Origin of the sequence: Aestuariivivens insulae, assembly GCF_022662195.1 — a bacterium.
Classification (GTDB): Bacteria; Bacteroidota; Bacteroidia; order Flavobacteriales; family Flavobacteriaceae; genus Aestuariivivens; species Aestuariivivens insulae.
On sequence record NZ_JAKMCS010000006.1, the window covers coordinates 115,344 to 173,014 of the forward strand.

At 36.6% G+C, this 57,671-nt stretch carries 56 protein-coding genes (2 of these 56 cut by a window edge); 36 read left to right on the forward strand and 20 right to left on the reverse strand.

The genetic code is table 11. The annotated features are described in order from the left end of the window. Window positions 1-201 carry the end of an aspartate kinase gene (locus tag MR062_RS09210; protein WP_242203865.1) on the forward strand. Its footprint begins 1,122 nt before the window's first position, so the window shows 201 of its 1,323 coding nt (coding positions 1,123-1,323); its start codon lies off the left edge, out of view; its stop codon occupies window positions 199-201. A 230-nt stretch (window positions 202-431) separates the two neighbouring features. Here the strand turns inward: MR062_RS09210 and MR062_RS09215 are convergent, their stop codons facing one another. After that, window positions 432-1,724: an aminopeptidase P family protein gene (locus MR062_RS09215; protein WP_242203866.1), complete on the reverse strand. Its 1,293-nt coding sequence runs from the start codon at window positions 1,722-1,724 to the stop codon at window positions 432-434. A gap of 176 nt (window positions 1,725-1,900) precedes the next feature. Between MR062_RS09215 and MR062_RS09220 the strand changes: the two genes are divergently transcribed. From MR062_RS09220 to MR062_RS09235, 4 genes are all read left to right on the forward strand, one after another. Beyond that, window positions 1,901-2,563 (forward strand): succinate dehydrogenase cytochrome b subunit, encoded by a 663-nt coding sequence (locus MR062_RS09220; protein ID WP_242203867.1) that lies wholly within the window; start codon window positions 1,901-1,903, stop codon window positions 2,561-2,563. An 11-nt stretch (window positions 2,564-2,574) separates the two neighbouring features. Beyond that, window positions 2,575-4,587 carry a fumarate reductase/succinate dehydrogenase flavoprotein subunit gene (locus MR062_RS09225; RefSeq protein ID WP_242203868.1) on the forward strand — a complete coding sequence of 671 codons (2,013 nt, stop codon included), beginning with the start codon at window positions 2,575-2,577 and terminating at the stop codon, window positions 4,585-4,587. Between the two features lie 7 nt (window positions 4,588-4,594). After that, the gene (locus MR062_RS09230; RefSeq protein ID WP_242203869.1) at window positions 4,595-5,335 is read left to right on the forward strand and encodes a succinate dehydrogenase/fumarate reductase iron-sulfur subunit; all 741 of its coding nucleotides are present in this window, start codon (window positions 4,595-4,597) and stop codon (window positions 5,333-5,335) included. An 88-nt stretch (window positions 5,336-5,423) separates the two neighbouring features. After that, a complete protein-coding gene (locus MR062_RS09235; RefSeq protein WP_242203870.1) occupies window positions 5,424-6,329 on the forward strand; it encodes a M28 family peptidase in 906 nt (301 codons plus the stop codon). A 108-nt stretch (window positions 6,330-6,437) separates the two neighbouring features. Here MR062_RS09235 and MR062_RS09240 read toward each other — a convergent pair whose 3' ends face one another. Beyond that, on the reverse strand, window positions 6,438-9,881 hold the full coding sequence (locus MR062_RS09240; protein ID WP_242203871.1) for a hypothetical protein: 3,444 nt from the start codon (window positions 9,879-9,881) through the stop codon (window positions 6,438-6,440). A gap of 302 nt (window positions 9,882-10,183) precedes the next feature. On the opposite strand from MR062_RS09240, the gene MR062_RS09245 reads away from it, so the two are divergent. The 5 genes from MR062_RS09245 (at window position 10,184) to ypfJ (ending at window position 15,339) form a co-directional block, all read left to right on the forward strand. Beyond that, entirely contained in the window at window positions 10,184-10,948 is a 765-nt protein-coding gene (locus MR062_RS09245) for an exodeoxyribonuclease III (protein WP_242203872.1), read from the forward strand. A 23-nt stretch (window positions 10,949-10,971) separates the two neighbouring features. Next, complete coding sequence (locus MR062_RS09250; RefSeq protein WP_242203873.1) at window positions 10,972-11,931, forward strand: OmpA/MotB family protein; 960 nt, start codon at window positions 10,972-10,974, stop codon at window positions 11,929-11,931. Between the two features lie 298 nt (window positions 11,932-12,229). Continuing rightward, window positions 12,230-13,264, forward strand: coding sequence for an aldo/keto reductase (locus MR062_RS09255; protein ID WP_242203874.1), 1,035 nt, complete (start codon window positions 12,230-12,232; stop codon window positions 13,262-13,264). Between the two features lie 190 nt (window positions 13,265-13,454). Then, entirely contained in the window at window positions 13,455-14,240 is a 786-nt protein-coding gene (locus MR062_RS09260) for a carbonic anhydrase (RefSeq protein WP_242203875.1), read from the forward strand. 199 nt (window positions 14,241-14,439) lie between these two features. After that, on the forward strand, window positions 14,440-15,339 hold the full coding sequence (ypfJ, locus tag MR062_RS09265; protein WP_242203876.1) for a KPN_02809 family neutral zinc metallopeptidase: 900 nt from the start codon (window positions 14,440-14,442) through the stop codon (window positions 15,337-15,339). Window positions 15,340-15,654: 315 nt separating this feature from the next. On the opposite strand, the gene MR062_RS09270 is transcribed toward ypfJ, so the two are convergent. Further along, window positions 15,655-17,199, reverse strand: coding sequence for an Rne/Rng family ribonuclease (locus MR062_RS09270; protein ID WP_242203877.1), 1,545 nt, complete (start codon window positions 17,197-17,199; stop codon window positions 15,655-15,657). Between the two features lie 408 nt (window positions 17,200-17,607). Beyond that, window positions 17,608-17,898 carry an HU family DNA-binding protein gene (locus MR062_RS09275; RefSeq protein WP_042242127.1) on the reverse strand — a complete coding sequence of 97 codons (291 nt, stop codon included), beginning with the start codon at window positions 17,896-17,898 and terminating at the stop codon, window positions 17,608-17,610. Window positions 17,899-18,039: 141 nt separating this feature from the next. On the opposite strand from MR062_RS09275, the gene mutY reads away from it, so the two are divergent. The 4 genes from mutY to gldD all read left to right on the forward strand — a co-directional run bounded on the left by mutY (window position 18,040) and on the right by gldD (window position 21,559). Beyond that, window positions 18,040-19,080, forward strand: a complete 1,041-nt coding sequence (gene mutY / locus MR062_RS09280; protein ID WP_242203878.1) for an A/G-specific adenine glycosylase — start codon at window positions 18,040-18,042, stop codon at window positions 19,078-19,080. An 89-nt stretch (window positions 19,081-19,169) separates the two neighbouring features. After that, window positions 19,170-19,622, forward strand: coding sequence for a single-stranded DNA-binding protein (gene ssb / locus MR062_RS09285; protein WP_242203879.1), 453 nt, complete (start codon window positions 19,170-19,172; stop codon window positions 19,620-19,622). Between the two features lie 47 nt (window positions 19,623-19,669). After that, window positions 19,670-20,974 carry a gliding motility-associated protein GldE gene (locus MR062_RS09290; RefSeq protein ID WP_242203880.1) on the forward strand — a complete coding sequence of 435 codons (1,305 nt, stop codon included), beginning with the start codon at window positions 19,670-19,672 and terminating at the stop codon, window positions 20,972-20,974. After that, window positions 20,975-21,559, forward strand: a complete 585-nt coding sequence (gene gldD / locus MR062_RS09295; protein WP_242203881.1) for a gliding motility lipoprotein GldD — start codon at window positions 20,975-20,977, stop codon at window positions 21,557-21,559. 901 nt (window positions 21,560-22,460) lie between these two features. Here gldD and MR062_RS09300 read toward each other — a convergent pair. Next, the gene (locus MR062_RS09300) at window positions 22,461-22,865 is read right to left on the reverse strand and encodes a heavy-metal-associated domain-containing protein (protein WP_242203882.1); all 405 of its coding nucleotides are present in this window, start codon (window positions 22,863-22,865) and stop codon (window positions 22,461-22,463) included. A 91-nt stretch (window positions 22,866-22,956) separates the two neighbouring features. Here MR062_RS09300 and MR062_RS09305 point away from each other — a divergent pair, with 91 nt between their 5' ends. The 5 genes from MR062_RS09305 to MR062_RS09325 all read left to right on the forward strand — a co-directional run bounded on the left by MR062_RS09305 (window position 22,957) and on the right by MR062_RS09325 (window position 25,837). Beyond that, window positions 22,957-23,835: a DMT family transporter gene (locus MR062_RS09305; RefSeq protein ID WP_242203883.1), complete on the forward strand. Its 879-nt coding sequence runs from the start codon at window positions 22,957-22,959 to the stop codon at window positions 23,833-23,835. Window positions 23,836-23,945: 110 nt separating this feature from the next. Further along, window positions 23,946-24,398 carry a DUF4199 domain-containing protein gene (locus tag MR062_RS09310; RefSeq protein ID WP_242203884.1) on the forward strand — a complete coding sequence of 151 codons (453 nt, stop codon included), beginning with the start codon at window positions 23,946-23,948 and terminating at the stop codon, window positions 24,396-24,398. 102 nt (window positions 24,399-24,500) lie between these two features. Next, window positions 24,501-25,016: a 50S ribosomal protein L21 gene (rplU, locus tag MR062_RS09315; RefSeq protein ID WP_242203885.1), complete on the forward strand. Its 516-nt coding sequence runs from the start codon at window positions 24,501-24,503 to the stop codon at window positions 25,014-25,016. A gap of 26 nt (window positions 25,017-25,042) precedes the next feature. After that, window positions 25,043-25,303, forward strand: coding sequence for a 50S ribosomal protein L27 (rpmA, locus tag MR062_RS09320; RefSeq protein WP_242203886.1), 261 nt, complete (start codon window positions 25,043-25,045; stop codon window positions 25,301-25,303). 114 nt (window positions 25,304-25,417) lie between these two features. Further along, on the forward strand, window positions 25,418-25,837 hold the full coding sequence (locus MR062_RS09325) for a DUF3052 domain-containing protein (protein ID WP_242203887.1): 420 nt from the start codon (window positions 25,418-25,420) through the stop codon (window positions 25,835-25,837). Between the two features lie 65 nt (window positions 25,838-25,902). Here MR062_RS09325 and MR062_RS09330 read toward each other — a convergent pair whose 3' ends face one another. The 3 genes from MR062_RS09330 to ahcY form a co-directional block, all read right to left on the reverse strand. Next, window positions 25,903-28,548: a DUF7133 domain-containing protein gene (locus MR062_RS09330; protein WP_242203888.1), complete on the reverse strand. Its 2,646-nt coding sequence runs from the start codon at window positions 28,546-28,548 to the stop codon at window positions 25,903-25,905. 243 nt (window positions 28,549-28,791) lie between these two features. Then, window positions 28,792-29,262, reverse strand: coding sequence for a very short patch repair endonuclease (locus MR062_RS09335; protein WP_242203889.1), 471 nt, complete (start codon window positions 29,260-29,262; stop codon window positions 28,792-28,794). Between the two features lie 86 nt (window positions 29,263-29,348). Next, window positions 29,349-30,665, reverse strand: coding sequence for an adenosylhomocysteinase (gene ahcY / locus MR062_RS09340; RefSeq protein ID WP_242203890.1), 1,317 nt, complete (start codon window positions 30,663-30,665; stop codon window positions 29,349-29,351). Window positions 30,666-30,797: 132 nt separating this feature from the next. Here ahcY and MR062_RS09345 point away from each other — a divergent pair, with 132 nt between their 5' ends. From MR062_RS09345 to MR062_RS09380, 8 genes are all read left to right on the forward strand, one after another. Next, window positions 30,798-31,430 (forward strand): 4'-phosphopantetheinyl transferase family protein, encoded by a 633-nt coding sequence (locus MR062_RS09345; RefSeq protein WP_242203891.1) that lies wholly within the window; start codon window positions 30,798-30,800, stop codon window positions 31,428-31,430. Window positions 31,431-31,443: 13 nt separating this feature from the next. After that, window positions 31,444-32,175, forward strand: a complete 732-nt coding sequence (locus MR062_RS09350) for a geranylgeranylglyceryl/heptaprenylglyceryl phosphate synthase (protein WP_317235801.1) — start codon at window positions 31,444-31,446, stop codon at window positions 32,173-32,175. Between the two features lie 73 nt (window positions 32,176-32,248). After that, a complete protein-coding gene (locus MR062_RS09355; protein WP_242203893.1) occupies window positions 32,249-32,509 on the forward strand; it encodes a thiamine-binding protein in 261 nt (86 codons plus the stop codon). Then, window positions 32,493-33,125, forward strand: coding sequence for a nicotinamide riboside transporter PnuC (gene pnuC / locus MR062_RS09360; protein ID WP_242203894.1), 633 nt, complete (start codon window positions 32,493-32,495; stop codon window positions 33,123-33,125). The genes MR062_RS09355 and pnuC overlap by 17 nt, the downstream gene beginning before the upstream one ends. After that, entirely contained in the window at window positions 33,086-33,652 is a 567-nt protein-coding gene (locus MR062_RS09365; RefSeq protein ID WP_242203895.1) for an AAA family ATPase, read from the forward strand. Before pnuC ends, MR062_RS09365 begins: the two co-directional genes overlap by 40 nt. Beyond that, window positions 33,652-35,205, forward strand: coding sequence for a DUF4301 family protein (locus MR062_RS09370; protein WP_242203896.1), 1,554 nt, complete (start codon window positions 33,652-33,654; stop codon window positions 35,203-35,205). The genes MR062_RS09365 and MR062_RS09370 overlap by 1 nt, the downstream gene beginning before the upstream one ends. Beyond that, window positions 35,205-35,612, forward strand: a complete 408-nt coding sequence (gene arfB / locus MR062_RS09375) for an alternative ribosome rescue aminoacyl-tRNA hydrolase ArfB (RefSeq protein WP_242203897.1) — start codon at window positions 35,205-35,207, stop codon at window positions 35,610-35,612. Before MR062_RS09370 ends, arfB begins: the two co-directional genes overlap by 1 nt. 329 nt (window positions 35,613-35,941) lie before the next feature. Next, the gene (locus tag MR062_RS09380; protein ID WP_242203898.1) at window positions 35,942-38,092 is read left to right on the forward strand and encodes a TonB-dependent receptor; all 2,151 of its coding nucleotides are present in this window, start codon (window positions 35,942-35,944) and stop codon (window positions 38,090-38,092) included. Between the two features lie 215 nt (window positions 38,093-38,307). Here the strand turns inward: MR062_RS09380 and MR062_RS09385 are convergent, their stop codons facing one another. After that, window positions 38,308-38,748: a hypothetical protein gene (locus tag MR062_RS09385; RefSeq protein WP_242203899.1), complete on the reverse strand. Its 441-nt coding sequence runs from the start codon at window positions 38,746-38,748 to the stop codon at window positions 38,308-38,310. A gap of 253 nt (window positions 38,749-39,001) precedes the next feature. Between MR062_RS09385 and greA the strand changes: the two genes are divergently transcribed. After that, entirely contained in the window at window positions 39,002-39,475 is a 474-nt protein-coding gene (gene greA / locus MR062_RS09390) for a transcription elongation factor GreA (RefSeq protein WP_242203900.1), read from the forward strand. Between the two features lie 107 nt (window positions 39,476-39,582). Beyond that, window positions 39,583-39,972: an HIT family protein gene (locus MR062_RS09395; RefSeq protein WP_242203901.1), complete on the forward strand. Its 390-nt coding sequence runs from the start codon at window positions 39,583-39,585 to the stop codon at window positions 39,970-39,972. Here the strand turns inward: MR062_RS09395 and MR062_RS09400 are convergent. Both MR062_RS09400 and MR062_RS09405 read right to left on the reverse strand, forming a co-directional pair. Beyond that, window positions 39,967-40,317 carry a hypothetical protein gene (locus tag MR062_RS09400; protein WP_242203902.1) on the reverse strand — a complete coding sequence of 117 codons (351 nt, stop codon included), beginning with the start codon at window positions 40,315-40,317 and terminating at the stop codon, window positions 39,967-39,969. The genes MR062_RS09395 and MR062_RS09400 overlap by 6 nt on opposite strands. Window position 40,318: 1 nt before the next feature. Next, window positions 40,319-41,470: a sensor histidine kinase gene (locus MR062_RS09405; RefSeq protein ID WP_242204015.1), complete on the reverse strand. Its 1,152-nt coding sequence runs from the start codon at window positions 41,468-41,470 to the stop codon at window positions 40,319-40,321. 120 nt (window positions 41,471-41,590) lie between these two features. Between MR062_RS09405 and MR062_RS09410 the strand changes: the two genes are divergently transcribed. The 4 genes from MR062_RS09410 (at window position 41,591) to MR062_RS09425 (ending at window position 44,703) form a co-directional block, all read left to right on the forward strand. Beyond that, window positions 41,591-42,460 (forward strand): flavin reductase family protein, encoded by an 870-nt coding sequence (locus MR062_RS09410; RefSeq protein WP_242203903.1) that lies wholly within the window; start codon window positions 41,591-41,593, stop codon window positions 42,458-42,460. Window positions 42,461-42,494: 34 nt separating this feature from the next. Continuing rightward, window positions 42,495-42,872, forward strand: coding sequence for a DUF3127 domain-containing protein (locus tag MR062_RS09415; protein ID WP_242203904.1), 378 nt, complete (start codon window positions 42,495-42,497; stop codon window positions 42,870-42,872). 89 nt (window positions 42,873-42,961) lie between these two features. After that, window positions 42,962-43,594: a leucyl/phenylalanyl-tRNA--protein transferase gene (aat, locus tag MR062_RS09420; protein WP_242203905.1), complete on the forward strand. Its 633-nt coding sequence runs from the start codon at window positions 42,962-42,964 to the stop codon at window positions 43,592-43,594. Window positions 43,595-43,596: 2 nt separating this feature from the next. Further along, on the forward strand, window positions 43,597-44,703 hold the full coding sequence (locus MR062_RS09425) for a Gfo/Idh/MocA family protein (protein ID WP_242203906.1): 1,107 nt from the start codon (window positions 43,597-43,599) through the stop codon (window positions 44,701-44,703). A gap of 64 nt (window positions 44,704-44,767) precedes the next feature. On the opposite strand, the gene MR062_RS09430 is transcribed toward MR062_RS09425, so the two are convergent. From MR062_RS09430 to MR062_RS09440, 3 genes are all read right to left on the reverse strand, one after another. Continuing rightward, window positions 44,768-45,853, reverse strand: coding sequence for a DUF3179 domain-containing protein (locus MR062_RS09430; protein WP_242203907.1), 1,086 nt, complete (start codon window positions 45,851-45,853; stop codon window positions 44,768-44,770). Window positions 45,854-45,859: 6 nt separating this feature from the next. Next, complete coding sequence (locus MR062_RS09435) at window positions 45,860-46,726, reverse strand: transporter (RefSeq protein ID WP_242203908.1); 867 nt, start codon at window positions 46,724-46,726, stop codon at window positions 45,860-45,862. 329 nt (window positions 46,727-47,055) lie between these two features. Next, the gene (locus MR062_RS09440; RefSeq protein ID WP_242203909.1) at window positions 47,056-47,622 is read right to left on the reverse strand and encodes a DNA-3-methyladenine glycosylase I; all 567 of its coding nucleotides are present in this window, start codon (window positions 47,620-47,622) and stop codon (window positions 47,056-47,058) included. Between the two features lie 106 nt (window positions 47,623-47,728). Here MR062_RS09440 and MR062_RS09445 point away from each other — a divergent pair, with 106 nt between their 5' ends. After that, entirely contained in the window at window positions 47,729-48,346 is a 618-nt protein-coding gene (locus MR062_RS09445; protein ID WP_242203910.1) for a thioredoxin family protein, read from the forward strand. On the opposite strand, the gene MR062_RS09450 is transcribed toward MR062_RS09445, so the two are convergent. Genes MR062_RS09450 through MR062_RS09460 form a run of 3 tightly spaced genes read right to left on the reverse strand, consistent with a single transcriptional unit; the run spans window position 48,330 to window position 50,590 of the window. After that, entirely contained in the window at window positions 48,330-49,046 is a 717-nt protein-coding gene (locus MR062_RS09450) for a hypothetical protein (RefSeq protein WP_242203911.1), read from the reverse strand. The genes MR062_RS09445 and MR062_RS09450 overlap by 17 nt on opposite strands. Before the next feature lie 54 nt (window positions 49,047-49,100). Continuing rightward, window positions 49,101-49,793, reverse strand: coding sequence for a tRNA pseudouridine(55) synthase TruB (gene truB / locus MR062_RS09455; RefSeq protein WP_242203912.1), 693 nt, complete (start codon window positions 49,791-49,793; stop codon window positions 49,101-49,103). 2 nt (window positions 49,794-49,795) lie between these two features. Further along, window positions 49,796-50,590: an undecaprenyl-diphosphate phosphatase gene (locus MR062_RS09460; protein ID WP_242203913.1), complete on the reverse strand. Its 795-nt coding sequence runs from the start codon at window positions 50,588-50,590 to the stop codon at window positions 49,796-49,798. A gap of 80 nt (window positions 50,591-50,670) precedes the next feature. On the opposite strand from MR062_RS09460, the gene MR062_RS09465 reads away from it, so the two are divergent. Continuing rightward, window positions 50,671-51,795 (forward strand): glycerate kinase, encoded by a 1,125-nt coding sequence (locus tag MR062_RS09465; protein WP_242203914.1) that lies wholly within the window; start codon window positions 50,671-50,673, stop codon window positions 51,793-51,795. An 87-nt stretch (window positions 51,796-51,882) separates the two neighbouring features. Here MR062_RS09465 and MR062_RS09470 read toward each other — a convergent pair whose 3' ends face one another. The 3 genes from MR062_RS09470 to MR062_RS09480 form a co-directional block, all read right to left on the reverse strand. Next, window positions 51,883-52,137, reverse strand: a complete 255-nt coding sequence (locus tag MR062_RS09470; protein ID WP_242203915.1) for a DUF3098 domain-containing protein — start codon at window positions 52,135-52,137, stop codon at window positions 51,883-51,885. Between the two features lie 111 nt (window positions 52,138-52,248). Then, on the reverse strand, window positions 52,249-53,127 hold the full coding sequence (locus MR062_RS09475; RefSeq protein WP_242203916.1) for a cell division protein FtsX: 879 nt from the start codon (window positions 53,125-53,127) through the stop codon (window positions 52,249-52,251). A 484-nt stretch (window positions 53,128-53,611) separates the two neighbouring features. After that, window positions 53,612-54,517 (reverse strand): DMT family transporter, encoded by a 906-nt coding sequence (locus MR062_RS09480; RefSeq protein ID WP_242203917.1) that lies wholly within the window; start codon window positions 54,515-54,517, stop codon window positions 53,612-53,614. Window positions 54,518-54,767: 250 nt separating this feature from the next. On the opposite strand from MR062_RS09480, the gene MR062_RS09485 reads away from it, so the two are divergent. Further along, on the forward strand, window positions 54,768-57,671 hold the 5' portion of the coding sequence (locus MR062_RS09485) for a leucine--tRNA ligase (protein WP_242203918.1). Its footprint extends 138 nt past the window's final position; the window shows 2,904 of its 3,042 coding nt (coding positions 1-2,904); its start codon is at window positions 54,768-54,770; its stop codon lies beyond the right edge, outside the window.

A 57,671-nucleotide genomic window follows, 5' to 3' on the forward strand; every position in this document is an offset into this window, starting at 1 on the left:
ACCATAGTGTGTCTGGTAGGGCACTCTATAGTAAATCATGAAAGTACGTATAAGCTGTTTCAAATTTTACAGGACGTTAAAATTAGAATGATTTCCTATGGTGGAAGTCGTAACAATATTTCATTGCTTATCAATTCAAATGATAAAGTTACTACGCTGAACAAACTAAACGATTATTTATTTGAATTAGTCACTCTTTAAATTTCCGAAATTAGTTTTGTTCCGATAGAAGGGGGTGTTTTTACACCCCCTTTATAATTTATAGAACATATGTAAAAAGAAAGCCTTGTTGGCTTAAAATATTTGGCAGAAAAAACCTCGCAGGTTTTTATTTCGACAGTGCTCAGTACAAGCAAAACCTGTGAGGTTTTCGTATGTTAGAAAAAGTGATTTTTGTCCTCCGCAAAGGAGTGCTTTTAGTGATTTAAGGGTTATGAATTCATGAGGTCTTCAATCTCATCAGCTTCAATAGGAATATTTTTCATTAGGTTAAAGGGTTCTCCTTGTTCTTGGATTACCACGTCGTCTTCCAAACGAATGCCAAACCCTTCGTCGGGGATGTAAATACCAGGTTCCACAGTAAACACCATGTTGGCTTGCATAGGTTCGGTTAAAATACCGTAATCATGGGTATCTAATCCCATATGGTGCGATGTGCCATGCATAAAATATTTTTTGTAGGCAGGCCAATCGGGGTTTTCGTTTTGTACATCGGCTTTATCCAAAAGCCCTAAGCCCATTAATTCACTGGTCATTAACTTGCCAACTTCAACATGGTATTCTGTCCAATCGGTTCCGGGAACCAACATTTTGGTGGCTTCATTTTTAACGCGAATTACAGCATTGTACACGGCTTTTTGTCTCTCGGTAAAACGCCCGGAAACAGGAATGGAACGGGTCATGTCGCTAGAATAGTTGGCATATTCGGCACCAATATCCAATAAAATTAGGTCGCCTGCTTTGCACTGTTGGTTGTTTTCTACATAATGTAAAACGTTGGCATTGTTTCCAGAAGCGACAATAGGTGTATAGGCAAATTTTTTAGAACGGTTTCTTAAAAACTCATGCATAAACTCTGCTTCAATTTCAAACTCCCACACGTCTGGCTTTACAAAATTTAAAACACGTCTAAATCCTTTTTCGGTAATATTACAAGCTTTTTGTATTAAGTCTATTTCAATGGGATCTTTTACAGAACGTAAACGTTGTAAAATGGGAGCGCTTTTAGCAACAGCATGGGCAGGGTATTTTTCCTTTAACCATTTGGTAAATCGATCTTCACGTGTTTCTGTTTCTACATTGGCACGATAGTGTTCGTTGGTATTAATATATACGGTGTCGCATTGGGTCATGATTTCAAACATGATTTTTTCCATGTCCTGTAACCAATAGACTGTTTTAATACCGCTAACTTCAAAAGCTTTGTCCTTGGTTAATTTTTCACCTTCCCAAATGGCGATGTGTTCGTTAGTCTCTTTTAGAAATAATATTTCACGATGTTTTTCTTTAGGGCAGTCTGGAAACAATATCAATATGCTTTCCTCTTGATCCACACCACTTAAGTAAAATATGTCGCGATGCTGCTCAAAGGGCAAAGTGCTATCGGCGCTAATGGGGTATATATCGTTGGAATTAAAAACCGCCAAACTATTGGGCGTCATTTTAGCTGTAAAATTTTTGCGGTTCTTAATGAACAATTGATTGTTTATTGGGTGATATTTCATGAAAATGTAATTTTTAGGCCATAAAATTAAGCAAACTCGTAATACTATAATAAAAATCGGCAGATTTATTAACTTCACTTTAAAACCATTCTAAATAGCAAAAACAAGGCACTAGTTATTTGCCTATAAATCTGTCCATAACTACATTTGTACATCTTAAAATTAACTTAAAAATAATGGGCGGATTTTTTAAATCTTCGATTGGGAGGAAGGTAGCCATGGCACTTTCGGCATTCTTTCTCATGATTTTCTTATTACAACATTTTATAATTAATCTTTTGTCGGTTTTTAGTGCCGAACTTTTTAACGGGGTATCCCATTTTATGGGAACCAATTGGTTAATACAATTTGTAATGCAACCTGTATTGATTTTTGCTGTTGTATACCATTTTATAATGGGATTTGTTTTGGAACTGCAAAACAAAAAAGCAAGGGGAGTAGCCTATGCTAAAAACAATGGTGCAGCAAATTCTACTTGGATGAGTAGAAATATGATTTACAGCGGACTTGTTATTTTGGCTTTTTTAGCCTTGCATTTTGCCGATTTTTGGGTGCATGAAATTAATGTAAAATACATTAATGTACAGCCTGAAGATCCAGCGCGCTATTATCATGAATTGGTTGAAAAATTTGTGCCTATTTGGCGGGTTGCTGCTTATGCGGTAGCATTTGTGCTTTTAGGTTTGCATTTGGCGCACGGATTTACTTCAGCATTCCAATCGGTAGGTGCTACGGCAGGCCGTAAAAAAGCATTACAGCAAATAGGTAGGGCCTATTCCATTATAATTCCACTAGGATTTATAATCATAGCACTTTATCATCATTTAAATCACCATTAATCTATAGAGACATGGCATTAGATTCAAAAGTACCGGGAGGTCCAATTAAAGATAAATGGACAAACTATAAAGATAAAATCAATTTAGTAAACCCTGCAAACAAACGTCATATCGATGTAATTGTTGTAGGAACAGGTTTGGCAGGAGGCTCTGCATCTGCAACATTGGCAGAGTTAGGCTATAATGTTAAGGCCTTTGCTTATCAGGATTCCCCACGTCGCGCACACTCTATTGCGGCACAAGGTGGTATTAATGCAGCTAAAAATTACCAAGGCGATGGCGATTCTACTTACCGTTTATTTTACGATACGGTAAAAGGAGGTGATTATCGCTCTCGTGAAGCCAATGTGTATCGTTTGGCAGAAGTGTCTGCAAATATTATAGACCAATGTGTGGCACAAGGGGTGCCTTTTGCTAGAGATTATGGCGGATTGTTGGATAACCGTTCCTTTGGAGGGGTTTTGGTGTCCAGAACGTTTTATGCTAAAGGCCAAACAGGTCAGCAATTGTTGCTAGGCGCTTATTCTGCAATGAACCGCCAAATTGCTCGTGGTAAAATTGAAATGTTTAATCGCCATGAAATGCTGGATGTGGTTGTTGTAGACGGTAAAGCCCGAGGTATTATTGCCCGTAATTTAGTAACTGGAGAAATTGAGCGACATTCTGCCCATGCTGTAGTAATTGCATCGGGAGGTTATGGAAATGTTTATTTCCTATCTACCAATGCCATGGGAAGTAATGCTACTGCAGCTTGGAAAATCCATAAAAAAGGAGCCTATTTTGCTAATCCATGTTATACACAAATTCACCCAACCTGTATTCCGCGTTCAGGAGATTACCAGTCTAAATTAACGTTGATGTCGGAATCACTGCGTAACGATGGCCGTATTTGGGTGCCAAAAAACATGGAAGACGTTATTGCGATTCGGGAAGGACGTAAAAAACCAACCGATTTATCGGAAGACGAACGCGATTATTACTTAGAGCGTCGTTACCCTGCATTTGGTAACTTAGTGCCTCGCGATGTGGCTTCCCGTGCGGCGAAGGAACGTTGCGATGCGGGTTATGGGGTAAATGCAACAGGAGAAGCGGTGTATTTAGATTTTGCTTCAGCCATAGAACGCTACGGTAAGGAGCAAGCTAAAATTCATAATATACAAAATCCTTCAAAAGAAAAGATAATTGAACTTGGAGAGAAAATCGTAGAGGCCAAGTATGGTAACTTATTTCAGATGTATGAAAAGATTGTTGATGAGAACCCATACAAAACGCCAATGATGATTTATCCGGCAACACACTATACTATGGGAGGTGTTTGGGTAGATTATAACTTAATGACTACTATTCCTGGTTGTTACTGTATTGGTGAAGCTAACTTTTCAGACCATGGTGCTAACCGCCTAGGGGCTTCGGCTTTAATGCAAGGTCTGGCCGATGGTTATTTTGTATTACCATATACTATTGGGGATTATTTATCCAATGATATCCGTACAGGAAAAATACCTACCGATTCACCTGAGTTTGAAGAAGCTGAAAAAGCAGTTCAGGACAGAATAGATTTCTTTATTAATAACAAGGGATCTAAATCTGTTGACTATTTCCATAAAAAACTTGGAAAAGTAATGTGGGATAAAGTGGGGATGGCTCGTAATGAAAAAGGTTTAAAAGAAGCCATGTCTGAGATTAAACAAATTCGTGAGGAGTTCTGGAAAGAGGTGAAAGTACCAGGAATTGCTAACGAGATGAATCCAGAATTGGAAAAAGCTGGACGTGTGGCCGATTTCTTGGAGCTAGGTGAATTATTTGCTAAAGATGCTTTAATGAGAGAGGAATCTTGTGGTGGTCACTTTAGGGAAGAATCGGTTGAAGAAAGTGGCGAGCAAAAAGGAGAAGCAAAGCGTAATGATAAAGATTTTGCTTTTGTAGCAGCATGGGAATATAAAGGAGAACCTGCCGATGCCGTTTTACATAAAGAAGAATTAGAGTTTAAGGATATAGAATTAAAACAACGTTCATATAAATAAGGAGACTATGAATTTGACACTTAAGATTTGGAGACAAAAAGATGCTTCTTCTAAGGGGCAAATGGTAGATTATAAGGTTACCGATATATCAGAGCATATGTCTTTCTTGGAAATGATGGATGTTTTAAACGAGCAATTAATTAATGCTGGTGAAGAGCCTGTAGCATTCGATCATGATTGCCGTGAAGGTATTTGTGGGATGTGTTCCATGTATATAAACGGTGAAGCACATGGTCCCGATAGAGGCGTAACAACCTGTCAGTTACATATGCGTATGTTTAAGGATGGAGACACCATAACTATCGAACCATTTAGGGCCGCCGCTTTTCCGGTAATTAAGGATTTGGTTGTGGATAGGACAGCTTTTGAGCGTATTCAACAAGCAGGAGGTTATATTTCAGTAAATACTTCAGGAAATACCCAAGATGCCAATGCCATTCCTATTTCAAAACACGCTGCAGATGAAGCTATGGATGCAGCAACCTGTATAGGTTGTGGTGCTTGTGTAGCAACCTGTAAAAACTCTAGCGCGATGTTATTTGTTGGTGCTAAAGTTAGTCAGTATGCCTTATTGCCACAAGGACAAGTAGAAGCTGCAGATCGCGTTAGGAATATGGTCGAGCAAATGGATTTGGAAGGCTTTGGAAACTGTACCAATACCGGTGCATGTGAAGTAGAATGTCCTAAAGGAATTTCTTTGGAGAATATTGCCAGAATGAACAGAGAGTTGATGAAGGCTTCTATTTAAGAAACATTAGCAAATAAATAATATAATTAAGGCCCATATCTTAGATGTGGGTCTTTTTTGTTAGCTTTAAGCTATGATAAAACCGATTATGGCAAAGCTTATTTTCCACCTATTCTTTTTTTGCTTTCTGTTTAGTGTCAACCTAGGTGCACAGGAATCGTTGTTTTGTAAAGAGCAGTTGTTAACCCACAGCAAAAACTTATCTTCCGATGCCTTTGAGGGCAGGCGTACCGGAACCAAAGGTGCTATTAAAACCAAAAAGTATATTATTAATGTGTTTACTAAACTAGGGGTTAAACCTTTACGAAAAACATACGAGCAACCATTTATGTTTTCAAAACAAAAAAAGGAATATCATGGAGTTAATGTTTTGGGGGTAATTAAAGGAACCGTTAAACCAGATAAATATATTGTTATTAGTGCGCATTACGATCATGAAGGTATTAAAAACGGGAAGATTTACAATGGAGCCGACGATAACGCATCTGGTGTGGGAGCACTGTTTAGTATTGCAGAATATTTAAAAAATAATCCGCCAAAACATTCGGTTATTTTAGCTGCTTTCGATGGTGAAGAACTGGGACTTCAAGGTTCTAAGTATTTTGTGGATCATACTGTTGTGCCTTTTAAAAGTATTCTTTTGAATATTAATATGGATATGATAAGCCGAAGCGATAAGAAAGAGTTGTATGTTGTTGGTGCAAAAAGTCACCCCATTTTTAAACCTGTTTTTTCAAATTATAAAAACTCTTGTAAAGACATTAAACTTTTAATAGGACATGATGGTTATGACGATAAAGAGAATTGGATTTATTCATCAGACCATGCATCGTTTTATAAAAAAGGCATTCCGTTTTTATATTTTGGTGTTGAAGACCATGAGGATTACCACGAACCTACCGATGATTTTGAAAAAATACACCCAGAGTTTTATTATCATGCCGTAATGAAAATCATTGCCATTTTTAATCAAATCGATTCTCGTTCTTTTTAAAAATTACAAGAAGTTTGTTTAATAGTAGTTATGTCACTTCTGTAAAGGTCAACTAATTCGAGTGATTTTACGAAACATAGTGAAGTAAAATTGTATCGAGAAGCTGGGTTAAAAATACGCCTTTAACTGTACACTCCCCGTATGTATGGTTTTACTGGTTTTTGTTTTTCTGCCAAAGTAGCTTAAGTTAAGATCTAAAAAAGAGGTTAGCTTTTTTTGTGCCAATAAAGACCAGGTAAAGTTTGTGCCTGGTTGAAGCCCTTCTAACATTTGGTAAGCTACAGGGGTATTGGGGTTTCCGGTAAAACGATTCGAAAAATAATTGAATTCCCCATTAATGGCCCCTTTTTCATTTTTAGTTAAAGTGAATGATGTCCCGTACTTTTGCTGATTTAGGCTTTCTTCATTTCCAATAGTATTATCCTTGCTGGCATGCTGATAATAAATATCGAATCTGGAATTGTCGCCAAAAAGATAAGATAGTTTAGGGTTAAATCGGGCTTCATCGAAATTGTAATTTTTGCTGGTAAAATTTTGACTGATGCTTTCGGTATTGTCCAAAGCAGAGTTTAATGTAATGAGCCAACTTTCCATTATTTTATGGTTAAAATTAATTTGATGGCTCCTTAAATGGTTTTCAATAAGCCCTATAGACAAGGTGTTTTGGGATTTGTTGGAAAGATAGGTGTAAGACGTTGTATAACGTTGCTTGCCACGATTAAAAAATAGCACATTTCTAAAGTTTAACTGTAATCCTAATTGATTGTCATTATTAGCCTTAAAAGGATTTAGGTTGAAATTATTGCCATCTCGTTTAACTTTACGGTCAATTAAATAACTGGTTTGGTTATAGAAATGCGACCAGAATTTTTCAGTTTTATTTTTGGAAACCGACCAATGTGCCGGGTTTATGGTTAAGGTTTGGCTCAATCTATTTTGGTGGGTTTTTATATAGACCCTATTTGGTAACAGTACTCTAATGTATTTCCCTTGATCTTGAAATTGGGCAATTTCAAATTCCTCAAGCTCCTGTATGCCATTATTGTTGTAGTCTATCCATGTGTAGGTGCCTTGTCCAGGTTCAACCTCAATATAGGTAAAATCCTGTTGTGGCAAGGAACCAGAGTTGGTTTCAAAAATGGTATGCCATTGTATAAGCTGCTCAAAAACCTTTTGGAGGTATTGTAGGCGTGAGTTTAAAGACTGTTCTTTTCCTGTGCTAGTTGAAGTCGAAGTATTGGTGCCTTCTTCATGTTTTAAGGTTCTGTAATTCACATAAAGCGATAAATTGGTGTTTTTGTTTTGTACAAGCCTAGAATCTAAATAGAAGGTGTTGGATGTATTGACCTTTTGCAGCTGGTTGTCCCTAATACTGTCATTCACCCTGTTTTTATAGCCTATTTCAGCAAAAACCTTGGTGCTGTCTCCAATGCCTGTAAATAGTTCGTAGGATTTAAACCGCTGACTTAACGGGGTGAGGTTTTGTGTGGAAACCTCACGTTGTTCGTTGTCTTCAACAGCAAGTTTGGTGCCTATCCAGCTTTTTTTCATACTGTAGGCAATACGGTTGAATGTCCTTAAAAAAGTTGAGGTATTTGTATTGGAATGGGCATTTAATACACTGGAGCTAGACGAAATTTGAAATTTGTTTAAAAGCAAATTAGTATTTAAAACATGCCTGTTACCATTAAAACCTTCCGAAAAATTTAAATGCTCAAACTGGTAATTGATAAATCCTTTTTTAGGATGGTAGGTCTGAATACCTGAATATACTAGTTTTTGGTTTCCTAAATTGCTTATCGCTTCATTTCCGGTAGGTTGTTCTAGGTTCCAATCGCGATTAAATTCGGCTTTGTACAGGCGTTGGATGGTACGGTAGTTGGCATCGATAACGTCGGTATCCACATAAGCGTTAACTGTCCAAGAGCTATCCCGTTTTATTAGGGTTTGTTCTGCTTTAAGCTTGCCTGCGAAGCCATCGTTGTTGCCATCATCTGTGGTTGAAAATAAGTTCAGGTCGTTTTTGCTTCCTGAAACTTCAAAGCTTATGTTGGTTTTTTCATTCGGATTATAAGCCCCATTAACAACGGCAATTTGCAGTTTTGTAGGTGCTACCAATTGCACAATGGGAGCGTAATTGCCCTGTCCTACACCTATAAATTCGTAAATATTGTTAATGGCATTGGTACTGCTTAGAATATAATCACCCTGTCCATCGCCAACCAAACTAAAAGTAACACGGTATAATTCATCTTCGGGATTGTTTGAAAACACAAAAGCTTCAACACCATTTATCAATTCTTTTTTATACAAAATCCTATTGTCACTGTAGGTTTCCTGAACTTCGGAAGGAGCGACCATCTGGCTTCGGTCGTCACCAGCATTGGACAGTATTTGCACTTGTGCTTCCGATAGGTTTTGCTGTAAGGGTTGGTTTTTGGCATCGTTTTCAGAATATACCGAAACCCCAAGTTTAAATTTGTTGCTTTTATAGTTGCCCCCACCGTAAGCTACCAAACGCGAATAATTTCGTTCGCTAAACTGGTAGTCGACCGTAATGCGCATTTCCGAAGTAATGGGAAAGGTAGAATTGAAAATAATTTCACCCGCATTATAATCGATAATATAGTCTTGGTCTTCACCCCGCTTAACAGGGGCGCCATTTACATAAACGGTTTCACTGCCCGAAACGATAAGCACAAAAAGTTCGCCGTTGCGGCCCTGTAATTTATAGGGGCCTTGGTTGCCCTCTTGTGCAGTAAACTGACTCGTAGTGAATTGCCCCCTAACCAGAGCTCCAGCTGCAAATAAGTTGGTTTGCTGGTCTTCATCGCCCAGATTTGCATTAACAAAGAGGCCTTGAACGCGTTTGGAAAAATTGGCGAAATAAGAGTTGGTGTTTTGTAAATCGATATCGCCGGCACGAATGTTCCACTTATCGCTAAAGAGTTCAATGAATACTTGGTCGAACTCGTCCAATCGCTGTGAATAACCACTCTCCTGTAACGGAATGTTGGCATCCTGAATAGAAGCACGCAAAGAGACTTTATCATTAAGTTTTCCAGTGATTTGTAAATCGAGCTCACTGTTTAAAACCGAATTCTGGTTGTTGCCAATTGTCACACCACGGGAAATACTTCCAGAAGTGGTTAGCCCATCAAAAGGGATGAAGTTATTGTTGCGGTTGGTTTCAGATAGCTTATAAAGTGTTTGGGCGTTTTCGTTATTTTCAACAATAATAGTATCATCCAATTGTTTATAGGTCTTGGTTAAAAACTCTGGGAATTTCAAATAGTTGATAATAATGGAATCGGTTGCTATGGTTTTTTTAAAAGTTAAAATGGCCTTTGGGAAATCAACATGATAATAAGTAGTATCTATTGGGATGCCCTTCTTTGTTTTAATTGAAAATCTGTGTGGATTTATACTAACACTATCAATATTAATCGAGTCTTTTATGGCTACTTTTATAGTTCTATAATTAGATTCCAGATCTTGCGAAAACCCGAAAACACCAATACAGAGTACAATAAAAGTAAGTATATGTTTCATCTGTTAATGTCTATTGTTTCTTAATGGTCACGCTTCGACTAAGCTCAGCTCAGGAATGTAACCTTTGATGATTAAAACAATTGTTTTGATTTGTTTTTAAAGTTGTTTTAATCATGTCGGTTTCATCAAATATTAAAACAACGCATTTAAACTATTATTGTTGATAGTTTTTGTTAAAACTCCTATGCTTATTAATAGTGTAAAAGTAAGGTATTATTTATTTTAGCTGAAAATCAATACGCTTTTTTCGGAGCGCATAATGCTCGACTGAAAGAGAGCCCCAAAATTAATATTTATAACATATGAAAATTATATCCTATAACGTAAACGGAATTCGTGCAGCACTTAATAAAGGTTTTATCGATTGGCTTAAGGCCGCCAATCCAGATGTGATATGTTTGCAAGAAATAAAGGCTTTAAAGGAACAATTGGATTTAGATGTTTTTACAGAAGCAGGCTACATCCATCAATATTGGTTTAGTGCCGAAAAAAAAGGCTATAGTGGGGTTGCTATTTTAAGTAAAATAAAACCAGATCATGTCGAGTATGGCACAGGAATTGAGTCAATGGATGTCGAAGGTCGCAATTTACGTGCAGATTTCGATGGCGTGTCCGTGATGAGTCTGTATTTGCCATCTGGAACCAACGATGCACGTTTAAACCACAAGCTGGAGTATATGGATATGTTTCAAGAGTATGTTAATACCCTTAAAAAAGAAGTGCCCCATTTAATTATTTGTGGCGATTATAATATTTGCCACGAAGAAATTGATATCCATAACCCTAAAGGCTTAAAAAATGTTTCTGGATTTTTGCCTGTAGAACGCAAATGGATTGGTAATTTTATTGATAGTGGATTTATTGACTCGTTCCGCTTTTTAAACCCTGAAAAACAACAGTATAGCTGGTGGAGTTACCGCGCCAATGCACGGGCAAACAACAAAGGTTGGCGTTTGGATTATGCTATGGTTGCCCAACCATTACAAGAAAACATTAAAAGAGCCGTTATCCTATCGGATGCTGTTCATAGCGACCACTGTCCGATTTTAGTTGAAATTGATAAATAGAATAATTTTTGAACCCTTAAAAGATGATAAAGAAAACCTTACTTACCGTTTTAACCATAGCTTTGGTGACAAGCTGTGTGTCACCAAAAGTTTATAAAGATTTAGAAGCAAAATACGACAACTTAAAAAAGGAAAACCGTAAGCTTTCAGATGAAAATGAATTGCTCAATAGTGCCAAAAACGCTGCAGAAAATGAATTAAAGCAGCTTAAACTGGCGTATGAAGAAGCCGTAGCCCAACGTGATCAATTGCAAGCCGATTATAGTGCAACCAAAGCTAACTACGAAGCTTTAAAGAATTCCTATGATGCTCTAGAGAAAAACAGCTCTGCGGCCATTGCAGCCAATTCCCAAAAGAACAGGGAATTATTAGCGCAATTGGAAGCCAAGGAACAAGCCTTAGCGGCAGAAAATGCGCGTTTGGAAAAACTTAAAAGAGCCTTCGAAGAGCGCTCTAACCGGGTAGCGGAATTAGAAAGTGTTATAGCGGCCAAAGATGCAGCTATGTCGGCGTTAAAAGATGCTATTTCCAAGGCATTGACCGATTTTGAAGGTAAAGGCTTAACTGTAGAGCAACGCGACGGGAAAGTGTATGTGTCTATGGAAAATAAACTGTTGTTCGAATCGGGAAGCTGGGCTGTAGGAGCCGAAGGACGCAGAGCAGTAATGCAGTTGGGAAGCGTATTGGGCGATAACCCGGATATTGCTGTGCTTATTGAAGGCCATACCGATAATGTGCCATACCAAGGCTCTGGGCAGTTAAAAGGGAACTGGGATTTGTCTACCAAGCGTGCTACGGCCATTGTAAATATTTTAAGTGAGAACACTAATATAAACCCTGAAAACCTTACGGCAGCGGGTAGAGGCGAACATTCGCCCATTGCAACTAACGATACACCAGAGGGAAGAGCTAAAAACCGTCGTATAGAAGTTATTTTAACACCTAAGTTAGATGAACTATCCAAGTTGTTAAACGAGGATTAAAATATCCAAGTGTCATTACGAGGAACGAAGTGACGTGGTAATCTTTTTAAAAAGTAAAAATAGATTACTAATATTTTTACAATAAGTTTTGTAATGACATAGTGTAAACAGTATTAAAAACCTTTAAAAGCAATTGCTCTTTTAAAGGTTTTTATATTTGCACAAAATAGAGAAAATTTAAAAAGAAACATCCATGCCTAGACTTTAGTCACACTGCGGAAATGATAATTTGGATGTTACATGCCTGTGCTGAGCTTAGTCGAAGCGTGACCTTTTAGTAAAAAATAAATATTAACACATGAAATATACCACGCTACCAAAAACCAATATAAAAGTTAGTAAAATATGTTTAGGAACAATGACCTGGGGCAAACAAAATACCGAAGCCGAAGGTCATGCCCAATTGGATTATGCTTTAGACCAGGGCGTTAATTTTATCGATACGGCCGAATTGTATCCTGTCCCAGCCGAAGCTAAAACATCTGGGCGCACCAGTGAAATTATTGGGACTTGGTTGAAGAAAAGAAACAATAGGGATAAAGTGGTTATAGCTTCTAAGATTGCCGGCCCCGGAGACTATACCAAACATATAAGAACCACAGGTTTTAGCCCAAAATCTATTAGGGAGGCGGTCGACTTGGAATTAAACCGTTTGCAAACCGATTATATTGATTTATACCAACTGCATTGGCCAGAACGCGATAGTAACCGATTTGGAGTTAGGGATTGTGTTTTCGATACCCAATGGGAAGACAATGTCAATGAGGTTTTGCATAGTTTAAAGCAGGAAGTCGATGCGGGACGAATTAGATATGTGGGGTTGTCCAACGAGAATGCTTGGGGGACCATGCGTTTTTTGGAAGAACACAAAAAGCAGGGCGATCTACCTAGAATGATTACCATACAAAATCCATATTCATTATTAAACCGAACTTTTGAAGGCGATTTAGCCGAAATCTCGTTACGGGAGCATATAGGGCTACTGGCTTATTCGCCCATGGCCTTTGGGGTGCTTTCAGGGAAATACATAAAGGACACCGCAGCAGATAATGCACGCTTAAAGTTGTTTCCTAATTTTGCACGTTATAGCGGCAAACAGGCTACCGAGGCTACCAAACAGTATTTAAATATAGCAGAAGCGCACGGATTAAGTTTGGCACAAATGGCTCTGGCCTTTGTAAACCAACAACCGTTTGTTACCAGTAATATTATTGGGGCGACTAATTTGGAGCAGCTTAAGGAAAATATAGAGAGTATTCATGTTGTTTTAAGCGATGCATTGCTATCTGATATTAATGCTGTACATCATGCTATTCCTAATCCGGCACCTTAATATTTCTTTTGGGTAATTCGAAGATTTTATGAGTTGACTATTGGCTGTTTAAACAATTAAGGATGAAAACATTTCGAAAACGAAATAGTGAATAAGTTTTATCAGGAATAAACACAAAAGCTGACAAAAGTAAGTTTTTATAACGGTGATATAATTAATTTTGTAGTGTGAAATTACATCTCAAATTATTATGACTGTTTCTAAAATACTATTAAGCTTTACTGTTTTATGTGCAATGGTGGCTTGCAATAACTCTAAAAAAACTTCACAATCAAATCTGCATCACGAAGAGCGGCATTGGAGTTACTCTGGAGAAACATCCCCGGAACACTGGATTGATATTGAGAAAAAATCAGATTGTGGCGGAAAACATCAATCGCCTGTAAACATTATTCATACAGATGTCGATTATGTTGAAATGAAGAGTAATTTAAAAATTTTATATACGCCAACGACATTAATAAGTAAGGTTGATAATAATGGGCATTCCATTCAATTCAATTTCGAGGAAGGGGATTCCATAAATTATAGAGGAAAGACGTACTATTTAAAACAAATTCATTTTCATGAACCTTCAGAGCATAAGATAAATGGGGTTGTATTTCCAATTGAGATGCACTTGGTACATGTTAACAAAAGAGGGGAGATAGCGGTATTGGCTGTTTTTGGCGAAGAAGGAAGCCAAAGCCAACTGTTCGAGTTTTTTGAAAGTTTCTTGCCTTTGGAAAAAGGGGAGACTAAGGAGATACATCAAAAAATAGATTTATCGAGTCTTTTTTTAAAGGATAAACATTATTACTCTTACAATGGGTCGTTGACAACGCCTCCATGTACCGAAAATGTAAGCTGGGTTGTTTTTAAGGAACCAATCATTTTATCTGAAGCAGAAGTATTAAAGCTAAAAAGAACGATGCCTCTCAATAATTACAGGAATGAACAGGATTTAAATGGAAGAACTGTACGCTATAATTATTAGAATGTAACCTTTTTGTTTAAGAAAATAAAAGCCCTTTGCTAACATAAGCAAAGGGCTTTTTAATTAATTTAATTACCAACTTTATTGAAAAAGTAGCGTTCTAAAAATGTATAAGCCTCTCTAAGTAAATCTTATAATTAATTCAAGAAAATATGTGTAAATTGAAACAGTAAAAAACGATCAAAAAATAGGTTAAAATATGAAATGGCAAGGTAGAAGGCGAAGTTCAAATGTTGAAGATCGCAGAGGGCAAAGAAGTACTGGACAAGGAATAGGAGGATTTAACCCAGCACTTTTGGGGCCAATGCTTAGAATTTTGTTTTCAAAAGTAGGACTCTTTATTGTGGGAGCATTTTTACTGATATCACTAATGATGGGTAAAAACCCACTCGCATTAATCAGTCAGTTTTTAAGTGGTGGCACAATGCAGACCGAATCTTCCGCAGGGTATAAACCAACAGCTAAAGACGAAGAATTAGCAAATTTTAGTGCTACTATTTTAGCGAATACTGAAGATGTATGGAATAAGCTTTTAGATAATTACAGAGAGCCCACATTAGTTCTTTTTACTGGTGCTGTAGAGTCTGCTTGTGGATCTGCTTCTAGTTCTACTGGCCCATTTTATTGTCCAGGTGATGAAAAGCTATATTTAGATTTAAGTTTTTTTGACGATATGGAGCGTCAATTGAACGCTCCAGGAGATTTTGCCCAGGCTTATGTGATTGCACATGAAGTTGGACATCACATCCAAAAAATAATGGGAATTTCAGAAAAAGTACAACGATTAAGGGGGCAACTTAGTCAGAAAGAATACAATAAATATTCTGTTAAACTTGAACTTCAAGCCGATTTTTTAGCGGGTGTTTGGGCCCACTACTCTCAAGAAATGACACAAATGATGGAAGCAGGTGATCTGGAAGAAGCTTTAAATGCTGCCAACGCCATTGGTGACGACCGACTGCAAAAGCAATCAAGTGGTAGGGTGGTGCCGGATTCTTTCACTCATGGTACTTCAGAGCAGCGTATGAGATGGTTTAAAAAAGGTTTTGATACTGGAGATTTGTCACAGGGCGATACCTTTAATGCAACTTCATTATAACTTCGAAGTGGACTTAAAGAGGATTACAAATTTTCTTTTCTTGTGAAATATGTCATAGGTAACATTATGGCGAGGTGCGAAGCTTCTTTTGAATTTTATCTTAATTATTTGCAGATTGCTTTGTAGTTTGTCACTCGCTCCTTGCAATGAAAGGTTTATATTTTTATTGCCCTTCGTCAATTACGAGGGAGGGCAGTGACCGAAGTAATCTTTTGGTTCGGGGTTCTATACATACAGATTGCTTCACTTTGTTCGCAATGACAAATTCTATAAAACCAAAAAACCCTTTACTAACAAAAGCAAAGGGTTTTTTAATTATTTAATTTGATTACCGTCTTTATCGAAAAAGTGGTACTCTAGATATGTGTAAGCATCTCTTGGTAAAATCTTAACCCATTTTTTGTGTTCAAAAAACCATTTTGAACGTACAGATGGAAAACCTTTAGTTAAAAAGGCTGCTATAAAAGGATGTGTGTTTAAGGTCACCTTCTTATAGTCTTTTTTAAATAGTTTTTCAAGATCGTGCGTTATTTTTTGTACTATGCCTATTGGGGCTTCAACCTCAGAGCCATTAATGCCGTTAGGGTCTTCCTCGCGGGTTTTAATGTTCATTTCTGGGCGTACACGCTGTCTTGTTATTTGTATCAAACCGAATTTACTCGGGGGCAATATTTTGTGTTTTGCCCGGTCGTCCTTCATTTCGTCGCGAAGGTGATTAAACAGGGCTTGCCTGTTTTCGGCATTGGTCATATCTATAAAATCGACCACTATAATACCGCCCATATCACGCAAGCGTAACTGTCGGGCAATTTCGGTGGCGGCAATTAAGTTAACTTCCAGTGCCGTATCCTCTTGGTTATTGGCTTTGTTAGATCGGTTACCGCTGTTTACATCTATAACATGCAGGGCTTCGGTATGTTCTATTACCAAATAGGCGCCTTTTGCCATAGAAACGGTTTTGCCAAACGAGGTTTTAATCTGTCGTTCAATTCCAAATTTTTCAAAAACAGGAACCTTGGACTGATACAATTTAACTATTGATTCTTTTTTTGGTGCAATCTCTTGCACGTAATCTTTAATTTGATAATAAAGCGCTTCATCATCAACCGTAATGCCCGTAAAGGTATCATTGAATATATCTCGTAAAATAGACGAGGCTTTATTCATTTCACCTAAGACTTTACTGGGATGATGGGCTTTGTGTAGCTTTTTACACATTGCTGTCCAACGGTTCAGCAAATTTTGTAAATCTTTATCTAGTTCAGCTACTTTTTTGCCTTGTGCTACAGTACGAACAATAATACCAAAACCTGATGGTGTTATACTTTTTACCAGTCGTTTTAATCGGTCTTTTTCGTCTTTGTCCTCTATTTTTTGTGAAATGGAGATACGGTTGGAAAAAGGGACCAAAACAATATATCTACCGGCAATAGAAAGCTCGGAGCTTATCCTAGGGCCTTTTGTAGATATAGGTTCTTTAACTATTTGTACTAATAGCGATTGATTTGATTTTAAGACATCGGCAATTTTACCGTCTTTATCGATGTCTTTTTCAAATGGGAAATTCTTTAAAGAAAAATCGTTTAGTTTACCTGTGCTTACACGTTTTGTGAATTTTAAAAGAGAAGGTAGTTTTGGCCCTAAATCGTGATAGTGCAAAAAAGCATCTTTCTCGTAACCTACATTAACAAATGCGGCATTTAGTCCAGGAACAGCTTTTCGTATTTTGGCTATAAACACATCGCCAACAGAAAAGTTGTTATCATCTTCATCCTTTTGTAATTCAATAAGTTTTCCATCTTTTAATAAGGCAAAATCAACTTCTTCGGAACTAGATCTAATGATCAATTCTTTATCCATTTAGTTAATTTTAATCCACCACGAACTAACGTGACAGATGGATTATACAATATTTTTTCTGACGGGTAGAATAATTATTCAACCATCAGATAACACCTTTAAAACTATTATGATGCGAAATCAAGGTCGCAGAAGGGTGTTATTCACAGGATTTTTTAAATCTGTGGAGCTTATTTTCATTTGTTAAGCTCATTTCAAAGAACGTTTGTGTGCTTTAAAACCGAAAAAAGTAGTTAACTAACTACTTTTTCGATTTATTTTTTCTTTTTGTGACGGTTAGCGCGTCTACGTTTTTTACGCTTATGCGTCGCTACCTTATGTCTTTTACGTTTTTTACCACTTGGCATAAATAGTGTCTTTTAGATTAATAATTCCGTTTAATACCAAAACAAGTTCGGTACATGATTCTTATTTTACTTCTACATTAGTTTTAACGCCTTCAACAAAAACTTTTGCAGGCTTAAATGCAGGAATATTGTGAGCTGGTATTTTAATAGTTGTATTTTTAGAAATGTTTCTACCTGTTTTTTCAGCTCTTGTTTTAATAATAAAGCTTCCAAAACCTCTTAAGTAAACATTATCACCACTTTCTAAAGATGTCTTTACTTCCTCCATGAATGTTTCAACAGTTGCTTGAACATCTCCTTTTTCAATTCCTAATTTTTCAGAAATTTTTGCTACTAAATCAGCCTTAGTCATTTTAATTTTTTATTTTTTAGTTACTAATATCATTTTTAAAGGGATGCAAATATAGGAATTTAATATTCAATATTTCAAACCTAATTCATTAAAATTTAAGATTATAAACGTTTATTTTAGCACTTTGTTCAAATACGATTAATGCATTTTTCTGAAATTTTAATACACTGGTACTCAGTTAATAAGAGGAGTCTGCCTTGGCGGGAGACGATTAACCCGTATTATATATGGCTGTCTGAAATTATTTTACAGCAAACCCAAGTGGCTCAGGGCCTACCATATTACGAGGCATTTTTAACGCATTACCCAACCATTTTCGATCTGGCAAATGCCAAAGAAAGTGAGGTGCTAAAACTATGGCAAGGTTTGGGGTATTATTCCAGAGCTAGAAATTTACATGCTACGGCCAAATATATTGTTAAAGAATGGCATGGTGTTTTTCCGAACAATTATAAGGACTTGATAAAATTAAAAGGGGTGGGCGATTATACGGCTAGCGCTATAGCTTCCATTTGTTTTAATGAAGTTACTGCAGTGGTAGATGGTAATGTGTATCGTGTATTATCCCGGTATTTTGGTGTAGAAACACCTATTAATAGTACCAATGGAGCCAAGGAATTTAAAGCATTGGCACAAGAGTTAATAGATAAGGAGCATCCAGCTTTGTTTAATCAGGCTATCATGGAATTTGGAGCAAGGCAATGCCGACCAAAAAAACCAGATTGTTTGGTCTGTCCGTTAAAAGAAGGTTGTATGGCATTCGGTGCAAAAAAAATAGAAGAGTTACCCGTTAAACTTAAAGCAACAAAGGTTAAAAAAAAGCATTTTAATTTTTTGGTCTTTTTATCCAACGATGGCAAAACTATTATGGAGCAACGTAAGGGTAAAGGGATATGGCAAAACTTATATCAGTTTCCATTGGTTGAAACCGATAAGAGTGCTAATGAAACAACAATAAAAAAAATGATAGCAGGACATGAGCTGTTAAAGGATAAAGATTTTGACTTGTCCTTATATAATGAAGAGGTTATAGTACATAAATTATCCCATCAACTCCTGTATACTAAATTCTGGATTATAAATACTAAAAGCCTTAATGGAAAAGGGGTCTCAACAGGTGAAGTTTATGGTTACCCAGTACCTATTTTAATAGGGAATTTTATAGAGAAGTTTAATTTTTAACAGAATAGTTTAAGCAATCATATTTTTTTATTAATTTTAAAAAAATGCAAAGCAAATAACTAATTTTGCTTTCAAAATCAAGAAAACACATGTCAGGAACATTAAATAAAGTAATGCTTATAGGGCATTTGGGGGACGAAGTAAAAATGCATTATTTTGAAGGAGGCGGTTGTGTTGGTCGTTTTCCGTTGGCTACTAACGAAACGTATACCAATAAACAAACCAACGAGCGTGTTACTAATACCGAATGGCATAATATAGTGGTGCGAAATAAAGGAGCCGAAATATGTGAAAAGTATTTAAGTAAAGGCGACAAAGTTTATATTGAAGGCCGTTTGAAAACGAGAAAATGGCAGGACGATAAAGGGAACGATAGGTATTCTACCGAAATACAGTGCACCGATTTTACGTTTTTATCAACTAAATCCGAAAATGAAGCCAATGCAGGCAACCATAACCAAGCTGTACAGCCAAAACAGGACGCGGTTCAAGAGCCTAGTGTTGAGCCTATAGGGAATGATGACGATGATCTGCCGTTTTAATGAAACACAGTGAAACGTTTTTTATTGTTTAACTAATACCTTATTATTTGGACCCCGATCCTTCGAGTTGTATACCATTAATTTTAGCTATTGATTTTTCAATGGCAGCTGGTTTTGTATTGTTAATACTGTTATTAATCTGTTCGGCATTAATTTCTGGGGCAGAGGTGGCGTTGTTTTCCCTTAGCCGTGCCGATATTGAAGCGGCAATGGAACAAAGCCCCAAACGTATTCAAATTATTTCCAATCTTTTAGAGCGACCTAAAAAACTTTTGGCAACCATATTGGTGGCTAATAACTTTATAAATATTGCTATTGTTATTCTGTTTGCTTACTTGGGCGATTCGCTTTTTAATAAGATAGCCTCTCATATCGCCCGTTTTATTTTAGAGGTTGTTATCGTTACCTTTTTAATTTTGCTCTTTGGCGAAATATTGCCCAAGATTTATGCCAGTAGAAACAAGCTTAAGTTTGCTAGCTTTATGGCATACCCGCTACGTGTTTTAGATGTTGTCCTTTCACCCATTAGCTTGCCCATGCGAAGTGTGACATTGACCATTCATAACAAATTTGGCAGAAAAAAATCCAATTTAAGTATCGATCAATTATCCCAAGCATTGGAGCTTACCAGTGAAGAAGATACAACCAAGGAAGAGCAGAAGATTTTACAGGGTATCGTGTCCTTTGGTAATACAGACACCAAGCAAGTGATGCGCCCCCGTATAGATATTTTTGCTTTAAATATTGAGTCGAAATATACAGATATTATGCCTGAAATTATTGAAAATGGCTATTCGCGTATTCCAGTGTACCAAGACAATATAGATACCATTAAGGGGATACTCTATGTTAAGGACTTATTGCCTTATATAGATAGAAAGCAATTCGATTGGGCCAGTTTAATACGGGAGCCCTTTTTTGTGCCAGAGAATAAAAAACTGGACGATCTTATGGCAGAGTTTCAGGAGAAAAAGGTTCATTTAGCAGTAGTTGTAGATGAATATGGAGGCACTTCTGGTTTAATCTCTTTGGAAGATATTATTGAAGAAATTGTTGGAGATATAAGTGATGAGTTCGATGATGAGGATTTAATGTACTCCAAACTCGATGATAATAATTATGTGTTTGAAGGAAAAACAGCCCTAAAGGATTTTTATAAGGTAGTAAAACTAGAAGACGAATCTATTTTTGAAGCCAACAAAGGGGAAGCCGAAACTATAGCGGGATTTGTATTGGAAATATCAGGAAGTTTCCCTAAGCTCAACAGTAAAATAAAATTTGAAAATTACGTTTTTACTATAGAAGCTTTAGATAAAAAACGCATTAAACTTATAAAATTTACTATAAAATAAATGAAAGGGTATTTTTATATAATATGCATTGTCTTAGTTGTATTGGTTTCCTGTAAGGACGATGTCGTCCCTAAGCCACGTGCCTATTTGCGTTTGGACTATCCAGAAGCTAGATATAGTAAAGCCGATATTGATTTGCCGGTTTCTTTTGAAAAGAACAAGCTTGCAACAAAGTTAAGTATAAGGCCCGTTCAAGGTTCTACAAAAAGTTATGGTGTAGATTTAGGATATCCCAACATGAAGGGTACTATTTATTTAACCTATAAGGCTATAGAAGGCAGCAAGGAAAATTTAATAGCTTTTTTAAAGGATGCTCAAAACTTTACACAAAAGCATACCATAAAGGCCGATGAGATTAAAGAGAAACAGTATATAAATAAAGAACAGCGTGTTTATGGTATGTTTTACGAAGTTGGGGGCAATGCCGCTTCACAATCCCAATTTTATGTTACCGATAGCACAAATCATTTTTTAACAGGGTCGCTTTACTTTTATGCTAAGCCAAATTACGATTCCATTTTGCCTGCAGCACATTATTTGGAGAAAGATATTAGGCATATTATGGAAACAGTTAAATGGGAATAAACTTAAAAATTCGTTGAATTGCATTATTTTTAGTGTTTAAAATGATTTTTTGACATAAAGTCAGTTGATAATTGCTTGTTTTTTGTATGTTTATCATGCTTATGTTAAAATATTATTGAATGTTGAAAAATGAGTTAAAGGATCTCATAAGTAATAAATCACTATTAATACTGCTTTTTTTTGGCATACTTTTTTTAGATGCTTTTGGAGCAATGTTTCCAAACATATTGAATAGGCAGGTAACCTTGTTTTTGCCATTGCCCATTATTTTTGTAAATTACTTATTAAAAGCAAATAGAAAGAATAAATGGTTTTTATTAAGTTTAGTCCTAAATTTTTTAGGGATAGTTAATTTTAATACGGTTTATGAAACTTATGGGTCATTAGGGCTGTGGTTTCACTCACTAGCTTTCTTTTGTTATATTGTAATACTTGTTAAGCATTATTCTCGAGAGATTAGTTTGAAACGTACTTTTGTCTATTCGGCAGTAATAGTATGTTTAGTGACATTTTTTTTAGTACTCTACGCTAAAGGAATAAAAAAGATGCTCATTTTTTATGACATACTGTTATATGTTTTGTTTGTAACGCTGTTCGTTATTTTTGCAGTTGTTTTATATGAAACCAATAGAACAAAAAAGAATAGGTTTTTGTTGTTCTCTGCAGTTTTTATTTTTTCCAGTACATGTTTTCAAGGATACAACTTGTTTCTGGAACCTTCTGGGTCTTTTTTGTTTTTAGCTATAATAGGTTTAAACTTGACACATTATTTCATGAGCAAATTTTTATTGGAAAAAGAAAAGCATTTTTCGGTAATTACTAATAATGTGTATCGTAAAGAAACACATTATTAGCTATAAAGCACTTTTCATTGTAAAGTCTAAAACCTATTGCTTGATAGTTATTTGGTAGAAAAAGCATCAACCGTTTTCATGTCACTTACTTTGTAGGTATCGGCAACACCCGTTACTGTTTTTTCTAATAATGTAGGTGTTACTTTAGCTTCATCGTATTCAACCATGGCCAATTTTTTGTCAAAATCTACTTTAGCATAGGAGACTCCGTCCATTTTGGCAATCTTTTTTTCTATAGTAGCAGCACAACCAATAGCGCAGGTCATTCCTTCAACAGTAAATTCGGCTTTAGCATAAGTTGCGTTTGGATCTATTGTTTTGGTTGCCGAGTTTGTTGAAGTATTTGCTATTGCTGTTTCAATCGTTTTAACTTCTGGATTTGTGCTATTTTTGCAATTAAGGGCAAATAATGTAATTGCCATCAATACTATAATATTTTTAAAGAGTTTCATTTTTTATGGGTCTAAAGTTTGTGCAAAATTACTAAATATTGCTGTTTATTACCTGAAAAATCAGAGTTTTGTACTTTTTTAAAACATTAGTATGCTTATAGGAAAATCCAAATGGACATATCTTTTTGTGCTTTCTTTAATTTGGGGAAGTTCATTTATTTTAATCAAGAAAGCCTTAATAGGGTTAACTCCTGTTCAGCTAGGTGCTCTCAGAATTATTTTTACTAGCTTTTTTTTGTTTGTCGTTGGGTTTAAAAAAGCAAAGACCATAAAGGTTAAGGAGTGGAAGTGGATTATAGCAACAGGGTTTTTGGGTACTTTTTTTCCAGTATTCTTTTTTGCATTTGCAGAAACCGAAATAGATAGTGCTGTAGCTTCTATTCTAAATTCTTTAGTGCCCCTGCATACTGTTGTTTTAGGGTTTGTGGTATTTAAAATAACATCGACTAAACGACAGGTATTTGGCGTTATACTTGGATTGTTGGGTGCTGTAATGCTTATTTATAATGGAGCATCCTTAAATGCAAACCAAAATTATTTATATGTTGTTTTTATCATCATGGCTACCATAACTTATGCAGCAAGTGTTAATATATTAAAGCGGTATCTGCAACATGTGGATGCATTAACCATTGCCATAGGTAATTTTGTGTCTATTATTTTACCTGCAATCATCATTCTGTTGTGGTCTGGATTTTTTAGTAAAAAGGTATTTGAAAACCCCAATTTTGAATCGTCTATGTTTTATATTGTGATTCTTTCTTTAATAGGAACAGCAATCGCTAAAGTGTTATTTAACAAGCTGGTTCATATGGCTACTCCAGTTTTTGCATCTTCGGTTACCTATTTAATGCCAATAGTGGCTATTTTCTGGGGGCTTTTAGATGGAGAAGTGTTTGGTTTTAAGCAAGGAATAGCCAGTCTCGTTATTTTATTAGGAGTTTATTTATCCCATAAACGCAGACAATAAATACATAAAAACCTTTTTTAATAGGTGCTTTAAAGAAATTAATAAAGCTAAAATTATTTTAATACATAAATTTTCACGAAATTTATTAGGTGAATTAAATATGTATTAAGATGAAACAGCTATCACTTCCCATTCGTTTTGGTGTAGTCACCAGTGTTGTTTTAGTAGCTTATTTCTTATTGCTTTCTTTATTTCATAAGCATACTAATCCAGCGTTTAGTTTTTTTAATGCTGTTATTACCGCTTTTGGAATTTATGAAGCTATAAGGGTTTATAAATTGCAGTATTTAGAAGAATTCACCTACGGAGAGGGTTTTAAAACAGGGCTTATAACAGGAGGCGTTGCCACGGTGTTGTTTACTGTTTTTTTCCTATTCTATGCTACTGAGGTTAATGGCAACTTTATTCCGCAATTATTAGAGGTCATAAAAGGTGGTTTCGACACCAATGTTGGGATGATTACAGCTGTGGTTGCTATTATGGGGTTTGCTACCACTGTAATTTGCACACTTACCATTATGCAGCTCTTTAAAAAGAGTCAAAATGTTTTCCAAAATAAATAAAACGTTTGTAGTTTAATTAATTAGCAGTATATTTGCACCCGCCTTCCAAAAAGGTAGGTGCATTTTTTTAATAAATTAATTAATTAATAAAAACGTTACGCTATGTACGCAATTGTAGAGATAGCAGGGCAACAATTTAAAGTTGAAAAAGACCAAAAAGTTTTTGTTAATCGTTTACAAACTGAAGAAGGGAAGCAAGTAGCTTTCGATAACGTTCTTTTAGTAGGTGATGGTGACAAGGTAACAGTAGGCGCCCCAGCTATAGACGGAGCACAAGTAAGTGCTAAAGTCTTAAAGCACCTTAAAGGTGATAAGGTTATAGTTTTCAAAAAGAAAAGACGTAAAGGTTACCGTGTTAAGAACGGTCATCGTCAAGCTTTAACCGAAATAGTAATTGAAGGTATTGCTGCTTCAGGAGCTAAAAAAGCTGCTCCAGCAAAAGCAAAAGCAGATACAACAACCAAGAAAGCAGAAGCTAAAACTGAAGCCCCAAAGGCAGAAGCAACTCAAGATTTAAGCAAATTAACTGTTGCTGAATTAAAAGAGATGGCAAAAGCAAAAGGTATTGAAGGGATTTCTTCTATGAAGAAAGCCGATTTAATAGCTGCTTTAAGTTAATAATTAAAAAATAAAATCGAAATACAATGGCACATAAAAAAGGAGTTGGAAGTTCGAAAAACGGTAGAGAATCAGAATCGAAACGCTTAGGTGTTAAGATTTTTGGTGGACAAGCTGCTATAGCAGGAAACATTATCGTAAGACAAAGAGGTAATACACACCACCCAGGTGAAAATGTATATGCTGGTAAAGACCATACATTACATGCCAAAGTTGATGGTATTGTAAAGTTTACTAAGAAAAAGGATGACAAATCTTATGTTTCTATAGAGCCATTTGAGGCTTAAGAAACAGATTTCTTAAATACATGCCCTGAGTTTAGTCGAAGGGAAAAGCCCTTTCTGTTTTTCAGAAAGGGCTTTTTGTTTCTAGTTTGTATATTTACTCTAAACATAGAACTTATGGAAGGGTACTCCGGAACACCGCTTGCAAAAAAGCTGGGTATAAAAAGCGGATTTAAAATAGTGTTGGTAAACCGGCCTAAGCACTATAAAGAATTGTTTGCAGACTTTCCTGAAGATATTATTGAAGTTTTAGAGCCTAAGAAAGAGCAAATAGATTTTATCCATGTATTTTGTGTCACGTTAAACGATTTAAAAACACAAATGGTCAAGCTGAAACCTTTATTAAAAAAAGATGGATTGATTTGGGTGAGTTGGCCTAAAGGCGCTTCAAAAATAGAAACTGAATTGAGCCGTGATATTATAAGGGATTATATGTTGTCTGAAATCAAGTTGGTTGATGTTAAAGTGGCAGCCATTGATGCCGATTGGAGCGGATTGAAATTTGTTTATAGAAAAGTAGATAGAAAAAAGACTTAAAGACTGTTAAATTTAAACAGCCTCTAAGCCTAAGCTTTGTTAATTTAATGATTTTGTTGGGTATATCATTCTTTTTGTTTCGATAAATAAGTTACCAAAGAAGCAAATTCTTCAAAAGAAAGTGCGTTGGCTAAGCCCGCAGGCATCATAGATGTTTCTTGGGTTTCTCTATCAGAAATATCACTTGTTTTTATGGTGAACTCTTGTCCCGCAATATTACGCATTACTAATTTATCAGGAGTTTCAGAAGTGACAAAGCCAGCATGACTATTTCCGTCTTTAGTGTTTATTATTACTGTTGCAAAGCCTTGTGAAATGGAAGCATTGGGTTTTAAAATGGATTCTGCAATTTGCTCGCGAGTCATTATAGAACCAATTTGTCCCATAAAAGGGCCTTTTAGGGCGTCTCCTTTTTTAATGCTATGACAGGCCACACAACCTTGTTGGGTAAATAGTGCTTCTCCTTTAGAAGGATCCCCCTTGATTTTAGAAATGGCAATCATGACATCTTCAATGGAGGTTTTTCCTATTTGTCCTTTTTTATTTTTTATTTTTTCAAGGTCAACTTTAATTTCCTCTTTAGTAAAGTTGTCTTCTTTACTGCCAAAAGCAACAATCCCCATACGGTGCTTTTCATTTAATTCAACTAAAAAAGTTTTTTCTTTAGCATTGGTTTGTTCCCAAACACTAGTTAGAAAGGCTTCAATTTTTTCTGAACCATCCCAATTAATGCTTTTATAGTATGGGCCATGGGTGTCTGGTCTAGTGCTCCACCACCAAGAGCCATCGTAGGGTGCCTCTTTTTTATATAATCTGGATAATGTAGTGAGGATTTCTTTTTTATAGTTTTCGTTTTCGGATGTTTTATGAGCTTCTATTAGTCCCTCTACCGAACGTATGTCGTGCATGTATTTTAATGCCCAAAGGCCTAAAGCAGATTCGTTATTTTTAACAGCATCCAAACAGGCTTCTACGGCATTCATGTTAACCAAGGCCTGAACGGCTAAATGAGCTGGGATAATGGCTGCGTTTGGAGTGGCATGTGGGCCTTCGGTTCCGGCTGGGGGTGCGATAGCGTTTGAGGGTACTGGAATTTGAAGTAATGCCCTGGCGGTTTTAAGATCTCCAATACGTCCAAGTCCTATAATTGCAGCGGCTTTAATACGGTCTGAGGGATCATTTAAAGCGTCTATGAATAAGTCTGTTGGTAAGCTTTTTAATCTGGATTTGCGATCTGTTAAGGCTTTTAAAACAAACTCCTTAACTGCTTTGTCATGGCATAATGTTATTAGATTTTCCTGTGCTCCTTGGTAATTTATCTGTGCATAAGCAAATATTGCAGCGACTCTAGTGTCTAATGGAAGTGCTTTGTCTATAGCGATATCCCAAGCTGCTACAGAGGCTTTTTTGGCGGACCTGGTAATTAACTCCTGTTGAACATGTAATCTAACGACGGCGGACCTTTCTTTTAGTAATGCCGCTAATTCTTTTATAGAAAGTTTTTTTAGGTTGGGAAGTGCTTGGTATTTCCAATTTTTTGGTACGGCTCTAACAACAAATCCTTTATCTGGGTTTCCGGAATATCCAGCGCCATCCCAGGCACTCATGAACATGCGACCAGATGCGTCAACATCTAAATCTGTAATTTGGGCTAGTTTAATAAAAGGTTCTTCAGATTGTTTAAAGCTGGCACCGTCTGGAGCAACACGATGGATAAATAATTGATTTCTGCCCCAATCGGCCATCATGGGAACTTTGTTGTACTGTTCTGGCCAACGGTTGTCATCCATAAAGAGGGCTCCAGTGCCAGAGCCACCACCAACATCTACAAGAGCAGGAATGATTTCATTTGTAAAGTGCTTGAATAATACAGGGTATCCATATTCTCCCGATTGAATATGATGGGAAAAACGAACATTCCAACCGCCACCGTCGTTAGTGTTTCCTCTTGTGAAAATATTCATATAGGGGTCTACGGCGACATCGTAAATATTTCTCATGCCATGGGTGTAAACCTCCATTTCTGTTCCATCTGGCCTAACCCGAACAATACCACCACCAAGCATGGTTAATTTTTTTCCAGAACGATCTGTAGCATTATGAAAACCAAAATCGCCTACAGCAATATATATCCACCCGTCTATTCCCAACCGAATACCATTGGTAGCATGGTCGGTGCCACGATTAGCGACCTGTGTCCCAGAGCAAATGTTTTTTATTAGTAGTTTGGAAGGACCATCGGCAATATCATCATGGTTTTTATCTTCAAAAACAACCAAATCCATTCCCGTAGCTATGCCTGTATCTTTTGAGAAAATGGTATGCAATACAAAAAGTTGATCGCCTAAAGCGATAATTCCACGAGGATTGTCAACTTTGGCATACTCAGAATACAGGTCTGCTTTACCATCATTATCATTATCTATTAGTTTTACAATACTGCCTTTTCCGGGTTCTTTTCCCAGAGATCCCATCATGTCTACACCTACATAGACTTCTCCGGAAGGGGCAACTGCAAGACAAGCTGGGCTGGGAACAATATCTGGCCCAGCAAATGCCGCGATGGAAATTTCATTAGGGGCGTCGTTATTTTCTATTTTAATATCTATGGATTTGTCTTCAATTGGTAGGGCTTTACTTTCTACCTGAGTACAATTGTTAAGTGTGATAGCTGTAATTAGAGTTAATAAAAATTTGGGTGTATGATGCATTTGTTTCGTTGTTATTAGACCTTTATTTTCTTTCAATTGGTTTATTGATTAGCTATAAGAGTTGTGTTCTACTTTTATAGGGCACTCAAAAAACGTTGTATGTATATGATTTACAGTTAAATTGATTGTGTATAAAAGTAGTTAACCCAATCGTTAATATCGTTTAATTTTTTTCAATGAAAAAAACCGAACAAAAAAGTATGTCTGATAAGGGGACTAGGTTGTGTGATTTTGGGTTGCGGTTTAGTTGGTGGTTCCTGTAGAAATAAATACCAGAATATCATTTACACACCGATTTAAATCGGTTTTAATGTCTTTGCTCCAAAACCTGAAAACGGTAAAGCCTAAGGAAGTTAATTGTTGGTTTACTTCTTTATCGCGTTGCATATTGCGTTCTATCTTTGGAATCCAAAATCTGCGATTGCTTTTAATGGTTTTTTGGCGTTCGTTCCAATTGTAGCCATGCCAAAACTCACCATCTATAAAAACAGCTAGTTGGTATTTTTTTATGGAAACATCGGGTTTTCCGGGAAGCGATTTGTTATCGACACGATAGCGAACATTGTGCTTCCATAGTGCCTTGCGGAACAATAATTCGGGTTTGGTGTTTTTACCCCGTATGCTGCTCATTATTTTTGAACGCTTTTTGGTGGTGTAAAAACCAGAAGCTTCATTAAAGCGTGGGACTTTTATTTTGGGTTCGTCATAGACCATAGCAACTTAAAATTAATAAAAAACCCTCACATTACTGCAAGGGTTCTTAAGTATCTTAAATGCTGAAACCTGTTCAGTATGGTAAATTAATATCTATAATACTCTGGTTTGAACGGGCCTTCAACTTGTACGCCAATATATTCTGCTTGGTCTTTACGAAGTTCGGTAAGTTCTACACCAATTTTAGCTAAGTGCAATTTGGCTACTTTTTCATCTAAGTGCTTAGGCAACATATATACCTTGTTTTCGTAGTTGTCGCTATGGTTCCAAAGTTCTATTTGTGCCAAAGTTTGGTTGGTAAATGAGTTACTCATTACAAAACTTGGGTGACCGGTAGCACACCCTAGGTTAACTAAACGACCTTCAGCAAGAATAATGATGTCATTGCCATTAACCGTGTATTTGTCAACTTGTGGTTTAATAGTGTTTTTGGTATGCCCGTAATTTTTGTTCAGCCAAGCCATGTCAATTTCGTTATCGAAATGCCCAATGTTACATACAATGGCTTTGTCTTTTAAGGCTTCGAAATGCTCACCTCTAACGATATCTTTATTTCCTGTAGTTGTAATTACAATATCGGCATTAGGTGCAACGGTCTCTAGTTTTTTCACTTCAAAACCATCCATAGCAGCCTGTAGGGCACAAATAGGGTCAATCTCGGTAACGGTAACAATACTTCCGGCACCTTTAAAAGAAGCAGCAGTACCTTTACCTACATCGCCATAGCCACAAACCACGACACGTTTTCCAGCAAGCATCACATCGGTAGCGCGACGAATGGCATCAACGGCACTTTCGCGACACCCATACTTATTGTCGAATTTACTTTTGGTTACACTATCGTTTACATTTATGGCAGGCATAGGGAGCGTGCCATTTTTAACACGGTCATAAAGTCTGTGTACTCCTGTTGTGGTCTCTTCACTTAGCCCTTTGATTTCTGCAGTTAGCTCTGGGTATTTATCTAAAACCATATTGGTTAAATCGCCACCATCATCTAAAATCATATTAAGGGGCTTTCTGTCCTCACCAAAAAATAAGGTTTGCTCAATGCACCAATCAAACTCCTCTTCAGTCATGTCTTTCCATGCATAAACGGCAGTTCCGGCAGCAGCTATAGCAGCAGCGGCATGGTCTTGAGTAGAGAAAATATTGCAGGAACTCCAAGTGACTTCTGCTCCTAAAGCCTGAAGGGTCTCTATAAGAACCGCTGTTTGAATGGTCATATGCAGGCACCCAGCTATACGGGCCCCTTGTAATGGTTTTGAGTCTCCATATTCTTTGCGTAAACTCATTAATCCGGGCATTTCTGCTTCGGCCAATTCAATTTCTTTTCGACCCCAATCGGCAAGTGTTATGTCCTTTACCTTATGTTGTACGTACGGAATTGTTTTTGTATCCATATTTGTAATTTCTCTATTTTAAAATGTTACTTGCCTTTGGGTTTAAGAGGTAAATAGTTAACTTCGCTAAGTTAAAAAATCCAAATGCGCCTTAGGCGCTGCAAAGATAACCAATAACTTTCAGATTATTAAATGCCTCTATTTAAAACTATTGCTGTAAATTCACAAACAACTGTTAAAATCTGGAAGATAACAGAGTCGTATAGCGATTTAAAAAATGCTGTTAGCTTAAAACCCGAAAATGAAGATAGGGTGCAGGGGATGAAGAGTGAGATTCACCAACGCGGTTTTTTAAGCGTGCGTTGTTTGATCAATGCTTTTGGTTATCTAGATTCCGATTTATATTATGATGAAAATGGGAAACCTCATTTAAAGGATGGAAGGCAAATTTCCATAACGCATTCATTCATTTTTTCTGCAGTTGTTATAAGTGAGGGAGTGGTAGGTATAGATATCGAAAAACAACGGGATAAAATAGCTGTAATAGCCCACAAGTTCGTGGATTATGAGTTTGATTATTTAAATAGTTCAGCGGTAGACTACATAAAAAAGTTAACAACCATTTGGTGCATCAAAGAATCGTTGTATAAGTTGTTTGCAACGCCTGGACTGAGTTTTAAGAATCATTGTTTGGTTATTCCGTTTTCACATGATGAAAATTTTACAAAGGCTTGGGTGGATTACAACGGTAGAAAGCACGACTATGTGACACACTACTTGGAGTTTGAAGGGTTTGTCTGTGCTTATGCCTTAAAAGAATATTAGTCGAGTTGAAGAGGTGAAAACAAAATCCATCTATAAAAATATACTAGCGTCAGTGCATTTGAAAGAGCGGCTTTTAGCGGTTTTAGTGGATCCTGATAAGTTTTGTGTTGAAAAAACGAAAGCTTTTTTTAAAAAAGTTAACGCATCAATAATAACCCATGTATTTGTTGGAGGAAGTACGGTTGAAGAAAGGGCAACAGCTAGGCTAGTGGAGGCAATAAAACAACACACCAATTTGCCTGTGGTTTTGTTTCCTGGTGATGTGACCCAAATTTCTGAAAAGGCTGATGCGCTTTTATTTTTGTCCTTGATTTCTGGAAGAAACCCAGAATATTTAATAGGAAAGCATATTGAAGCCATTTCAAAATTAAGGAAAATAAACCTTGAGGTGCTTCCAACGGGTTACCTTTTAATAGAAAGCGGAAAGAAAACAGCGGTTGAAACAGTCACCAATACGAAACCACTATCGAGAAGTGATATGCAAACGATTATTGATACGGCCAAAGCAGGAGAGTATTTGGGAATGCAAATACTATATTTAGAGGCTGGTAGCGGTGCTCTACAACCTGTATCTAAAGCGATAATAGCATTGGTAAAACAAGATATAGCTATTCCGCTCATTGTTGGTGGGGGTATAAAAAATAAAGAGCAGTTGGAAAACGCTTATCATGCGGGAGCCGATATGGTAGTTATTGGTACGGCTTTTGAGGACGATGAATCGTTTTTTGATGAATTAAAAAAATAGGTCGCTGAGGTGCTCGAAGCGATATTAACCTAAAATTTGTGGTGGTTTCGAGAGCCTCAACCACCAAGAGATTATGAAAATATCGGTAGAATTAACATTAACGCCATTGCAAAACGAGTTTGAACCTGCTATTATTCATTTTATAAAAAAGTTACGGGCATCGAACCTAAACGTATTGGAAAATCCATTGAGTACCCAGGTTTATGGTGATTATGATGAGGTGATGCAGTTGCTAACTACAGAAATAAAAGAAGCGTTTGAGCTCATTGAGCGTGGGTTACTGTATATGAAAATTGTAAAATCAGACAGACACGATTATGAACCCCATTTTTGATTGGTTGTTTTCACAATACCAAGGCGTTCCAACGCATTTAATTGTGCTTGAATTGGTAGGTGTGTTCTTTGGTTTTTTAAGTGTTTGGTATTCTAAGCAAGAAAATATTCTGGTATACCCAACAGGTATAATAAGCACGGCAATTTTTGTTTATATTTTATTGGTTTTTAGCCTCTTGGGCGATATGCTCATCAATGCTTATTACTTTTTAATGAGTATTTATGGATGGTATTACTGGTCTAGAACAGACGACAATAACAATGAAGTGCCCGTTACAAGAACAACCAAAACAGAGCATATGTGGAGCATTGCCATTTTTGCTTTAACGATGTTATTTGTTGTTATGGTTTATATTGTGAATGATAAGCTTGATAGCTGGACAGCTTATGTAGATACTGTAACCACAGCTATATTTTTTGTAGGGATGTGGCTTATGGCAAGAAAGAAATTAGAGAACTGGACGTATTGGATTATTGGAGATATTATTTCAGTGCCTTTATATGCATACAAAGGCTTAATATTTACATCGTTTCAGTATTTACTATTTACTATAATTGCGATTTATGGTTATAAAGCATGGAAGAGAAACTTAAACAACAACCTGCAAACTGCTTAAAAGTGGTTTTGTTTGGCCCGGAATCTACCGGAAAGACAACACTGTCCAGGCAATTGGCAAGACATTATAATTCGGTTTGGGTGCCAGAGTATGCTCGTGAATATCTTCAAAACAAATGGAATAACGAACGAAAAACCTGTGAACCAAAAGATTTGTTGCCCATTGCAGAAGGACAAATGCTATTGGAAAATGAATTGGCCCAGAAAACAGATACCGTATTATTTTGTGATACCGATTTATTGGAAACCAAAGTATATTCTGAAGCTTATTACCTTGGGACTTGTGATCCCATGCTTGAGAAATATGCGCTGGAAAACACTTACAATTTATATTTTTTAACTTATATTGACATCCCTTGGGAAGCCGATGATTTGCGGGATAAACCAAATGAAAGGGAGCATATGTTCAATGCTTTTCAGGACACTTTAATTAAATACAACAGACCTTATGTTTTGCTTAAAGGAAACAAAAAAGAACGCCTTGAAGAAAGCATAAGGCACATAGATAAATTATTAAAGCATAGGTAGTGATTTTTTCAGATAACGATATACAACAAATTAAAGCAAAAGGTTTAAGCTTAAAGCAAGTAGAAGCACAAATAGACCTTTTTAAAACGGGACTTCCATATGTTAACTTAAAGAAGGCGGCAACATTAGGCGATGGAATCCTTCAGTTAAATGTTGAAGAACAAGAACAATATTCCAAACTTTTCGAAAACAGAAAAGATGACGTTTCCATAGTGAAATTTGTGCCAGCCTCTGGAGCGGCTACTAGAATGTTCAAGTTTTTATTTCATTTTTTGGAAGATTATAACCTTGAAGAAGAGTCTATTAATGCTTATAGAAACAGGCAGAAGAAAAACGATCTTTCCGTGTTTTTAGTGGGACTGGAAAAGTTTCCTTTTTTTGAAGAGGTTATACATAAATCGCACGAAAAGGTATCAAATTTCAATACGCTTTCCTATGATAGACAACGCGTTGAGATTATAAAAACAATGTTAGATAGTGATAGGCTAAATTATAGTTATTCTCCTAAAGGGTTACTGCCTTTTCACAGGTATAATGACCATGTTTCTACAGCTTTTGAAGAGCATTTGTTCGAAGCAGCCAAATATGCTTCGTCAAATGGTATGGCCAATCTTCATTTTACCATATCCGAAAAGTATAAGCATAAGTTTGACGAAGAGTTTAAATATATTGAAGAAGAAGTAGAAGAAATAACCAGTACAACTTTCAATATAGCTTTTTCTTACCAAAAGCAAGCTACGGACACTATTGCAGTAACTCCCAAAAATTTACCATTTAGGACCATTGATGGTAACTTGGTATTTAGGCCTTCTGGCCATGGAGCTTTGCTTGAAAACCTTAATGCTATTGATGCCGATGTGGTTTTTATTAAAAATATTGACAATGTGGTCGTGAGTCAATATGCCGAAGAAGTAGCTTTCTATAAAAAGATGTTGGCAGGGATTTTATTAGAAAAACAAACACAAGCCTTTCTTTACTTAGAGCGCTTAGGTCAAGGGGATTTAACTGAAAATGAGATTTCGGAAATGGCTCAATTCCTGTCAAAGCAAATGAATGGTTATGTAAGCGATGCGTTTGGAAACTATTCTAAAGAACATCAAATGCAGTATTTAAGGGAAAAGCTAAACCGCCCCATTCGCGTGTGCGGTATGGTAAAGAATGAAGGAGAACCCGGTGGCGGGCCTTTTTGGGTTAAAGACGAAAGCGGTAATATATCTTTGCAAATAGTAGAGTCTGCTCAGATCGATAAAAAGGACGAGACCCAAAAGGACATTTTAAAAAGCGCCACACATTTCAATCCAGTTGATTTGGTCTGCGGTATTAAGGATTATAAAGGCAACAGGTTCGATCTTTCAAAATATGTAGACCCAAAAACAGCATTTATTACCATGAAAACCAAGACCGGAAAAGATTTGAAAGCCCTTGAACTTCCAGGTCTATGGAATGGCAGTATGGCTTACTGGAACACTATTTTTGTTGAAGTACCACTTATCACCTTTAACCCAGTAAAAACGGTTAACGATTTGCTAAAGGCGCCACATCAATATTTATAATGTTAAACGAAGAAACTTTATTACAAGAATTAAATTTTAAGGCCATTAGAAGCTCGGGCAGTGGTGGTCAACATGTCAATAAAGTGGCTTCAAAAGTAGAGTTGAGCTTTAACATAGAGAAGTCTTTGGTTTTTTCTGATGAGCAGAAAGCCTTGCTTTTAAATAAACTTCAGAATCGATTAACCAAAGAAGGGGTTTTAATATTGCAATGCGACACCAATAGGAGCCAGCATAAAAACAAAGCCTTGGTTGTAAAACGGTTTTTAGAGCTTATAAAGTCGGCATTGGTTAAACCCAAGAAAAGGATTCCAACCAAAATACCCAAGGCAGTGATTAAAAAGCGCCTAAAAGACAAGCGCAAATTGTCTGACAAAAAGGTAAATAGAAAGCCTCCACAATTGCCTTAGAATTATTGCCAATTATTCATTGCTAACTGTTAATTCTTAATTAATTTTACAGTGTTCTCAAAAAGGGGTGCTTAAAAGAGTTGGTTGCCATAAGATTAAACATCTAACTTCCAACTAAGCAAGCTGAGATCATACCCATTGAACCTGAGCAGGTAATGCTGCTAAGGAAATGAAGCGTCATTGCGAATCTTGAGATATCAAGATGAAGCAATCTCATTAATTAAAAGATTACTTCGTCGCAAACTCCTCGTAATGACTGTTTAATAATATTTAACAAATAAAGAATAATGACCTCTTTTTATTCGATTTAAATTTTTATTTATCTCGACATGAAAAACAGATTTCTTTTTTTAGCACTTTTGGTGTTATCAGTCAGTGCTATTGCACAACAAAATCAAGTACCGCAAGATTCAACAAAAACTGAGAACTTGGATGAAGTTCTGGTAAAAGCCGTTCGCGTTAATGCCAATTCACCCATTACCCATTCGAATATTTCAAAAGAAGAACTAGAAAAACGGAATTTGGGACAAGACATCCCCATTTTGTTAAATTATTTACCCTCTGTGGTGACGACCAGCGATGCAGGGGCAGGTATTGGTTATACAGGTATTCGTGTTCGCGGTACCGATGCTACCCGTGTTAATGTAACTATTAATGGTATTCCGTATAATGATCCTGAAAGCCAAGGCACGTTTTGGGTGAATTTAGGCGATTTTGCCTCATCAACCCAGAGTTTGCAACTACAACGTGGTGTAGGAACATCTACTAATGGCTCCGGGGCATTTGGTGCTAGCTTGAACTTGTTAACCGATTCGTTCTCTGAAACAGCTTCCGCCGAAATATCGAATAGCTTTGGAAGTTATAATACACGCAAGCATACGGTGAAAATGAGTACAGGAGACATTTTGGGTGCTGAGCGTAGTCGAAGCATTGAGTTTTCTGGACGTTTTTCTAAAATTTATTCCGATGGTTATGTAGATCGTGCTTTTACCGATTTAAAATCCTATTTCCTTCAAGGGGTATATAAAGACGATAACACCTTGATAAAGGCTTTGACCTTTGGAAATAAAGAATACACCTATCAATCTTGGTATGGTTTAACAGCAGAGCAACTAAAAGAAGACCGTCGCCAAAACCCATATACCTACGAAAATGAAACCGATAACTATTGGCAAGATCATTACCAATTGCATTGGAACGAACGCTTGGATAATCATTGGTCGACTAACTTAGGCTTAAACTATACAAAAGGGAAAGGCTATTTTGAACAATATAAAGAGGGAGAATCGGCCGCAAGTTTTAATAATTTAATTGAAGAAGGATCGGATGTTATTGTGCGTCGTTGGTTAGACAACAATTTTTACGTAGCTAATGCCAATGTGACCTATAAAAAAGATTACCTAGAAATAATTTCTGGGTTGTCTTACAGTAATTACATAGGAGATCATTTTGGAGAAGTGATTTGGGGAAGTGATTTGGCGCCAAATACATCCATTAGAGATCGTTATTATGATGGAGATGCCTCCAAAAATGACTTTAGTATATTTTCTAAGGCCACATTTAAGTTTGCAGAAAAGTTTACGGGCTATATCGATTTACAAGGACGCTTTGTAAGCTATAAAACCAATGGCATAAATTCAGATAGGGTACCTTTTGTGACCGATGCCAAATTTGATTTCTTCAATCCAAAAGTGGGGTTGACCTATAAGCATTGTGATGCCAATAGTTTTTATGTCTCTTATGCCAGGGCAAACCGAGAGCCTAATCGCGACGATTTTAAAGCAGGGATAACAGAAAATGAAACCCTTAACGATATTGAGTTGGGATGGCGTTACCATACAGGTAAGGTGTCTGTAAACACCAATGTGTACTATATGTTTTATCAAAACCAGTTAGTGTTAACGGGCGAATTGGATGATGTAGGTAGTCCCGTTAGAGTTAATGTAGATGAGAGTTATAGGTTGGGCGTAGAGGTCGACGCCAATATTAAGTTTTGTGATGTCTTTAATGCCTCTACTAATGTGGCTTTAAGTAGTAATAAGATAAAGGATTTTGGAGTTGCTGTTAATGGAGAGTATGTGAACTTAGGAGACACTAACATCTCATTTTCGCCAGAATTGATTATAGGCAATGCGCTTAATTTTAAACCAGTTGAAAATTTGCAAATATCATTACTAAGTAAATATGTTGGCGAACAATATTTAGGAAACATTGATAATGATTTATCAAAGTTGGACAGTTACTTTGTAAATGACCTTAATATAGTTTATGAGATTAAACCAAATAGATTGTTCAAATCCATTGTGATTTCTGGATTGATAAATAATATATTCAATAAGGAATATGTATCTAATGGTTATTTCGGTTCATATGATTATGATGATCCTTCTAGTTCAACTGGAAAAACCACAGGCTATTATACGGGCTATTATCCACAGGCCACAACAAATTTTTTGGTTGGGGCGACCTTGAAGTTTTAGGTATTTAATTAAAAACGACTGTCTAAAAAGTGATGAGTTTTGATCATTCAGAGCTGTAAGACTGAGCGCAGTCGAAGTCAAAGCGAACCTGCCTACGGGCGATCAGGGGATCTTATTTTGTTAATAATCTGCGGTTTGAGATTTTTAGAGATTCTTCATTTCACTTCGAGTACCTCAGTGATCACATTCAGAATGGCACTTTTTAGACAGTCGTTTTAATCATTATAAACTCTAATAATAGAGCCCAAAACTTCAACTTTATAACGTATTAATGGGTAGTTTCCTGTTGTGCCTTCTCTCATAACGCCATTTAATATATCATAAGAATTACCATCATCACAATCACAGGTAGCTATTATGCCTTCCACACTAAGTTTAGAGCATGAACTTATCGCATGATTGGGATCTGTAATTTCAAAGGCGTTATAATTAGTCCCACCGGCATAATAAAGCACAAAACCGTTTATTCCGTAGGGGTTGTCAACAACCACAAAATTACCTGGTAATTTTAATTTATTAAATTGAGGTAAATTGGTGTTTATTAAATCTCCAGTATCAAATTCGTAATTTGGTAGGTAAGGATTTTTAATTATATCGTTATTAGCACTACACCCAATTAAAAAAATAATACAAATAATATAAGCGAAAGATTTCATGTTCTATTTATAATGCGTTCTATATTAAAACGCAAATTACAGTAAATATTTTGTATACTTCCTTAAAGCATTTTAATTTTCTGTAAATACCTGAAGTAAAGACCTTTTAGGTAGATATTGAAAAAATAACTAAAAATTTGTATTTTTGTATGGCAATCTCGTGTAAACGGGATTTTTTTGTATGCTGAACCCCTGTGCTAATAAAAGTTTAAGTAGGTTTCAGCATCTTTTTATTAAATAAAACAATGACGTTATGAGTAAAGTATCATATTACACAGCCGAAGGATTAAAAAAATTGAGAGATGAGTTAAACCATCTAAAGGATGTAGAGCGTCCAAAAGCATCTCAGGCAATTGCTGAAGCGAGAGATAAAGGGGATTTAAGTGAAAATGCCGAATACGATGCTGCTAAAGAAGCACAAGGGTTATTGGAAATGAAAATTTCTAAGATGGAAGAGACTTTGGCTAACGCTCGTTTAATAGATGAATCGCAGTTAGACACTTCAAAAGTATTGGTTTTGTCTAAAGTGAAGATAAAGAACCAAACCAATGGTATGGAAATGGTTTATACTTTAGTAGCCGAAAGTGAGGCCGACTTAGCCTCTGGTAAAATTTCGGTTAATTCTCCTATTGGAAAAGGATTATTGGGTAAATCGGTTGGCGATGTGGCCGAAATTCAGGTGCCTAATGGTATTATGAAGTTCGATATTATTGAAATTTCCAGATAACAACTAACAAATAACATAATAATTGGATTCCTAATTTTTACTGAAAATCGATTCAGTTTTAATTAGGAATCTTTTTATATTTACAAGTACACTAAACCCTCATTATTATGGCTTCAATTTTCACTAAAATAGTTAACGGAGACATTCCTTGTTATAAAGTGGCAGAGACCGATGCGTTTTTGGCGTTTTTGGACGTTAACCCCAATAGTAAGGGGCATACACTCTGTATCCCAAAAAAGGAAGTGGATAAGATTTTCGACTTAGATGAGGAAACTTATAACGGATTGATGTCTTTCTCCAGACAAGTCGCTATTGCTATAGAAAAGACCATTCCCTGCAAACGTGTTGGGGTGAGCGTTATTGGTTTGGAGGTGCCACATGTGCATGTGCATTTAATACCCTTGCACTCTATGGAAGATGCCCGCTTTACAACTAAGGCCAAGTTATCTTCAGAAGAATTTCAAGAGATTGCCAAAGCCATAAATGCAAATCTATAGTTTTTGGTAAAGCATTAAAGAAATTATTGAAACGAGTATCAAAAGTAATGTGGCAATCAGTATCCAAGAAGCCGTTTTTAACTTTACAGTTGCTTTTTTAGGTGTAAAAGCCTTTTTGTGATATTCGAAAACCTGCTCGATATCGTCTGTCCATTGCACTGGGTATATGGGGCTATTACAGGTTTTGCAAGCTAGCTCGTGTTTAATTTCCCGGGTAATCGAGTTATAAAATTTGGTGTTTACTATACGCTGTTTAAAACTTAAGTACAGTCCGTCATTATTAAAACAAACAGGACAGTTGTTTTTTAAGGCAACTTCTTTAATGTGTATAAAATGATCCTGCATATTAAGCACGTTTTAAGGAAATCTGTATGGTTGAGCCCTTACCGATTTCAGAATGTAAAACTTTTATTTTCCCATCATGGAAATCTTCAATAATACGCCTGGTGAGCGATAAACCTAGCCCCCATCCTCTTCTTTTGGTGGTATAGCCAGGTTCAAAAATTTTACGAAAATCCTTCTTCAAAATCCCTTTTCCCGTATCTGTGACTTTTACTTTTACATTATCTTCAAGTTGTGAGATTTCAATAGTAAGGTTGCCCCTGCCTTTCATCGCATCGATAGCATTTTTTACCAGATTTTCGATGGCCCAGCTATAAAGCTGTTTGTTTAAATATACGGGAATTTCATCATCTGGGATTTTCATTTCAAAATGTATAAGATTTGAAGATCGCGCTTTTAAGTAGTCGAAAGAATCTACAGTCTCTTCAATAATATCTACAATTTCAAGTGTTGGAACCGAACCTATCTTGCTAAAACGTTCGGTAATGGTTTGTAGACGGTCGATATCTTTTTCAATTTCGGTAATATAATTGGGGTTAACCTGTTCGGTTTTTAAAAGTTCGGCCCAACCAATTAAAGAAGATAACGGTGTGCCTATTTGATGAGCCGTTTCTTTGGCCATGCCCGACCACAACTTGTTTTGGCTTGCATTCTTGTTACTTCGGTAAAAGAAAAATATCACGGCACTAAACAAAATAATAATGAGCAATAAAGCTAAAGGGTAATATTTTAGTTTGTTTAGAAGCGGGGAATTACCGTAATAGATGGTCGATAAAACTTCGTCTTTATAAACTACTTGAATAGGCTCGTATTCATTTTTAAATTTAGAAATAAGTCGCTTTATGTATATGGAATCATTTGCCTTTTTTTCTTCAATGTTATTTGAGTCATAACTACCATCTTGACTCATAATAATCATGGGCGTGGTCTTGTTGCTCTGTAAAATTTCAATGGAAAGCTCGCCAATATCTTCATTAAGGTCGGTATTCTTACTCAATTCTTTTTGAGCTTTGGCCCAAATTTTCATTTTGGTCGTTTCTTCGGCCTTAAAATTTTGAAAGAATACATAGGTGTTCCATAGAATTAGTGATACTAAAACAAAAGAGACTGCTATGATAAGCCAGCGAACTGTATTTTTGTATTCTGTAAAGATCATCATTGGTTGTTTAACATGTAATATAATGCAAATCTGTTAATATTATTGTGCAAGTTGTTAGTAAATCTGTTTTCAGTTAACTGGTAGATTGGTTACTTTTGTTGAAATTCAAAATAATTAATGACCTCTTTCGATCCAAAAGCATTAGCGACTAATATATTACAAGGTTATTTGCAGAGTGCTATAGCGCCTAGACCTATTGCTTTTGCCAGTACGATAGATGCAGAAGGCAACCCCAACCTATCGCCTTTTAGTTTTTTTAACGTATTTAGTGCCAACCCTCCAGTTTTGGTATTTTCGCCATCCCGTCGTGTTAGGGATAATACGGTAAAACATACACTGTTGAATATAGAAGAAACTAAGGAAGTGGTTATTAATGTGGTGAATTATGATATTGTTCATCAAATGTCACTAAGTAGCACCGAATATGGCAAAGACATTAATGAGTTTGAAAAGGCTGGGTTGACCATGTTACAATCAGATGAGGTAAAACCTTTTAGGGTAGCCGAGTCGCCCGTACAGTTTGAATGCCAGGTGAATGATATTATTAAATTGGGTCAAGATGGCGGTGCTGGAAATTTAATTATATGTGAAGTGGTTAAATTCCATATCAGTGATAAGGTGTTAAATAACGATGGAAGCATCAATCAAGAGAAGTTGGATTTGGTAGCTAGGGCAGGAGGCAGTTATTATAGTAGGGCAAAAAATGGCTTTTTTGAAATTCCTAAGCCAATTAAAACATTAGGCTTAGGAGTAGATAATTTGCCAGATGCTATACGAAATAGTGAGGTCCTAACCGGAAACGATTTGGGCATGTTGGCCAATGTAGAAAACTTGCCAACACAGGCTATGGTAAAAGCCTTTATAGAGGATAAGTTAGACAGATATCCCAATCTTAATGCATTATCTGCTAATGAAAAGCACAAATTGGCACAAAACTATTTAAGCTATGGTGATGTAGAAAGTGCATGGCATATATTATTAAGTTAAAAAAAGAGTAAATAATTGATATAAATAAAAACTAATGGAAGTTCAAGGAAGAATTAAAATGATTGGCGAAACCCAAACTTTTGGAGCAAATGGGTTTAGAAAAAGAGAAATAGTAATCACTACTGATGAGCAATACCCACAACACATTATGGTAGAGTTTGTTCAAGATAAAACCGATTTGTTAAACAGTTACCAAGTGGGACAACAAGTGAAAATTAGTATTAATTTACGAGGTAGGGAATGGGTAAACCCCCAAGGTGAAACCAAATATTTCAATTCCATACAAGGATGGCGTATAGAAGCATTACAGGCAGAAGCAGCAGGCGATAATATACCTCCTGTGCCACCAGCAGATGCTTTTGAACCTGCGGGAGACTTAAAAGAAGACGATCACGACGATTTACCGTTTTAATAACAAATTGTTTGTTGCCCTGAGCACAGTCGAAGGGTGTTATAAAAAACCTTTCAGTATTATATTGAAAGGTTTTTTATTTTTATAAAATGCATTATTTAACAAAAAAAATATGGTTCCCTTCTGTTGATAAGGCTACACCAGAAGGCCTATTGGCTATTGGTGGAGATTTATCGGCAGAGCGATTATTATTGGCCTATCAATCGGGGATTTTTCCATGGTTTAGTGAAGGCGAACCTATTTTATGGTGGTCGCCCGATCCGCGTTTTGTTTTGTTTCCCGAGAAACTTCGGGTTTCCAAAAGTATGAGGCAAACACTACGTAAATGCAATTATGAAGTCACGATCAATAAATCGTTTAAAGAAGTTATAACCGAATGTTCTAAAACTGAAAGAATAGGTCAGGCAGGAACCTGGATTACCCAACATATGATAGATGCCTATGTAGAGTTACATGAAAAGGGTTATGCTAAATCGGTTGAAGTATGGAAAGAAAGTAGTTTGGTGGCTGGGCTCTATGGTGTCGACCTAGACAATGGTGTGTTTTGTGGTGAAAGTATGTTTACTAAAGAAAGTAATGCTAGTAAAGCAGGATTTATTACTTTTATTCAAAACAGCAACTATAAATTAATAGATTGCCAAGTGTATACCAATCATTTAGAGAGCTTAGGGGCCGAAGATGTACCAAGAAGCTTGTTTTTAAAGTATTTAAAAAATAAATAGTTATGATTCAAAAAATACATATTATTTGGGTTGTGGTTTTTATGACACTTAACGGATTTGCCCAAGAACCACCTTTAAAAATAGGTGTTGTAGGACTAAGTCATTCGCACGTTCACGGTATTTTAGGCGGGATGGATCGAAATGATATTGAGATAGTTGGCATTGTAGAGACCGATAAAGCGTTGGCCGAACGCTATTCAGAACTATATGGCTTTCCAATGACTATGGTATATAATACTATGGAGGAAATGATTGAGGCAGTACATCCAGAGGCTGTTACCGCTTTTGGATCCATTTATGAACATTTGCATGTGGTGGAAGTTTGTGCACCTAGAGGTGTTCATGTTATGGTAGAAAAACCCTTGGCCGTTAATTTAAAACATGCCAAGAGAATGGCTCAATTGGCCAAAACCTATAAAATTCAGTTGCTTACCAATTATGAAACCACTTGGTATCCCACAAACCATAAGGCTTATGAGCTGTTAAAAGATAATCGTGTAGGAGCGCTAAGGAAAGTAATTGTAAGGGATGGACATAAAGGACCAAAAAAAATAGGTGTGAATAAAGAGTTTTTGGATTGGTTAACAGATCCTGTACTGAACGGTGGTGGGGCCATTACCGATTTTGGATGTTATGGAGCCAATCTGGTTACTTGGATGATGGATGGTAAAAAGCCCAGTACCGTTACTGCGGTAACACAACAACAGCAGCCAGAGAACAACCCCAATGTCGATGATGAAGCAACAATTATTTTAACTTACAACAATGTGAGTGCCATTATTCAAGCGTCATGGAATTGGCCTATAGGAAGGAAAGATATGGAAATCTATGGCGTCAATGGAGCTATATATGCAGATAATAAAAACGACTTAAGGGTTCATATTTCCAAGGGATATAGCGATTTCGATTCAGAGTCGTATAAACTTGAAGAGCGAACCCCTCCGTTTAACGATCCGTTTGCTTTACTAAAGGCCGTAGTTCGCAATGAGGTAGAATTAAGCCCCTATGACTTAACATCCCTTGAAAACAATATGATTGTTGTGGAGGTTTTAGAAGCGGCTATAAAAAGTGCAAAATCTGGAAAAACGGTCAAGATTAAGAATAATTGACAGCCAAATAAATAGTAAATAAGGCTTGTTTTTAGTTTAAATACTTGCTTTATTGTGTTTGAAATTAAGGGGAGTAAATTTCAGGGTTTGGATAAAAAGCAGTAATGGCAAACCAATAACTTACTACCGATACAGCTGGGGTTAGCTGTTCTCCTGATCTTGGCCCCTCAATAGCATTACCAAAAACAGACCATTTATTTCCTTCGTTGTCTTTAAAAAAACCTTCAGAATTATTAAAGTCATAAGTGAATGTTAGGCTTGATTGTGTCTCACTTAAAACAAAGGCTTTAATAAGGTTTTCGTTTCCCACCAATAGATAATTTTTTCCATTAAAGTTATCACGTATAATGTTACCATTGGTGAAGCGGGTAAATTGATAGATTTTGGATTTATCATTATTTATCAATGCATATATCCGTTCTTTATTAGGTAAAGCGTCATTAGTTATTGTTGGAGTAAAGATGAAATAAGAATGATTCGTTTTATATGGTCCATAAGGATAAGTACTATAGTTTCTAGAGTACCCAGTATCTGTACTCAAAACTTTGGAATTAGGGTAAAGTGTTTTCCATGTTTTCCAATTGGTCTCTATAATATTAGTGAGAATAGGTTTGTCACCAATTAATGAACCATTTACGCACTCTAGTTTTAGTTGGGACCAATTACTGTCTGTGTTTCTATCGTATAGTATTAAATTTGCATTATAGAGCAAGCCCGAAACCCCAAAAGTTGTTTTAATGCCATTGGCTTCGCTTTTCCACCCAAACGCTGTGCCGGTTAAGGGACAGTAATTTAAGGTTAAGGCCTCGTTATTTGTTTCGTCATTCACAATTTCATGCCAATCTAAAATAGGATGGGGATAAGCTTTAACGGTATTGCCGGTAATTGTTCCCACCACTAGGTCGTCATCATTTAAAAAATCGATTCTATTGACATCTAAAAATTGGGGGTTGTCTATAGATGGAATACCGTCTTTCCCCGGGCCACCGTCTTTAACATCTCTAAGAGGAATTGACCACTGCGACGTATTATTTGGATTGTCATTGTTGCTATTATCCTCACTGTTGTCTGGGATTGTTTGATCACTAGCGCTAGTGCTGCAAGCCATTATTAATAGCAGGGATATCGTATGTATAACATTTCTTTTCATAGCATTCTAGTTTATATTTATAGCTTCTGTTTTTTTATGAATGTTTATGAGTAAACCACTTGTAATCCTATAAGTAGGAGTTAGTTGTGTGCCATCTACATTGCTGTAAATGGGAAGTTCTGCTTTTGTAGAAAAAGAAATAGTAGGGGTTATATTTATGGAGAAATTAGGAATAATAAAAAGCCAATTACCCCCTGTGTTGTCCAAATTAAAGCCATTAATTTTATCTTGTCTGGCATTACGATATTTAAAAGAAACACTTGGATTAGTAATGGTTTTTAATAAGGGAAACTGATCTGAAAAACTTAAAAATGATTGGAATTCTTCTCCAAATTGATAGGTAGAATCGCCTAAGTATGAATTGTTGGTGCCAGTATCTCGGTAAATAAGCCTTGAAGAGATTGTTAGTGAAGGTCTGAAATTGAAGTTTTTTGAGGTAGTAAACCAATAAATAAGATCCCATGCATTACTTCCAGGTTGTAAATCGGCATTTAAAGTTATCCCGTCACTATTTTTTTGGGTTGAGGAGCCTAAAGGAATTTTAGTGCCTATCCCCAAAGCTAAATGGCTATTTTCACCTATCGCATTTTTAAAATTATATTTTAATAGAAAAATGGCATCACCAATTCCTGTAGTTTGATCTAAATTTTCATTATCGAATTGAGTTATTTTTCTACGTTGATTAACCCACGTAAATAATCCTTCGGCCGATAAATTGTTGGTTATGGCATAGCCAATGTTCAATAAAATGGAGTGTGTTATTCGTAGTCGTGAATTATCATCTAATTTTTTCGATTCAAAATTAAGTGTGTTTAAATAATTGTAATCGTAATTTAATGCGAGTTGTAATGTTCCTTTGTCTGTAGTTTCCAAACCAATGCTATTTGATAAGGGAATACCCCCCGAACAACAAGTTTGGGCATTAGTTTGTAGACAAGCTAAGTATATAAGAATGAAAGAATACTTAAGATCCATGTCAATAGATTGAATTATAATGCTTTAAGAGTCGTTTAGGGAAGGGAGCCCTTACTAACTTTAACATTAGTAATAATAGTTTATATTGTATTGATCTATACTAAATGAACTTGGCTAATGAAATGTGTGGTATTACTTTTAGTAGTAATAAAATATAGAAAGATATATACACCGCTTTAAAAGTAAAATTTAAAAAAAACGGTCAAGATTAAGAATAATTGAAAAGGTTAAACCTCATGGTACCTAAAACAGTTGACCTCATGATCATTGACCATTCCTGTGGCTTGCATATGGGCATAAACAACCGTAGAACCAACAAATTTAAAACCGCGTTTTTTTAAATCTTTACTTAAAGCGTCAGATATTGGTGAAGTTGCAGGGACATCTTTTAAAGAAGGCCATGTATTCTTAATAGGTTTATCATCTACAAAAGCCCAAATATATTTGCTAAAACTACCAAACTCCTCTTGGATCTTTATAAATGCTTGGGCGTTGGTAATGGTTGCATTTACCTTTAGCTTATTCCTAATAATACCAGCATCCTGCAATAGCGCATCAATTTTATCTTGCTTGTAATTTGCTATTTTCTTGTAGTCAAAATTATCAAAAGCCTTTCTAAAGTTTTCGCGTTTCCTTAAGATGGTAATCCAACTTAAACCGGCCTGGAAAGTTTCTAAAATTAGAAATTCAAATAGTGTATCATCATCGTACACGGGTACTCCCCATTCAGTATCATGATACGCTTCGTATAAAGGGTCGCCTATACACCAGTTGCATTTTTTTATTGTAGCCATAATGTTTTGGGTTCTAGAATTGAAGCATGACAAAAGTCATTTTTATTGCTTAAGCAAGATACTAATTTTGGGACTTGAATTCATGTGTTATCAAAAAATATATCTTATGAAGACCTTAATAGAAGATAGCTTGCAACAGAGCATGTCGTATCCCGAATACAGGAGTTTGGTAGCAGCATTAGCAGCCGAAGGAAGAACAACAGGTTTGGAAAAAAACCAAGAAAGGATTGATTTTACCAAGCTTAATGCGAAACGCATGAAACGGTGGGACAAGACCATTAAGGTCTCGGAGCAGGTACAAAAAAAGATTGCAACATTTAACCATCGTGTTATCTGGTTAGTTATAGCCGAAAGCTGGTGCGGAGATGGCGCACACATGTTGCCTGCTTTAAACAAGATAGCATCTTTAAATGATAGTATCGACTTACGCGTAGTCCTTCGAGACGACAACCCAAAACTTATGGATGCCTTTTTAACAGGTGGAGCAAGGGCGATTCCAAAATTGATTATGATAGATGAAGAGTCCAGAAAAGTTCTAGCAACCTATGGGCCAAGACCTACAGAGGCGACCAATTATGTAAGTCGGTTTTTAAATATGTATGGTAAATTAACACCCGATTTTAAAAAAGACCTCCAACATTGGTATAATAAAAATAAAGGACAGAATATTATAGAAGATGTAGCCGATATATTATGCGATCTAGAGCCTAATGTTTGCCAATAAAATAAAACGTTATAGAGCCCAGTTGTGAAGCCTTCGAAGGGTCTTCACTAAAAGTGGACTGTTTGGCATATTCTAGGGCATGCCCCTTTAAACATTCGTTAGAGGAGTTTGAACTTGAATTGATATAAACATCCGTAACATCTCCTTTAGCATTAACCGTTATGTTAACTACAATTTTACCATCCACTTCGCAAAGATAGACTGGAATAGGAATGTATACCTTAGAGCGGTCTTTTAATGAAAAACTAATGGTGCTTTTCGAATTATTGCCATCTTCCTGCTGTTTTTTTAAAAGGTCGCTTACTTTACTGAATTTAGAAAGCTCTTCATCCTTCAATTTAGAATCTTCAGCGTCCTCATAACGTTTAGAAGCGGTATTAGGGCCTTCAACAGAACTACTGGTTTTAGGGACGTAATCTTCAGGTGGGGCTATAGGTTTATAGGCTTGGGCGAACTGTTTGCTTTGTTGGGTTTCATTAAAAGCTTGATTGGTTTCGGCTTTGGTGGCATTTAGTTTTTCCAGAGCTTCCAAAATTTTAAGTTCTTCTTCGGTAGGTTCTTCTTCCGGTTCAACCATATAGTAACTCTCGGAAATGAATTCGCTATGTTTTTTTAGGCTGAAATTGAAAACGGAAAGTACAACAGTCCCCGACATTAGGAACGTGATAAGTAGGGCTTTATGTTGATCTGTTAGGCGCAAATCGTATGGTATTTATATGTGTTGGTTAGTACAATATACGCAAAATAAAGCAATTTAGTTCTTAAGGTTTTCTATAAACTTTTCAATAGATGTCGCGTCATCTACTTTAAAATCGCCTATTTTAGTGCGTCTTAGAGCCGATAAATGGGCGCCAGATTGCAAAGCTTTGCCAAAATCGTTAGCCAAAGACCTAATGTAAGTGCCTTTGCTGCACACGACTCTAAAATCAGCTTGTAACCCCTCTATTTTAGTGATTTCAAATGCTGAAATATTTACCGTTCGCGGTTTAATCTCTACTTGTTCCCCGGCCCTTGCAAATTCATATAAGCGTTTACCGTCTTTTTTAACAGCTGAAAATACTGGAGGAAATTGTTCAATATCCCCAATAAACCCTTTTGTGGTTTCATGGATGAGTTCTTCAGTAATATGTGCTGTAGGGAAGGTGGCGTCAATTTCGGTCTCCAGATCGAAAGAAGGGGTGGAACTTCCTAGGGTAAAAGTTCCCGTGTATTCTTTAGTTTGGGCTTGGAACGTTTCAATTTGTTTGGTCATTTTACCGGTGCATATAACCAAAAGACCAGTGGCTAAAGGATCTAACGTGCCAGCATGGCCTACCTTTATTTTTTTTAGTTTGAAAGCCCGTTTAATTTCCCAGCGCAATTTGTTAACCGCTTGAAAAGAAGTCCAATTTAAAGGCTTATCGATAAGCAATACTTGTCCTGAAAGGTAATCGTCTTTTGTAAGCATAACTAATTAAAAATAGAAACCCCAATAGCAATTAAGCCTATAATAACACAATAAATGGCAAAATAGCTCAACTTGCTTTTTTTTACCAAGGTAATCATCCATGTACAAGCAAAAAGACCAGCTATAAAGGCGGCTATAAATCCAATGGAGAGTGCTGTGAAATTTTGACTTTCAGCAGAAATGTCCCCGCTTAAAATGTCCTTGGCAATTTTACCAAAAATGAGCGGAACCACCATTAAAAATGAAAAACGGGCGGCTTTGGTTTTATCGTTTCCTAATAGTACCGAGGTTGAAATGGTAGCGCCAGAACGTGAAATACCGGGCAACATAGCAATGGCTTGCGAAATACCAATAATAAAAGCATTGTTATAGGAAACAGGCTTGCTGGTGTTTTTGGCTTTATCGGCCAAAAAGAGGAGTAAGGCCGTAATGATAAGCATACAGCCAACAAGTAAAACATTACTGCCAAAAAGTTGCTCCAATTGTTCCTCGAAAAATAGACCTACAATAACGGCAGGTATCATGGATATTGCAATTTTAACGATGAATTGCAAATCGGCATTCCATTTGAAACTTAGGGCACCTTTTATGAGCTCTAAAATATCTTTTCTAAATACCACTATGGTACTTAAAGCTGTTGCAAAGTGAAGGACAACAGTAAAAAGTAAGCTTTCTTCTGGCACAGAGTGGTCGCCTAAAATGGCTTTTCCTAGTTCTAAATGGCCGCTTGATGAAACAGGTAAAAATTCGGTAAGCCCTTGAATAATGCCTAAAATGATTGAGTCAATGATATCCATGGGCACAAAAGTATTAAAATAGAGATATTAAACGATAGTCATATTTAACTTATATTATAAAAGCATGTATTTTTACTGAAATGAAGATTGTACTGGCGCCAGATAAATTTAAAGGAACATTAACAGGGTTTCAATTTTGCGACGCGGTTAAGGCAGGTATACTAACTGTTAACCCAGAGGCAAGCTTGGTGCAACTACCTCTTGCCGATGGTGGCGATGGTACTATAGATGTGGTTAATTATTACTTAAAAGGAAAGCATGTACAGGTAGAAGTAAGCAATCCATTTTTTAAACCCATTAAAGCCTCTTATTTATATTCTGAAGTACAACAAATGGCATTCATAGAAATGGCTGAAGCTTCAGGGGTTAAACTTTTAAGACCAGAGCAATTAGACTGTAAAAAAGCCACGACTTTGGGGACGGGCGAATTGATACGGGATGCAATAGACCGTGGTGCTAAACAAATCCTTTTAGGTATTGGGGGAAGTGCCACTAACGACTGTGGTATTGGTATGGCTACGGCTTTAGGCTATCGCTTTTTGGATAAACATAATCAGGAAGTGAAGCCTATAGGGGCCAATTTATCACACATTGAAACGATTGACGCCACTAAAGTGCATCCCAGATTACATACGGTTAGTTTTAAAATTGCTTGTGATGTTACCAACCCGTTATATGGCAAACAGGGTGCGGCTTATGTCTATGCGAAGCAAAAAGGGGCTTCTTTTAATGATATTAAAATGTTGGATGATGGTTTGCAACGGTTTTCCAAAGTATTGAAAACGGTGTTTGGGATAGATTCCCAAAGGGTTGAAGGAGCTGGAGCGGCCGGAGGTATGGGCATGGCTTCAAAGGTATTCTTAAAAGGGGAGTTACAATCTGGAATTGAATTAATAAAGGAATTGGCAAATTTTGAAGCGCATATCACCAATGCCGACTGGATCATTACTGGTGAAGGTCTGTTGGATGTTCAAACCCTTTCGGGAAAAACAATTTGGGGCGTAACGCCTGCTGTAAAAACAAAACAATGTAAAGTAGCTGCTTTATGTGGAGCAATAGATTTAAACGAAGACGCACTTAAAAATTTAGGAATCGACTATGCCGATGCGGTTATGAATCATGCTGAAAATTTAGAAGATGCCATGCAAAATAGCCAGGCCTATGTTTATAAAATGGCAAAAATTTTTGCAGAAAAAATAATGTAATTGTCATTCCTGCGCGTTGCCCTGAGCTTGTTGAAGGGAAGGCAGGAATCCACTTGAAAATAACTAAGTGTTAGAAATGATAAGGAACTATTTCTTATCCGGATTCAAAAGAATAGCATAAACCTGAATGGCAAACCCAATAAGCACTAAAGTAGGTGCCAACCGAATACGTCTCCAAGAGAAAATATCAGGATTAAAAACATTGGGGTCGTCACTACCGCCACCAGCCATTAAAATAAATCCAAGGGCAATACAGGCTAAACCAATAAACATAAACTTGTAGTTTTTTTTGCCAAATACAAAAGCTGGTTTTGCGTTTTCTTTTCGTTTTTGTTCTCCCATAATGTTTTAACTAATAGTGCAAAATAACAGATTTATTTAAAATAGCGGTGTTAATGATGTTATAATATTTGAAAAATGAATTTTTGAGTCACGGGGTATTCACACCAATAACTAATAATAAAGCTCATCCGTTTTTAAATTCAAAAAGCGTTGTGTGGCAAAATGGGTACTCACCCAAGTAATAATAACGCCCAAAACAAATATTAAAGCAAATAAGAACCCTATAAGCAACGGATTGTTCAATAATCCTAAATCGGTAAAAGTTCTGTTGAGGTAGTAAAGCACAATGGCCATGCCTGCTAAAGCTAAAACGGCTCCAATAATACCCAAACGCACACTTTTCCAAACAAACGGCCTACGAATAAACTGCTTGGTAGCCCCAACCATTTGCATGGTTTTAATGGTAAATCGTTTGGAATACACGGCCAACCGGATGGAGCTGTTTATTAATAATACGGCTATTAAGGTAAAAATGCCACTAATGACCAATACCCAAAAACTAATTTTCTTAACGTTATCGTTCATTAGGTTTACCAAATCATTGTCATAAGACACCTCGTCAACAAAGTTTTTAGTTAAAGCTTCCGTTGAAATTTTTTCAAGGTGTTCCGAAGTTACAAAATCGGCTTTTAAATGTATGTCTATAGAGTTCTGTAAGGGGTTGTAACCCACAAAATCCATAAAGTCCTCACCGTTTTCGGCTTTCATAAATTCGGCAGCTTGCTCTTTGGAAACGTATTCGGTGGATTTTACATAATCGGCCATGGCTAAACTTTTTTCCAGCTGATTGATCTCAACCTCTTTGGCCGAATCCTTCAAATAAATGGTAAGCACCACCTGTTCTTTAAAATGATTGGATACTTTTTTGGCATTAAGTACCAACATGCCCAATAGGCCTAATAAAAACAATACCAAAGCAATACTTAGTACCACTGAAAAATAGGAAGAAATAAGTCGGCGTTTTTGGTGCTTTTCAAAAGATGAACTCATGCCATGATCGATTTAAGATGTAAAAATAATAAAGTATATCTAATCTCTTATATAAACCAGAACATATCTGTTTTAGTATGTACACGACAAATTTTATCCTTTGGTAAAAGATTGATGGGATTGATGGTGATTGAAAGGATAGCATATAGTTAACCATTAAAAATTTACGAAGTTAGATTAACTGAATACTTAATACTGAGACTAGCCGCAGAATAGTAAAACCCCGCAAAAGTGATTGGAGCGGCAGCTTTTAGCCCCACCTAACCTCCCCAAAGTGGAGGAACTCTTACTCAAACGTATTAAAGAATTTTTCGAAACCAACTATCCACAAGGCAAAGCCTCGAAGAATTCTTCTCGATTAAAACCAAGAAACCCCTCCCCTTCGGGGAGGCTGGGAGGGGCAACGGTGGCTTTGCCATTTGCCCAAAAAACATTTGCAAAACTAATATGCGACGCACGTCTATTTTTAGTATGGAATATGTTTTTATTTTGGTTTCTTGCTAATTAAATACACACCAAAAACCACCAAAAGGCAACTTGCTATCTTAATAAGGTCTATGTCCTGTTGGTACTGGCTATGGTTTAAAACAAAAGCATAAATGCTTACAAGTATAAAATTGATGGCTGGCTGTAGATAAATATAACTGCTATTTACCGACGGCGATACAAAATTTAGGGCATATACATTAAACAAGTAGGCGAAAAAGGTGGTGAATACAACCACATAGCCAATGGTTAAGTAGGTGCTAAGGGTAAAGGCACTAAAATTGGTATTTAAAAAGTCGGGTAGGCCAAAGGGAAGCATAAATATAAAACCGAATAAAAACACCCAACTAATTATGGTTATGGCACTGTACTTTTTCATAAGGGGCTTTACAATAACCAGATAGGCGCCATAGCTACAGGCATTTAAAAAAATGCATAGATTTCCCAAAAAAGAACTCGTACCTCCTGCATTATTCCCATAAACAATTAATAGAACAGCTCCAATAGAACCTATGCCAATGCCTAAAAGTTTGTTTTTGGTAAAGCGTTCTTTTAACAAAAAGAAACTGAATACCAATACCAAAACAGGAACAATGGTCATGATTATGGAAGCATCAACAGGTGAGGTTAAGTTAATACCATGAAAAAACAATAGTTGGTTGGCAGCAGCACCAAGCAACCCACAAAGGATTAGTCGAGGCCAATCGGTTTTGCTAATTTTTTCCTTGGCAAAGGCTTGTTTCAATAGCCAAAACAGTATTGTGGCACAGATCAATCGGATGAAAACAAAAGCCGAAGGGCCTATTTTATGGGGCATAATACCTTTGGCTACAATATAGTTAATACCATAGATAAGGTTGGCGCCAAGTAAGGCTAGATGTGCTTTTAAAATATTGCTGTTCAAGGCTAGGTTTTATGATGTTTTTAAAAAGTTTGACAAAAGTAAATTTATTATTCCACAAAAATGAATTTTAATGGGAAGAGCCTCAGGATTTATTATAAGTAAAGGTTTTTCAGTTGGTTAATAAACTGTAAATTTGCAACTTTAAAAATCGTCATTCCGAGGAGTGAAACGACGTGGTAATCTTTTTAATTAGCAGATTGCTTCACTTTGTTCGCAATGACGTTAATATTTTTAAGATTTTAGAGTAAAGATGAGATACGATTTCAATACAATCGAAAGAAAGTGGCAAGATTATTGGGCCAAAAACCAAACTTTTAAAGCCGAAAACCATAGCGATAAACCCAAATACTATGTGTTGGATATGTTCCCTTACCCAAGTGGTGCCGGGCTACATGTTGGACATCCGTTAGGGTATATTGCCTCCGATATTTATGCGCGTTACAAACGTCATCAAGGCTTTAATGTGTTGCACCCACAGGGGTATGATAGTTTTGGTTTGCCAGCCGAACAGTATGCCATTCAAACGGGGCAGCATCCTGCAATTACAACCGAAGAGAATATAAAAACCTACCGTCGTCAGTTAGACCAAATCGGGTTTTCGTTCGATTGGTCTCGTGAGGTACGTACGTCGGATCCTAAATATTATAAATGGACGCAGTGGATTTTTATCCAATTGTTCAATTCGTGGTATAATAATGATGCCAATAAAGCTGAAGACATTTCAGAATTAGTAAAAATATTTGAAGCGGAAGGCAATGCCAATGTCAACGCTGCTAGCGATGATGCTATTGAAATTTTTACTGCGGAAGATTGGAACAGTTTTTCTTCGGAAAAGCAACAAGAGATTTTATTACAATATAGATTAACCTATTTAGCTGAAACCGAAGTAAACTGGTGTCCGGCTTTGGGAACGGTTTTGGCCAATGACGAAATTGTTAATGGCGTATCGGAACGTGGTGGACATCCCGTTATCCGAAAGAAAATGACCCAGTGGAGTATGCGTATTTCGGCTTATGCCGAACGTTTACTTCAAGGCCTGGAAACCATAGACTGGACCGATTCGCTTAAGGAAAGTCAGCGCAATTGGATAGGTAAGTCGGTTGGAGCTTCGGTTATTTTTCCTGTCATTCCGACAGAGCGAAGCGGCGAGGAATCTCATGAAATATCTGTTTTTACTACACGCCCTGATACCATTTTCGGTGTGAGTTTTATGACCCTTGCACCAGAACACGAATTGGTATCACTAATAACCACACCTGAGCAAAAAGCCGAGGTCGACGCTTATGTCGAAGCCACAGCAAAACGTAGCGAACGCGATAGGATGGCCGATGTAAAAACCATTACAGGAGCGTTTACAGGGGCTTATGCCGAGCATCCATTTACCAAGGAACCCATTCCAATTTGGATAGGTGATTATGTGTTGGCAGGTTACGGTACCGGAGCAGTGATGTCTGTACCATGTGGTGACCAACGCGATTACGATTTTGCGAAGCATTTTAATATTCCCATTCCTAATATTTTTGAAGGTGTTGATATTTCTGAAGAAGCCTTTGCAGATAAGGACAATACCGTAATTGCCAATAGCGATTTTCTTAATGGCCTAAACTATAAAAAGGCTACCAAAAAGATAATTGAGGAACTGGAAAAGTTGGGTCTAGGTGAAGGGAAGACCAATTACAGGTTACGCGATGCGGTGTTTAGTCGTCAGCGTTATTGGGGCGAACCATTTCCGGTATATTATGTCAATGGCATGCCGCAAATGATAGATGCACAATATTTACCTATTACCTTGCCCGAAGTTGAAAAGTATCTCCCTACCGAAACGGGCGAACCACCACTGGGCAATGCCACGGTTTGGGCTTGGGATACCAAAAACAATAAAGTAGTATCCAACGACTTGGTGACTGAGGCTCCCGAAGTCACCGGTGAGAATCAAGTCGCTTCGAGTACCTCAGCGACCACAGATAATGGCATCTACCCATTAGAGTTAAACACTATGCCAGGATGGGCGGGAAGCTCGCAATATTTTAATCGTTATATGGATCCGCATAATGAGGATGAAATCTTCTCGCAAGAGGCCATTAACTATTGGCAGCAGGTGGACTTGTACATAGGCGGTAGCGAGCATGCCACTGGGCATTTGTTGTATTCTAGATTCTGGCAAAAATTTATGTTCGATAAAGGTTTGGTGCCTTACGACGAGTTCGCCAAAAAACTGATTAATCAAGGGATGATTTTGGGGACGAGTGCGTTTGTAAGAAGATTAGATGGTGTTTATTTTGAAGATGATAAAGGAGTAATGAAAGGAGCATATAATGTTAGTTCAAATATTTATTTATCAGAAGGGAGAGTTTCAAATCAAGCATTTTTGAAAGAATTGCTTCTAAATCTAAAAGAAGAAAATCCAAAAATCACTAATGAAAAGGTTTTCGATAATTTAGATAAGAATTATAAAATATGTTTGCGAAAAGGAATTCATGCCGATGTGTCTTTTGTAAACGCTTCAGATGAATTGGATATTGAAGCTTTTAAAAACTGGCAACCAGAGTTTAAGGATGCAGAGTTTATCTGTGAAGAAGATGGAACATTTAAAGTAAGTCGCGAAGTCGAAAAAATGTCCAAATCCAAATACAACGTCGTCAATCCGGATAATATCTGCGAGCAATATGGTGCCGACAGTTTACGTTTGTATGAAATGTTCTTAGGGCCATTAGAGCAATACAAACCTTGGAACACAGCGGGAATCACAGGTGTACACTCCTTCCTTAAGAAGTTATGGAAGCTGTATAACGACGATAATGGTCTTAAAGTAAACGATGAAGAGCCGTCAAAGGATAGTTTAAAAACTTTGCATAAAACCATTAAAAAGGTTCAGGAAGATATCGAGAATTTTTCGTTCAATACGTCGGTATCCACTTTTATGATTGCCGTAAATGAGCTAACCGCTCAAAAGTGTATTTCTAAAGAGATTTTAGAACCCCTTTTAATTTTAATTTCACCCTATGCACCTCACATTGCCGAGGAATTATGGAGTCAGTTAGGACATCAAGAGTCTATTGCAATGGCGCCATTTCCCCAGTTTGATGAAAAGCATTTGGTAGAAAGCAGCAAGAATTACCCCATTTCATTTAACGGAAAAATGCGTTTTACTATG

What these genes read in the sequence shown, in the direction of transcription:
- ssb (WP_242203879.1), top strand. Translation starts at nt 19,170, where the DNA reads ATGTCAGGAACATTAAATAAAGTAATGCTTATAGGGCATTTGGGGGAC.
- MR062_RS09310 (WP_242203884.1), top strand. Translation starts at nt 23,946, where the DNA reads ATGAAACAGCTATCACTTCCCATTCGTTTTGGTGTAGTCACCAGTGTT.
- MR062_RS09305 (WP_242203883.1), top strand. Translation starts at nt 22,957, where the DNA reads ATGCTTATAGGAAAATCCAAATGGACATATCTTTTTGTGCTTTCTTTA.
- MR062_RS09445 (WP_242203910.1), top strand. Translation starts at nt 47,729, where the DNA reads ATGAAGACCTTAATAGAAGATAGCTTGCAACAGAGCATGTCGTATCCC.
- arfB (WP_242203897.1), top strand. Translation starts at nt 35,205, where the DNA reads ATGTTAAACGAAGAAACTTTATTACAAGAATTAAATTTTAAGGCCATT.
- ahcY (WP_242203890.1), bottom strand. Translation starts at nt 30,665, where the DNA reads ATGGATACAAAAACAATTCCGTACGTACAACATAAGGTAAAGGACATA.
- greA (WP_242203900.1), top strand. Translation starts at nt 39,002, where the DNA reads ATGAGTAAAGTATCATATTACACAGCCGAAGGATTAAAAAAATTGAGA.
- aat (WP_242203905.1), top strand. Translation starts at nt 42,962, where the DNA reads ATGCATTATTTAACAAAAAAAATATGGTTCCCTTCTGTTGATAAGGCT.
- MR062_RS09365 (WP_242203895.1), top strand. Translation starts at nt 33,086, where the DNA reads ATGGAAGAGAAACTTAAACAACAACCTGCAAACTGCTTAAAAGTGGTT.
- MR062_RS09325 (WP_242203887.1), top strand. Translation starts at nt 25,418, where the DNA reads ATGGAAGGGTACTCCGGAACACCGCTTGCAAAAAAGCTGGGTATAAAA.
- MR062_RS09235 (WP_242203870.1), top strand. Translation starts at nt 5,424, where the DNA reads ATGGCAAAGCTTATTTTCCACCTATTCTTTTTTTGCTTTCTGTTTAGT.
- MR062_RS09430 (WP_242203907.1), bottom strand. Translation starts at nt 45,853, where the DNA reads ATGAAAAGAAATGTTATACATACGATATCCCTGCTATTAATAATGGCT.
- MR062_RS09230 (WP_242203869.1), top strand. Translation starts at nt 4,595, where the DNA reads ATGAATTTGACACTTAAGATTTGGAGACAAAAAGATGCTTCTTCTAAG.
- MR062_RS09275 (WP_042242127.1), bottom strand. Translation starts at nt 17,898, where the DNA reads ATGACTAAGGCTGATTTAGTAGCAAAAATTTCTGAAAAATTAGGAATT.
- MR062_RS09460 (WP_242203913.1), bottom strand. Translation starts at nt 50,590, where the DNA reads ATGGATATCATTGACTCAATCATTTTAGGCATTATTCAAGGGCTTACC.
- MR062_RS09405 (WP_242204015.1), bottom strand. Translation starts at nt 41,470, where the DNA reads ATGATCTTTACAGAATACAAAAATACAGTTCGCTGGCTTATCATAGCA.
- MR062_RS09245 (WP_242203872.1), top strand. Translation starts at nt 10,184, where the DNA reads ATGAAAATTATATCCTATAACGTAAACGGAATTCGTGCAGCACTTAAT.
- MR062_RS09225 (WP_242203868.1), top strand. Translation starts at nt 2,575, where the DNA reads ATGGCATTAGATTCAAAAGTACCGGGAGGTCCAATTAAAGATAAATGG.
- MR062_RS09415 (WP_242203904.1), top strand. Translation starts at nt 42,495, where the DNA reads ATGGAAGTTCAAGGAAGAATTAAAATGATTGGCGAAACCCAAACTTTT.
- MR062_RS09260 (WP_242203875.1), top strand. Translation starts at nt 13,455, where the DNA reads ATGACTGTTTCTAAAATACTATTAAGCTTTACTGTTTTATGTGCAATG.
- MR062_RS09380 (WP_242203898.1), top strand. Translation starts at nt 35,942, where the DNA reads ATGAAAAACAGATTTCTTTTTTTAGCACTTTTGGTGTTATCAGTCAGT.
- ypfJ (WP_242203876.1), top strand. Translation starts at nt 14,440, where the DNA reads ATGAAATGGCAAGGTAGAAGGCGAAGTTCAAATGTTGAAGATCGCAGA.
- mutY (WP_242203878.1), top strand. Translation starts at nt 18,040, where the DNA reads ATGCATTTTTCTGAAATTTTAATACACTGGTACTCAGTTAATAAGAGG.
- truB (WP_242203912.1), bottom strand. Translation starts at nt 49,793, where the DNA reads ATGCTTACAAAAGACGATTACCTTTCAGGACAAGTATTGCTTATCGAT.
- MR062_RS09470 (WP_242203915.1), bottom strand. Translation starts at nt 52,137, where the DNA reads ATGGGAGAACAAAAACGAAAAGAAAACGCAAAACCAGCTTTTGTATTT.
- MR062_RS09385 (WP_242203899.1), bottom strand. Translation starts at nt 38,748, where the DNA reads ATGAAATCTTTCGCTTATATTATTTGTATTATTTTTTTAATTGGGTGT.
- MR062_RS09270 (WP_242203877.1), bottom strand. Translation starts at nt 17,199, where the DNA reads ATGGATAAAGAATTGATCATTAGATCTAGTTCCGAAGAAGTTGATTTT.
- rpmA (WP_242203886.1), top strand. Translation starts at nt 25,043, where the DNA reads ATGGCACATAAAAAAGGAGTTGGAAGTTCGAAAAACGGTAGAGAATCA.
- MR062_RS09395 (WP_242203901.1), top strand. Translation starts at nt 39,583, where the DNA reads ATGGCTTCAATTTTCACTAAAATAGTTAACGGAGACATTCCTTGTTAT.
- MR062_RS09345 (WP_242203891.1), top strand. Translation starts at nt 30,798, where the DNA reads ATGCCTCTATTTAAAACTATTGCTGTAAATTCACAAACAACTGTTAAA.
- MR062_RS09465 (WP_242203914.1), top strand. Translation starts at nt 50,671, where the DNA reads ATGAAGATTGTACTGGCGCCAGATAAATTTAAAGGAACATTAACAGGG.
- gldD (WP_242203881.1), top strand. Translation starts at nt 20,975, where the DNA reads ATGAAAGGGTATTTTTATATAATATGCATTGTCTTAGTTGTATTGGTT.
- MR062_RS09400 (WP_242203902.1), bottom strand. Translation starts at nt 40,317, where the DNA reads ATGCAGGATCATTTTATACACATTAAAGAAGTTGCCTTAAAAAACAAC.
- pnuC (WP_242203894.1), top strand. Translation starts at nt 32,493, where the DNA reads ATGAACCCCATTTTTGATTGGTTGTTTTCACAATACCAAGGCGTTCCA.
- MR062_RS09220 (WP_242203867.1), top strand. Translation starts at nt 1,901, where the DNA reads ATGGGCGGATTTTTTAAATCTTCGATTGGGAGGAAGGTAGCCATGGCA.
- MR062_RS09410 (WP_242203903.1), top strand. Translation starts at nt 41,591, where the DNA reads ATGACCTCTTTCGATCCAAAAGCATTAGCGACTAATATATTACAAGGT.
- MR062_RS09250 (WP_242203873.1), top strand. Translation starts at nt 10,972, where the DNA reads ATGATAAAGAAAACCTTACTTACCGTTTTAACCATAGCTTTGGTGACA.
- MR062_RS09300 (WP_242203882.1), bottom strand. Translation starts at nt 22,865, where the DNA reads ATGAAACTCTTTAAAAATATTATAGTATTGATGGCAATTACATTATTT.
- MR062_RS09425 (WP_242203906.1), top strand. Translation starts at nt 43,597, where the DNA reads ATGATTCAAAAAATACATATTATTTGGGTTGTGGTTTTTATGACACTT.
- MR062_RS09240 (WP_242203871.1), bottom strand. Translation starts at nt 9,881, where the DNA reads ATGAAACATATACTTACTTTTATTGTACTCTGTATTGGTGTTTTCGGG.
- MR062_RS09440 (WP_242203909.1), bottom strand. Translation starts at nt 47,622, where the DNA reads ATGGCTACAATAAAAAAATGCAACTGGTGTATAGGCGACCCTTTATAC.
- MR062_RS09475 (WP_242203916.1), bottom strand. Translation starts at nt 53,127, where the DNA reads ATGAGTTCATCTTTTGAAAAGCACCAAAAACGCCGACTTATTTCTTCC.
- MR062_RS09355 (WP_242203893.1), top strand. Translation starts at nt 32,249, where the DNA reads ATGAAAATATCGGTAGAATTAACATTAACGCCATTGCAAAACGAGTTT.
- MR062_RS09335 (WP_242203889.1), bottom strand. Translation starts at nt 29,262, where the DNA reads ATGGTCTATGACGAACCCAAAATAAAAGTCCCACGCTTTAATGAAGCT.
- rplU (WP_242203885.1), top strand. Translation starts at nt 24,501, where the DNA reads ATGTACGCAATTGTAGAGATAGCAGGGCAACAATTTAAAGTTGAAAAA.
- MR062_RS09330 (WP_242203888.1), bottom strand. Translation starts at nt 28,548, where the DNA reads ATGCATCATACACCCAAATTTTTATTAACTCTAATTACAGCTATCACA.
- MR062_RS09215 (WP_242203866.1), bottom strand. Translation starts at nt 1,724, where the DNA reads ATGAAATATCACCCAATAAACAATCAATTGTTCATTAAGAACCGCAAA.
- MR062_RS09255 (WP_242203874.1), top strand. Translation starts at nt 12,230, where the DNA reads ATGAAATATACCACGCTACCAAAAACCAATATAAAAGTTAGTAAAATA.